The following is a 57,213-nucleotide window of genomic DNA, read 5'->3' on the forward strand; positions in this document are numbered from 1 at the left end:
CAGGTCTGTATGTTGAATTTCATACAGTTCATTGGTAACTTTTATGATATATTCCTCGTCGGCGGTATTCAGCCGGGGCATCGGCAGGTAGTCGTCCCGCTGGATATTAGGAGTGATAGCTCCGGGATATAATTCTCCCTGGAAAACGTATTCCCGGCCATCCTTCACGTAAATGAACGGACACGAGCTTTTTGTTAAAGCAACAATAGCTACTGCAACAGCCATGACAGCTACAGTGGTGCCCACCACATTAATAACCGACTTTCCGGTATTCGGATTATTGACCGAAACAGAATCCATCTCGGAAAAAGGAATGCTCACCTCGTCACCCAGGGTAAAGTTCAGGTCCTGGCTCGTATAAAAATGTACTTCATTCAATGGATCCTTTGATCCTCGTTTATATCTGTAGGTCTTATTATTTTGAGGTTGTGGCAAGTTGTGCCTTTCATTAATTGCGGTAAGTTTCCCCTTTAATTCTTTTTTATCATCATCCACGGTCACCTCATTGAGATGCATCATTTGATTTCCCGAATGAATGATAACGTATCTCTCTTCGGGTTCAAGCTTTTTTATCTGGATCTCAGGCGGTGTATTTAAAGGAGTCTTCTTCACCTTATAATAGGAACAGCCACTAAAACCCAGGAACACCAGCAAAAGAATAAACGACAGAAGCCGACTTCCGGTAAATTTATGAAGTCGCAGGACCAGACAGATAAACCTGATTGATTTCATAATATATAGAATAAAAAGTTACGTCCTGAACGCTCTTATCCTGCTGAAAACCAGATAATAAAAACGGTAATGTGGAGGGATTCTATCTAATTTAAGAAAAAAAATCAGTCATTAATATTTTTAAGTGACTGATTTTTAGATTATTCCTGTAGAAAAAGTATATCGAATGATCTTTCCCTGTCGAGGAAGTATTATCCAACCTGAGCTCGACAAGGGACTAAGCCGTCAGTTCGGGTGTTGTTGTGAAACGCGGTGAACAAAAATGTACCGAGAACAGAGGCGTCTCTGAAATTCCTTGTGTTCGGAACAATCCCGATAATAATTGGGCTCACTCGAACTGACGGGGAAGTTCAGAAGGGTGTCAAAAATGTCATTTTTGATTTGTACTTGGGTGGAATGACTTAGGTAAAAAATCTATTCGTAAGTGTAATAGAATTTCCCATTGGTAATCGTATAATTTGGGGTAGCAGAGTCATCATAAAGCTCGGCGACCGTGGTGAACTCAAAAGTTCCTTGGACCGTTTTTGCCGACGTATTTACATCTGTAATGACAATGGTTCCTTCTTTTGTGTCCGTTGGATCTTCACTTGAAGGATGGACGAAACCAATGTAATGTGAGGGTTTTTCCTCAAAGGTTTCCTTCCCGATCGCATAAGTACCAACGGCTATATCGCTTTTCTTCAGCCAAATGTTGATCTCGGTAAGCGTATCCCATTCGTAACCCTTTCTCGCTTGCAGCAAAATATATTCTTCGGTAGGATACCTGTTCCAAATGGTATAATCGGAAAATTCATTATCCCCAAAAGGCGTGTTGGCCTGGAAGAGCTCGCCGTTGATCTCAGCCGTCATGGCGAATTCCGGAGTGGGCTCTTTCTCATCATCAGATTCTGAAGTGGAGCAGGAAAAAAGACATAATAATACGGCCGTAAGGAGGAAAAATTTCTTCATTAGTTGGTTGTTTGGTTAGTTAAAAACAAGCCGATCCTACGTCGTAGGGAAGAAAAGTAAAAGCAGCCAATGATCTAATTTAGAAAATATCCTTAAAGTTTTTATCAAAAAAATGAAAATTATTTATCATTTTTAAAAAAATTCAACTCTTTAAGTATCACTACCATGAAATCAAAAAACATATTTTATAGATGATGCTTCACAGGAAACTGCGGGCATCGTTTTTTTTTGAGGGCGGAAAAATGTTCTTGTGAACTATTATTTCAACGGAATAGAAAGCCCGACGGCAGCTGCCCCGGAAAATTGCTGCACGCTGTCGTGGAAATAGTATGTAAATTCGAGATTGACCCGGTGATCGGGTCCTAATCCTACTCCCAGCGTGAAAGGAAAATGGAATAAGAGTCCGCTTTGTTCTTTCCCGGTCAAGGGTGTATAGGTTTCAAATGAGCCCAGGGAAGCTCCATAGCCCAATTCAATATAAGGCGCAAACCAGGGAATAGGTGCGGTGATCCGTGTTTTTCCTCCAAATAAAGCGGCACTTGATGTTGACCTGTAACCTTTCTCCTTTTCTTCATCCTCAATTTTCTCGGCTATGATCATTCCCAGGTAGGCCCTGACATCGATCCAGCTAGCCAGGTGAAGCACATATTCTCCCTGTGCATAAAATCCGGAACCTATAACATCATATTCATCATAGGGCGCACTTATTCCCATACCTATGGAAACATCAACAGATCTTTCTTTAACAACCTGGGCATGTGCCCCGGTAGAACCCAGAATAAACAGGACTACCAGAAATAATTTTCTCATATAGCAGCAATTAGTTGTACATCTCCGGGGTTACAGAGATCTCTGTGACGAATTCACCGTTCCTGTCAAAATAATTATAGTCAAGGGTAATATTATTATCACGGAAGACCTTGACATCCGGATTGATCTTCAAACTTTCGATAATTCCGGAGCGTATGTATTTGTTGACCGTGTCAAAATTAACTTCAGATCTTTCTGTTTCCAACAGGGTGTAATAGTATATTAAATTCGTTTTCCCTTTGGAGGAAGCACTGTCTAACCTCGTCAACTGGTCGACCTGTATGGGGCTTTGTTTGTTTATTTCCACAGCGACCTTTTTTAGTTCCTTTTCCATATCCGGCTTAAAAATTTGCTGTACCCCGTAATAGGTCAGGGCAAACGCAATTGCTCCAACTGCGAATCCTATGATGTTCCCTTTTTTAGAAGCTTGTTTATCCATTTTTATTTTGCTTTGATTCTGAAATATTCTGCTAAGGAGATATTTTTAATTTGGAATTTATCCTTTCAACGGATCGTATTCTATTACTTTTGGAGCTTCAGCGCCCAGGTCAATATAAAAAATATGAGACCCGTCTTTTTCATCGAAATCCTTGTCTCCATCGGTATCCTCCCGGGTTTTAAAATAAACCCGGTTCATTTCGTCGATTATGGTGAATTCCTCAAAATTCTGATCTTTAGCAGTAAGCTTTCTAAAGTTCCCTCCACTGATCGTACTTATGTACAGGGAACTGACATCTTTTGAATCTAGCTTATCATCCCCATTCGAGTCGCGGTCACACACCTCATAAAGGAGGAATTCCTTCCCCGTATTTTGGAAGATCCCTCTAAGAAACTGCACCGAAGTGATGATGACCTTTTCATTTGTAAGCGTCAGCATTTCTTCGGAATCCACCTGCTGAAATTTGATATTGGTAAATCTCCCGTTAATGGCATCTGAAGACCTGTAAACTCCTGCTGAAGTTCCCGAGCTGTAATAGCCTGAACTCCTCAAACTAAGATCTCCAATAGGGTGTAACAGGTAATCTGTACTGTCGATCTGTACCGGAAGGTGAGCCACCACCTTCAATTCTTCAGTTTCCGGCTCTGGTTGAGATCCTGAAGCCAGGGGCCTTTCGAGTTTGTCTACGCAGCTTGTAAGTAACAGCGATATAAAAAGAATAAGGAAGAGTTTCTGATATGTAAATTGATTAAGTATCATTAAATTAAAGTTTATTGACCAGGAGATATTGCACATCCACGAACTCGATCGAATTAATTCCGTAATCCAATGACTCCTCCAGGTCATAGGTGAGGATACAACTGGAGCCGGCGGCAATCTCATAGCAGGGTACCGCAGCATCTCTGGAATAACTTAGCGTAGAAACCATACCGTTAATATTGACCGTTAAAACCGGCACTCCCGTTATGGGATGATCATTGGGATTATCCAGCCTGATCTCAAACTGAAGCCTGCTAGTATTGTTACCTGTGTCTGGGGTAAAAACAAAACTCAGCACTTCGTAAGAGAAGTTTTCCAATTTTACCGGCTCGATCAATACAGCCTCCTCGGGTTCTGATGCGTCACATGGCACCTCTTGCGTAGTATCATAGCTATACGCCTGATTATTCACATAATAAAATTGAGGAATGGTAATGGTCTTCATACAATCATCATCTGTAGAGCATCCCACATTTAGGGCTGCCAGGCATACGAAGAGAAAAGGAAGGAAGTTTTTCATGTTTGGGGCTTAGGTAATAGTTTATTTGAGACTGAAATAACTGGCTTCGCGGAGCGTGCCTTCTTATAATGAACTAATGATAAGAGCGATCATCAAAGTCACGATAAAAAATACCAACTCCCCATAAATTGCAGTGGCTCCAGGATGTAGGGAAGAAAAGCCGGATCCGCTGCAATATCTAAATTATAAAATTTTCTTAAAATAATTGAGGGTCCGTTAATAAAAGTTTAATGCTTCCAATCAAATTTTTTAGACCCTGTAAAAACCTGAAAGATCCAGGCCTGAAGGCGGGCTACTTTTTTCTTAATTCCTCAATTTCATACAGCAACCTCTTTCTTTCTTTATCCTCGTATTCTTTCATCTTCTGTTCTGCTGTTTTCTCATCAACCTCATGACCGGGAAAAGGCGGCGGCGGAGGCGGATACAGATAAGGTCTTTTGAACATTCGGGTTGGACTGCATATGCTGGCATAAAAACTTTTACCAGACACCAGACCGTAAAATAAGCCGTCTCCTTCCTCTGCGAAATAATAATCGCAACTGGACCCTTCATAACCCGGTTTTAAAACCTGCCCGACGTTTAAACTTCCTTTAAAAACTTCCTTAACCTCGATCCTTAGTCCATTAGCGTCTTTAACGATCTTGCCGATGAATATTTCCTCGTAATAACTGAAACTGTCTTCAATTAATTTGTCGTGATCTTCCATGGAGGCACAATCACAAGCGAGCGCCGGGGCTGACTGAAGCATGAAAATAAGGATCAGTATTTGGGCAGGGCGCATCATAGCTTTCGAAATAAAATTTTTGATCATATAGTCAGAGCCACTTTAACGAAACCTGGTATGGCTGCCGCAGGCGCAAAGTCAGGATAAAATAAGACTATTTTGTCAGAACATTTCCGTACCTCCTAATTTAAAATATACTCTTCAATCCTACGTAACACCTCTTCATCCTTTACAATGTTCAAATGGTTCACATTTTCTATGACCTGTACCTCAGTATAGCCGGAAGCGGGACTGAAGACCTCTTTAAATTTATCGGGATAAAAACTTTCATCTTCACCCCCCACTAAGACCAGGGAACTTGTTTGAAGTTTCGCAATGTCCTCTTCATAATTCCTGGGTGCAAAGTTTACTGCCATCCGATAAGAATAAGATCCAGCTTGCAAAGAATCCTGGTAGGCCGGCGGCCTGTTAAAGAACAGCACCGGTTTTTCATTGAATCCCTGAATACCCAGAGTATTCAACATGGCTATTCCAACCCATCTTTTGATACCGACTGTTACCCAGCCACCACTATTCTGTTTTACAGTAGGGGATTCATGTCCCAGGTAAGGCGCGATCATTATAGCTTTATCAACTTTTGCTAAGTTAGAACCGGTAACATATCTTAAAACCAAACCACCTCCTGATGAATGTCCCGCTAAAATAATTTTCTGAGCCCCCAAACTATCTTTTGCGTATTTGACAATATCTTCAATATCCTCTTCCAATTGACCAATATATTTTATGTCAGGCTGATGTTTAAGATTGCGGCCATGCCCCCTCAGGTCCGGTGTAATTACGGTAGCGATGCTGTCTTGAGAGATCTTTCCGGCTAATAGTTCCAGGTACCGGCTTTCAGATCCGCTGCCATGGATTAAGATCAAAACGGTATTGGACCGGCCAGGATAAATTTTACTGTACAATTCACTGTTATCACGCATTTTGATCCACTGCTCATATTTATCATACGTTTTTACCGAAAGCGTATCAATAGAACTGTAATCGTAGTTTTCGACATTTTTCTTTCTTTCAATTGGCCAGTTTATGAGCGTAAATGCCGTAATAAAGAATAAACATACATTCACCGCTAAAAAGATAAGTACCCGCTTTAAAATTTTGTTCATGGTTAGATATTGATTTATAACTAAAAGTATTTTTAGCCATTGATCCTTCTTAAAACAATGGCTGAGTTACCACATATTGGTGCCGCAGGCGCAAAGTCAGGAGACTTTGCGGAGCCGGGACTTTGCGGAGCGGGGCAACTGGCTTTATTGAACGAACAAAAATTTATACAATACATTGGATAATATTCCAATAATTAAACTCAAGATAATCGTTCCGAAATATTTTGCCCACCTTCTCTTGTATGATTTCAGTTTCTTTATTTTATGTTTTTCAGTTTCTTTTGTTAATCGGACAAAACTGGGGGAGCTAAAAATTTCGAATCTTTCTAATATCACAATAGTGATTCTAGTTAAAACGTATATTCCGAAAAATAGAAAAATTAGATTTCCGTAATGTTTGACCAAAACTGATGTATCTGTTACATCTAAAATTTGGTTTGTTTTACTAATACTAAAGATTAATGTAATTCCAAATAAAAATACAGAAACTATATTTTCAACTGCGTCATCATTGTATTTGAAGAAGTCTAAAAATTTAGAGTCTTTGTTTGTAATAGTATTTATATGTTTTGACAATAACCCTTCAATATCTGCTCCCCAAGTGCGTGCTGTATGAGAGATTCTAAATCCCACAACATTGCGGTATGGGTGATAAAACTCGTCCATACTTCCCACAGGATTACCATCATTTGATGTTTGGAAAGAAATAGAGATCTCTTGTTTTTCGAACGAATCTTTATCTCGAAATTTTAATAGATATTGCCAAGTAAGATGCACTGAAACCGATACTAATGGTAATGTTTCGTTATAATTTACTAAATGGTCAAATCCGTTAAGTGTTACTGTGGAGTTGTCATCATAATAAATTGTGGCTCTGAATTGAATTAACCTGGAATCATTTTGTTGATTGATCCTCTGATGAAGTAATTGATATAAAGCTATCAAGTTATCTTTATCAATATCAAAAGTACCTGTGAAACGTTTAGTGATAGTTTGAGGTTTGCCTAATAAACTGACTATAAAATCCTTGAATTGTTCTTCATTAAACGGTAAAGCAACTTGTCCAGAAGTTGTTTGGTAAGGATTCGAACTTTGGTTGTTTTCAATCATATGTGTATTCTTTTTTTTCAGCTTGTTGCCAACGTACTACTAAATGCACTCTGTTACGTTAATATGTATTACACCGGTTAAAAACCGGTTATTTATATTTGTAGGGGGAATTGTTAAAAATAACATAATTTTCCTACATAACAGCTTTCCAAAAAGAAACTTTCAAACCCACATCTTCCTTTACCGCTTCTTAGAAAGAACCCTCAAAAATTCCCTATCTTGAGCGCTCTTAAAATTTTCATAACACATGGCTTATAAAAACCTGCCGGTAGTAGTGTTCTTACTACTCGCTACTACCCTCTTCGCACAGGAAAAAGAAGAAAAAGACAAATGGGATGTTACAGATCCCTACACCGCAGACTGGAACATTAACGAAGTGCCTTTACAAACAGATGAGGGTACCTGGATGAACCTGGACGTAAGCCCTGACGGTTCAAAGATCGTTTTTGACCTTTTAGGGGATATCTACATCATGCCTGCAAAAGGCGGGAAGGCCACCGCGCTTCGCTCTGGCATGGCCTACGAGGTGCAGCCGCGCTTCAGCCCGGACGGCAAGAAGATCGCCTTTACCAGCGACGCCGGCGGCGGGGACAACATCTGGATCATGAACACAGACGGCAGCGAAGCCAGCCAACTTACCGATGAGAGCTTCAGGCTGCTCAACAACGCCGAGTGGACCGCAGACGGGAATTCCATCATCGCGAGAAAACATTTTACTTCCGGACGCTCCCTTGGAGCCGGCGAGATGTGGCAGTACCACATCGCCGGAAAGGCCGGGCTTCAGCTTACCGAACGCAAGAACGACCAGCAGGACGTGAACGAACCGGCCGTGTCGCCGGACGGGCGCTACCTTTATTACAGCGAGGACATGTACCCGGGCGGGTACTTTCAGTACAACAAAGACCCGAACAAGCAGATCTACGTGATCAAACGCTACGACCTGCAAACAGGGGAAACCGTGCAGATCACCGGAGGTCCCGGCGGGGCCGCCAGGCCACAGATCTCCCCTGACGGAAACAAACTGGCTTTCGTAAAAAGGGTAAGAACCAAATCTGTGCTGTATGTACATGACCTGGAGACCGGCGAAGAGTGGCCTGTCTATGACAGCCTGAGCAAGGACCAGCAGGAGGCATGGGCCATCTTCGGCGTGTACCCCGGCTTCAGCTGGATGCCAAACAACAAGGACCTGGTCATCTGGAGCGAAGGAAAGATCAGGAAGGTCGATACCGAAGATTTCACTTCTGAAGTGATCCCGTTTTCCGTAGAAAACACCATCAAAATAGCCGATACGCACCGGGCAAAAACAGAGGTCTTTTCCGAAGAGTTCAACCCGAAAGTGATCCGTCACGCGGTAACTTCCCCGGACGGGAAAACGCTTGTCTTCAACGCGGTGGGATACCTGTGGAAAAAGAGATTACCCAACGGAGAGCCCGAAAGGATCACCAAAGACAAGAATTTCGAATTCGAGCCTGCTTTTTCCCCAGACGGAAAGAGCGTGGTGTACGTGACCTGGGACGACCAGGATTTCGGAAGCATTAAAAAAATAGGCCTGAACGGAAGAGATGCAAAGGTCCTTACTTCAGAAAAAGGTATCTACAGGAATCCTGCATTCTCAAATGACGGTGCCAGCATTGTCTTTGTAAAGGAAAAAGGAAATTCAGACCAGGGACAGAGCTTCTCAAAAGAGCCGGGCATCTATACCATGAGCGCTTCCGGAGAAAACATTAAAAAGCTGACCAGGGAAGGAGACTTCCCGATGTTCGGTAAGAATGACGACCGCATCTTTTACCAGACGGGCGGCATGTTCTTCGGAAACCTCAGCAAGAGCCTGAAGAGCGTGGACCTGAACGGGCAGGACGAACGCACCCACATCACTTCAAAGCACGCGAACCGACTGGTGCCGAGCCCTGATAACAAATGGATCGTGTTCACCAACCTGCACAAGGCCTACCTGGCTCCCTTTGTGATGACCGGGCAGACCATTGACCTGGATGATAAGACCAAAGCCTTCCCGGTCACCCAGATCACCAAAGACGCGGGCATGAACCTGCACTGGTCTAAGGACAGTAAAAATGTGCACTGGACGCTGGGCGAGGAATACTTTACCAACAAGGTCGTGGAAAAATTTACCTTTTTGAAGAATTCGCCAGATTCGATCGCGCCTATCACCCAAAAGGGGATCAAAGTGGGGCTTAAACTGAAATCGGACGTTCCCGAAGGCAGGATCGCCTTCACCAACGCGCGTATCATCACCATGAACGGAGAGGAAGTGATCGAGAACGGCAGCATAGTAGTTGACGGAAACAAGATCGTGGCCGTGGGGAAAGCCGCTGATGTGGAGATCCCTGGAAACGCGAAAGTATATGATGTTTCCGGAAAGACCATCATGCCCGGGATCGTGGATGTGCACGCCCACCTTGGCGCGTTCAGGTACGGGCTTACTCCGCAGAAGCACTGGCCGGCATTCGCCAACCTTGCCTTTGGAGTGACCACCGCCCATGACCCTTCCGCTTTGAGTGAAACCGTATTCGGAATGGCAGAGCTCGTAAAGAGCGGGGAAATGGTTGGACCTCGCATCTTCTCTACCGGGATCATCCTGTACGGCGCCGAAGGAGATTTCAAGGCAGAGATCAACAACCTGGAAGACGCGAGATCTGCTTTGAGAAGAACCAAGGCTTTCGGAGCGAATTCAGTTAAAAGTTACAATCAGCCGCGTCGTGAACAACGTCAGCAGGTAATGCAGGCCGCAAAGGAACTTGACATGAACGTGGTGCCTGAAGGCGGAAGCACCTTCTTCCACAACATGAGCATGATCGTGGACGGGCATACGGGAATTGAACACAATATCCCGGTAGTTCCCGTGTACAAGGATATTGAAACCCTTTGGAGCAGCAGCAAGACCGGGTACACTCCTACCCTTATCGTGAACTACGGCGGTATCAACGGGGAATATTACTTCTATGAGAGATCAAAGGTCTGGGAAAATGAGCGACTGCTCAACTTCACCCCTCGCGGACTTGTGGATGCGAGATCGAGACACCGTACCATTATTCCTGAAGAAGAATACGACAACGGGCCTGTCCTGGTTTCAAAAACCGCGAAAGCCCTGACCGATAAAGGCGTAAAAGTGAACCTGGGAGCGCACGGACAGTTACAGGGACTTGGCGCGCACTGGGAACTATGGTTGCTGCAAATGGGAGGCATGACCAATATGGAAGCCCTGCAGGCAGCCACCATCAACGGTGCGAACTACCTGGGAATGCAAACCGAGATCGGGTCCCTTGAAAAAGGCAAGCTGGCCGACCTTATCGTTTTGGACAAGGATCCGCTGGAGGACATCAGGAATTCTGAGACCGTGAAATACACTATGGTCAACGGAAGATTGTATGAAGCCGAAACCATGAACGAGATAGGAAACAGCTCACGCGAACGCGGGGAATTCTACTGGGAAAACGCGAAATATAACGAGGCATTCCCATGGCACGAGGAAACCCAGAGCTTTACCGCACCGGGATGTTCCTGTCACGCGAGCAAGAATTAGTCGACAGTCTTTAGACTATAGACCTTGGAAAGATAAAGCCGGGATCCTGATGGGGTTCCGGTTTTTTTGTTTGGAAAGCTGCGTGAGGTTTCTTTTTCCGGTTTTCCCCTGCCCTAAAGGGAGCCGGAAAAAGTAGCTGAACTATTTTTAAGCCGTCAGTTCGAGTGTTTTTCAAAACCGGTTCTCGATACGCCCCGATGACTATCGGGGCACTCGAACTGACGGTTTTGAAAAAGGTATCGAGAACAGAGGCTTTCATAACTCCCTTGTTCTCGATACGATCCCGACAGGTATAAGGACTAAAGGGGAAAAAGTAAATCACCAAACTCCAAATTCCAGTTTCGGTTTCACCCAGGGACTTCGACTAATCCTCCCTGCGGTCGGGCTCAGTCTGACAATGTCATCCAGAACTCTGATTTCGATTTTTGCCACCCAGAGTTCAATAGAGATCTCTTTTTCCGGTTTTCCCCTGCCCTAAAGGGAGCCGGAAAAAGTAGCTGAACTATTTTTAAGCCGTCAGTTCGAGTTTTTTTCAAAACCGGTTCTCGATACACCCCGATGGCCATCGGGGCACTCGAACTGACGGTTTTGAAAATTGTATCGAGAACAGAGGCTTTTCATAACTCCCTTGTTCTCGATACACCTTCCCAACTGCAAAAGCAGTTGGAAAGCCACTCGAACTGACGGAAACAGTTAGGTAAAAAGCTACAGTAAACCCTGTATCATAATACAGCAGCCTTCGACTTTTCCTCCCTGCGGTCGGGCTCAGTCTGACAACTGGAAAAAACCTAAATTTGGCCCGGGAATTGAGTACCGGGAACTGATAACCGAGAACCGAAAACTCATAACTCATAACTCTGAACTCATAACTAAATAAATGTTTCAAACCCTTGTCCATTATTCCCTTCACTTCCTGGCCATTGGCGCCATCGCTTACTGGTATGATAAAACCAACTGGAAGCGGAACTGGCTCATCCTGCTGGCGACCATGGCTGTGGACCTGGATCATTTGCTGGCCGACCCCATTTTTCATCCCGGGCGTTGCGGGATAGGCTTTCACGTTTTACATTCGGAATATGTGATCCCTGTCTATTTACTGGGAGCGATGTTCTTAAAAAGGTCTGTGCTTAAGCTCATTTTCATCGGGCTCAGCTTTCATATGTTCACAGATCTCACGGATTGTCTCTGGATGTATTCGGAATGCGGCAGCTGTGAGATCAGGGAAGTATTTTCGGGATTTTAAGCAGCTTCGAAAGAAAGGTTTTTCTTATTAAATGAATGGTAAACAATTCAGATAGAATGAGTTCATCTGAAATTTCTACGGGATGCTCTATAATAAATCACGTTTTAGGGTATAAATAAAACGGATTCCGTTTTCATTTGAATCCTGAATTCCTTTATATTTACCCTCGGTGAAAATTTCACCCATTCCAGAATTAGCAGCCTAAAAAAGAACAGAATATGCATGTAGCCATCGCAGGAAACATCGGTGCCGGAAAGACGACCTTAACTAAATTATTAGCCAAACATTTTGACTGGGAACCTCAATTCGAGGATGTTCTTGAAAATCCATACTTAGAGGATTTTTACAACAAGATGGAACGCTGGTCTTTCAACCTGCAGATCTACTTCCTCAACAGCAGATTCAGACAGGTTCTGGAATTAAGGGAAAGCGGAAAATCCATCATTCAGGATCGTACCATTTATGAGGACGCGCACATTTTCGCTCCCAACCTGCACGCCATGGGTCTTATGACCAATCGCGACTATGAAAACTACAGATCCCTGTTCGATTTGATGGAGCGAGTGGTAAAAGGGCCCGATCTTTTGATCTATCTTAGAAGCAGTATCCCAAATCTGGTTTCACAGATCCACAAGCGTGGCCGCGACTACGAGAATTCTATTTCCATTGACTACCTGAGCCGACTTAACGAACGTTACGAAGCCTGGGTTCACAACTACACCAAAGGTAACCTGCTGATCATTGACGTTGACAACATCAACTTCGTGGATAACCCCGAGGATCTTGGGAACATCATTACCCGCGTGGACGGAGAATTACACGGACTTTTTAAATAGTCTTTAGAATTTAGAAGTTAGGTTTTAGAGGCTGGATGTTCCTCTCTGACATTTCGGAAAAAAGTTGAGATTTTATTGTCATCCCGACGGAGCCTGAGAAGACAACGAGGGATCTCTTTCCTTGTCGCGCGTTGCCGGCATTGGAATTTGGAATTTCATTCTCTGCTCTTTATTCCTTTTTCTGATAATTGTTGATTGTCGAATGAGATCCACTGTTAACTCAATTTTATAGACATTTTTTGGAAAGTGTTTTATTTTAGCAGGGTTCAATCAGCAAAAAAACAAGTGATGGAATCGCAGAAGTTAAAAAGGCCAAGGCATAAAGGCTCTCCGCAACTTTTTAAAAGCCCTTTTCTCGAAAAGTTGACGCACACGCACATCTCTTTGCCGCTCATCATCTTTGGCGGGATCTCCGGGTTTCTTATCTACTACGGAATCATTGAAAAAGGTTTCGAAGTTCCGGAAATGGTTTTTTTATTTGCAGCCGGCTTGTTCTTTTTCACCCTTGTGGAATACCTGATGCACAGGTATCTCTATCATATTCCCGCTACCACCGAAAGGAAGAAAAAGATCGCCTACACCATGCACGGGGTGCACCATGATTATCCAAAAGATAAATCCCGGCTGGCCATGCCCCCGGTGCTGAGTCTATTAATAGCTTCCATTTTATTTGTCATTTACAGGGCAGTGCTGGGGGACCTGGTGTTCGGTTTTCTCGCAGGTTTCCTCCTTGGCTACGCCCTTTACCTCGCGGTGCATTATTCAGTGCATGCTTTCAGGGTACCCAACAATTTCCTGAAGCTTCTGTGGCACCACCACAGCATTCATCATTACCGGGAACCCGACAGGGCCTTTGGGGTATCTTCTCCCTTGTGGGATATCATCTTCAGGACCATGCCCAGAAAGGCACCGGTGGAACGCAATAAAGGGTAATTTGATTAAACACTTTAAAATAAAATCTGCGGTCTCTGCCGGAGGTGCCAGAAGCGAAAAGGAATATTTAATTAAACCGATGCTATCATAAAAAAACCGGCTTCTTCAGTATTAAAAAAGCCGGTTTCAAAATTATATTCTATCCCTTACTGCCCAACAGCAAAGTTAGCATTGATACTTCCATTTCCCAGAAACACACTCTGACCGTCTCCATCTGGCTGGTCAGCCGAGTTTATCAATTGTTTCAGAACTTCATGAGGAGCCATTTGCCCTCCATTCCCGGCTATAATAAGAGCAGCTACACCTGAGGCATGCGGCGCAGCCATACTGGTTCCCGCACTATAACCCCAACCGTTAGAAATGGTACTCCACACCATATCATATGGATAAACGGAACCATCTGAATATACCAGGTCAAAATCCCCTCCCGGAGCTGCAAGGTCCACCAAAGATCTACCATGATTGGTATAACTGGCAGGAACATCAAAACTTACATCTGGATATGAAAGATAGCCTTCGGGAGCGGTCGCAGATATTGTTATTACATTATTAAGCCCTCCTGGTAATTTAACATAAGCCTCATTACCGTCATAGTTCACACCGTCGTTACCTGCTGAGGCGATAATAGTCGCTCCTTTACTATAGGCATAATTTATTGCTCTTTGTTGTGCGAGGACAATCTCTGCAATGTATTTCGCCGGTATATGAAACTTATTTCCATCAGCATCAACCAACCAGCCGTTTTTGTTCAAAGTGGCCCCTAAACTCATATTTATTACATCAGCTCCATTGTCTGCGGCGTAGACAATACCTTCATTAATGGTGCTGAAACTTCCGCTTCCCGTCACTTCAGACAATACCTTAACAGCTACCAACTCAGCATGTGGAGCTACCCCTATCAGTCTTAAATTATTTGTAGCTGCGATGGTACCCGCAACGTGAGTTCCATGGTTGAAATAAAATCCAGGCTGAATGTTCCAGTCTTCATCCGGATAAAAGGATTCTGAAAGCTCTGTATTAAGATTACCTGCCAAATCGGGATGTTCCGCATCTATTCCTGAATCAAGAACAAAGACAGTTGCACCCATACCTGTATAACCTTTTGCCCAGGCCTGGGGTGCTTCTATAGCTTCCATTCCCCAAAGACGTTGCATGTAATATACCGGTTCTCCAAAAGCATATTCCCCAACAGCATTCTCAGCTGCTCCAACCTCTTCATACTCCGACTCGAAATACTCTGCAGAAGGAATCCACTTAATTTCATAATCGGGAACAACAGATACAATTTCTTTGTTTTTTAAAGTATTTTTTACGAAGTGCAGATCATTACTGCTTACAACTGCTACTCCAATTTGCGGAATGCTTTTCACCACGTCCCCACTTACTTCTAGAAAACTTTCTGTGCTTTTTGACATTTGATCACTTTCTGTGATCACCATGTAATTCTTAAAGGGAGGTTCCTCCAGTTCAGCTGCAACCGGTTTAACCTCTTCCTGAATGTCCTCTGACTGACAGGAAATTAAAATCAGCCCTATTACAAGAGCTGAAAATGACATTTTAAAAAACCCTACTTTTTTTGTCATGATTAAATTTTATGATTAATATTATTTACAATCGGTTAATATATAACCCTAACTACTTAAAAACCATTTTTTTAACACCAGGCCTATTTATTTTATATAAAATACGCCAAGAAGCCTTTTTGTTGAGAATATATCAATAATACAGAGTTGAAGCTGAGAATTCGTTAACCGAATTCAGTAGGAAATTATTTTTATAAGAATTTGAGACCGTTAGCTGTAAAATATTTTACTGATAAAATCAAATTAATGAACACAGCAACAGCCTAAGAATGATGTTTTTAAATATATATCCTCATTCTAAACTACCAGTATTAAGATTTCCGAAAGCTAATTTTCCGAAAATTTTTAGCTTTTCGATCCTGTTTTAGTGAATAAACCCATGTTTCTTAGCATGTTTTTCCGCTTCTTCCGAAGTTTTGACCAACAGCACGGGAACCGTTTTAAAATTTTCCACCACACTTCTCACTCTTTTCATTCTTCGTTTGTGCTTAACGCTCCTCAGATAGATGGCCAGGATACGATCAGAAAACTGTGCGGCAATATCTGTATAGATCGCTGGATCGTGCTCCCCGCTGTCACCAATGAGAATAAAGTTCAGGTGCGGATAGGTCTTCAGGATATTGATGATCTCCTTTTGCTTATGAGGTTTTTCAGGCCTTAGCGTTTTATCAAAAGGGGTTCTGAAATCCCTCAATAATATAGGCCCCTTCGGAAAGCCGTTTATTTCCAAAAACAATTTCAGGTATTCATACAGATTCCACGGACTGTTGCTCAGGTAAAAGACCGGATTTTGCTCATTCCCGGAAGCGCCTTCGTGCAGGGCACGGTAAAATTCCGGAGAACCTTCCAAAGAGATCCTGGAATGCGCCTTTTTAAAAAGGGAGTTATGGAGCACCCTCCATTTTAAAAACGAGGTCACGCCGGTATGCAAGATGGTATCGTCAATATCACTGATGACACCAAAAGCAGCAGTTCTCGGAGGGATCAGCATTTCGGCTTCAAAGGAATTATCCTGGGTGATAATGCTGTTTTGAACCTCATTCTTAAAGGAAACGTTCAACGGCACCCACCCTTCCTTGTCGGCGTATTTCTTCAGGTTCATAGAAGTGGCACGGTCGAACAGGAAGTAGCCCTCCTGGTTCGTCTTTTCTGACAGCCCGCTATTATTCGGCAGGTGCAACAGCACTTCCGCCCCTCTAACCTCGTCTGTATCGAACTGTTTATAGGTGTTCTTGAGCGTATACAGAAAAGACTGGTCCTCGAACATTTCGAGTTTGTCATCATCCAGCGCCCGACCCAACAAATACAAATGCCCGGCAGTGCCGTAACTCCGGTAAGGAGCCAGTTTTACTTCGGGTTTAGAGGTAAGATGATTTTTAAGTCTACCAAAAATTCGGTTCATACACCAGGTTCAAAAATGAGGTTTTTGACACTTCTTATTTTTCAGGTTGCTTCAAGGTACACCTTAAATGAAAAATCCCCCGCAAATGCAGGGGATTTTAAATATATTTTAGGAAACTCTTTCTTTACTCCACTTCGGAAGCTTCAGAATTAGTTTCTTCGGCAGTAGTTTCTTTAGCAGCTTCAGCGATCTTTTCAGCTGTTTCTAAAGCCTCACCTTCCGTAGCGGAAAATTCAGCAACAGCTTCCTCAGATTCTTCCGTTTGAAGAACGGTTACTTCCTCCACTTCGGGAGTCGTAGCCACTTCCATGTCCTGCCCTAAAATAGGAGCGATAACAAGCCCTATCAAACAGGTAAGTTTAATAAGGATGTTCATAGAAGGTCCTGAAGTATCTTTGAAAGGATCACCAACGGTATCACCGGTTACGGCAGCCTTGTGAGCCTCAGACCCTTTGTAGGTCATCTCCCCGTTGATCATTACACCTGCTTCAAAAGACTTCTTAGCGTTATCCCAGGCACCACCGGCGTTGTTCTGGAAGATCGCCCAAAGCACACCGCTAACGGTCACCCCGGCCATATATCCACCTAACATCTCAGCGATCAACCTGTTCTCATAACCAAGGATCATAGGAAGGATCACGATAATAATTGGGAATCCGATAGTCATTATCCCAGGAAGCAACATTTCACGAAGAGCCGCTTTAGTTGAGATCTCCACACATTTGTCATACTGCGGTTTTCCCGTACCTTCCATAATACCCGGAATTTCACGGAACTGGCGACGTACCTCGTTCACCATATCCATAGCCGCTTTCCCAACAGATTGCATGGCAAGTGCAGAGAACACAACCGGGATCATTCCTCCTACAAACAGCATTGCAAGTACCGGAGCTTTAAAGATGTTAATTCCGTCGATACCGGTAAAGGTTACATAAGCCGCGAAAAGGGCCAGAGAAGTAAGCGCCGCAGATGCGATCGCGAATCCTTTTCCGGTAGCAGCAGTAGTGTTTCCAACAGAGTCAAGAATATCTGTTCTTTCTCTTACTTCTGAAGGTAGTTCGCTCATTTCGGCGATCCCACCCGCGTTATCTGCGATAGGTCCGAAGGCGTCAATTGCAAGCTGCATGGCAGTAGTTGCCATCATTGCTGAAGCGGCCAATGCCACCCCGTAGAATCCGGCGAAAGCATAAGAAGCCCAGATTGCAACAGCGAATAAAAGTACAGATCCAAAAGTAGAGATCATCCCGGTAGCAAGACCGGCGATAATGTTTGTTCCTGCTCCCGTACTGGAGTTTTGAACGATAGAAAGAACCGGTTTTTTACCAAGTCCCGTATAATATTCAGTAATGGCAGAAATAGCACCACCAACTACCAAACCAACTAAAGTAGCATAGAATACTCTCAAAGAAGAGATTTGTTGCAGTCCTTCCCCGAAGAATTCCATTTGCATGGTTTCAGGCAACATCCAGGTCACCAGGAAGAAAGAAGAGATCGCTACCAGAATGATAGACACCCAGTTTCCTTTGTTCAGGGCAGCCTGTACTTCCGGCTCTTTAGCCGAATTACTTTTTATTTTCACCAATAAGGTTCCTATAATGGAAATGATGATCCCAAAACCTGCGATAGCCATTGGAAGGAGCACCGGACCGATTCCGCCGAAACCTTCAGCAACGATATCACCACCCATATCCTTGATCACATAGTTACCAAGAACCATGGCAGCAAGTACGGTAGCCACATAACTTCCGAAGAGGTCAGCTCCCATTCCGGCAACATCCCCTACGTTATCACCAACGTTATCGGCGATGGTAGCAGGGTTACGAGGATCATCTTCTGGAATACCCGCTTCAACTTTCCCAACAAGGTCAGCTCCAACATCGGCAGCTTTGGTATAGATACCACCACCTACACGAGCGAAAAGCGCGATAGATTCAGCTCCAAGAGAAAATCCGGCAAGGGTTTCAAGTACGATGGTCATCTGGTGAACATCTGTCCACTCACCGCCCATGAATACGTTAAAGAAAATAATAAAGAATGCTGTAAGTCCTAAAACCGCCAAACCGGCAACGCCAAGTCCCATTACGGTTCCACCTCCAAAGGAGATCTTCAAGGCCTGAGGCAGGCTGGTACGTGCAGCCTGGGTAGTACGAACATTGGTCTGTGTGGCGATCTTCATTCCCATGTTTCCTGCAAGAGCAGAAAAGATAGCTCCAAAGATAAATGCCACTACTATTAATATATGTGTTGTTGGAACTATAAAGGAAATTCCGGCAAGTACGATACTTGCTCCAATCACAAAGATCGTAAGCAACCTGTACTCAGCTTTAAGGAAAGCCAACGCTCCTTCATAGATATGAGAGGAAATATCTTTCATTTTTCCATCTCCCGCATCCTGCTTCATTACCCAGGCGCGTTTTGCCCACATAAATATGAGCCCTATGATCGCCAGAATGCCCGGCAACCAAATCATCAATGATTCCATAATATTTTGTTAAATTATTTAGCGGCGCTAAAGTTAACGAAACGTTATAAAACAAAAAAGCAATAACTTCAATGGTTATTGCTTATATGATAAGGATCAGAAAATGTGAAATTCGCTATTTAATTCCGAAATTTCCTTTTTCGCCGTCACTGTTTTTGTAACGCTTGATACATTCATCAATGATAGTATTCGCTTCTTCAAGGTTACCCCAGCCTTCCACATCTACTTTCTTTTGTTCAAGATCTTTATATACCTGGAAGAAATGCTCGATCTCTTTAATAAGGTGAGGATTCACGTCATTAAGATCATGGTGCTTGTTCCAGATAGGATCTGAAATCGGCACACAGATCACTTTTTCATCGGGACCTTTCTCATCAGCCATATGGAATACTCCAATAGGTTTCACTTCCATCACACAGCCGGGGAAAGTAGGCTCGGTAACCAAAACAAGTACATCTAAGGGATCTCCGTCCAAAGCAAGGGTTTCAGGAATAAATCCATAATCTGCCGGATACATCATAGATGAAAAGATCATCCTGTCATACCTGATCTTTTTCAGGTCAAAGTCATATTCATATTTATTCCGGCTTCCTTTTGGAATTTCGATAAGAACGTCAAAGGTCTTCGTCATTTTAGCTTTATTTAGTATTCTTTTTTTTTGCTTTTAAAGGGCGGCAAATATACTGATTTTCATCTTTTAAACCCGTGCTTTTCTTCAGCTTAAAAAAAACCACCCGCTTTTTTCTGAAACCCTTGATATTTATTAGGATTTCCTTCACATTTTAATGTAAAAAAGCCCCCTGTAAAAGGAGGCTTTTCCAATATGCAATTATACAAATTAGCCCTTGTACATCACTTTTTTGACAGCTTTGATCACGTCATTGTGATTTGGCAACCACTCTTCCAATAATACAGGAGAATATGGTGCCGGAGTATCGGCTGTATTAATCTTTACAATAGGAGCGTCCAGGTAGTCGAATGCCTTAGCCTGCACCTGATAAGTAATTTCTGTTGCAACGTTTCCAAACGGCCACGCCTCTTCAAGAATTACCAGCCTGTTCGTCTTTTTAACTGACTTAAGAATGGCATCATGATCCATAGGACGGATGGTTCTAAGGTCAATGATCTCACAAGAAATACCTTCTTTTTCCAATTCTTCAGCAGCCTTGTAAGCAAGCTTGATGATCTTACCGAAAGATACGATAGTAACATCAGTTCCTTCGCGTTTGATATCGGCTACACCAATTGGCAATACATATTCTTCTTCAGGCACTTCACCTTTATCACCATACATCTGCTCACTTTCCATGAAAATAACTGGATCGTCATCACGAATCGCGGCTTTCAATAATCCTTTAGCATCATACGGGTTAGAAGGAACGATCACTTTCAATCCCGGAGTATTCGCATACCAGCTCTCAAAAGCCTGGGAGTGAGTCGCACCTAATTGTCCTGCAGAAGCTGTTGGCCCTCTAAAGACGATTGGAATATTAAATTGCCCACCACTCATCTGACGCATTTTCGCTGCGTTGTTGATGATCTGGTCAATTCCCACTAAAGAGAAATTAAAGGTCATGAATTCAATAATAGGGCGGTTACCAATCATGGCACTCCCCACACCTATTCCTGAAAAACCTAGTTCTGATATCGGCGTGTCAATTACCCTGTCAGGTCCAAATTCGTCCAACATTCCTTTTGAAGCTTTGTAAGCTCCATTATATTCAGCAACTTCTTCTCCCATGAGGTAGACAGATTCGTCCCTGCGCATTTCCTCGCTCATGGCCTCGGCAATTGCTTCCCTGAATTGGATAGTCTTCATTATGAGTTATTATTTTTTAGAAAATTTCGAATGACAAAAATAGTAATTCAAATAAGGATAAACGACTACTTAAGAACAAAAATTTCCTATGCATGCATAGGAAATTTCACCTTAATTTATGTATCTTCGTGTCCAACTATATATGTTTTATTAAAAAATATCAAGATATATGAAAATATTAGTGTGTATAAGTCACGTTCCAGACACTACCTCAAAGATCAATTTTACAGAGAATGACACTAAATTTGATAACAACGGAGTGCAGTTTGTGATCAATCCAAATGACGAATTCGGTCTTACCCGCGCTATGTGGTTCAAGGAGAAACAAGGAGCTACTGTTGATGTAGTAAATGTTGGAGGACCAGAAACCGAACCGACTTTAAGAAAAGCGCTTGCCATTGGTGCAGATTCAGCCATAAGAGTGAATACTCCTGCTACAGACGGTGTTTATGTCGCCAAACAATTAGCCAAAGTAGTAAAGGACGGAAGTTATGACCTGGTGATCGCAGGACGTGAGTCTATTGATTATAACGGAGGGATGGTTCCCGGAATGCTAGCTGCTTTAACAGGAGCTAATTTCGTGAACACCTGTATAGGTTTAGAAATTGAAGGAAATGAAGCTACGGCCGTTCGCGAAATCGATGGAGGAAAAGAAACACTTAAAGCAAGCCTTCCTTTAGTTATTGGAGGACAAAAAGGAATTGTGGAAGAAAGTGACCTTCGCATCCCTAACATGAGAGGGATCATGCAGGCACGTAAAAAACCTTTGAACGTAGTAGAACCGGTAGAATCCAATGCCGATACTGAAGCTGTGAAGTTTGAGAAACCACAACCTAAGGGTGATATCAAATTAATTGACCCTGAAAACCTGGATGAATTGATAAACCTGCTTCACAATGAAGCTAAGGTGATCTAAGCATCAGGAGTTCATTCACTATTTGTACCATTAAAAAATAAGAAAATGTCAGTTTTAGTATATACAGAATCAGAAGAAGGAAAATTTAAAAAGACAGCTTTCGAGGTAGCATCTTACGCAAAAGGTGTGGCCGACATGCTGAACACCGATGTGACCGCAATAGCTTTTAATGCCGGTGACACTTCAGAATTAGGAAAGTACGGAGTAAGCAAAGTTTTGAAGGTAAGCAGTGACAAACTGGAAAAATTCAATGCTGAAGCCTATGCCGACGCCATTAAGCAGGCTGCTGAAAAGGAAGGTTCAAAAATTGTTGTTTTGAGCCAGAGCGCCAACGCAAAGTATTTAGCACCACTTCTTGCAGTTCATTTAAACGCAGGATATGCATCTAACGTGGTTGCGCTTCCTGAAAGTGCAGATCCTCTTCAGGTTAAGAGAACCGCTTTCACGAATAAAGCTTTCAACATCACCAAGATATCTACAGACGTTAAGATCCTGGGGCTTTCCAAAAATGCCTTCGGATTAAAAGAGAGCCAAACAGATGTTTCAGATGAAGACTTCGCTCCTTCCTTAAGTGAAGAAGATTTCTCTGTAAATGTTGTTTCCGTAGACAAAGCGACCGATAAGGTGACCATTGCCGATGCTGAGATCGTAGTATCCGGTGGACGCGGATTAAAAGGACCTGAAAACTGGGGGATCATCGAAGATCTTGCTCAAACTTTAGGTGCCGCTACAGCCTGTTCCAAACCTGTTAGTGATATGGGATGGAGACCACACAGTGAACACGTAGGTCAAACCGGTAAGCCAGTAGCAGCGAACCTGTACATTGCTGTAGGTATTTCGGGAGCCATCCAGCACCTTGCCGGAGTGAGCGCATCTAAGACAAAAGTAGTGATCAACAATGATCCTGAAGCTCCGTTTTTCAAAGCGGCAGATTACGGAGTTGTTGGTGATGCCTTTGAAATAGTACCGAAGCTTACCGAAAAATTAAAAGAATTTAAAGCGAGTAACGCATAATTTTTATAACTTGCGAGCCGATTAAAGGGCTGTCTAAATTAGGTTTACCGCCCTATTTAGGCAGCTTTTTTTGTATTTTTGCAGTATGAGTTTAGTGCGCCTTAACATTAAAGGAATATCTTATAGCCAGACACAAAATGGAGCCTACGCTCTAATTTTGAGCGAGGTTGATGGAGAACGCAAACTACCCATTGTCATAGGTGCGTTTGAAGCACAGTCTATTGCAATTGCGTTGGAAAAAGAGATCAAACCTCCACGCCCCCTTACCCACGACCTTTTTAAGAATTTCGCTGACAGATTTGAGATCGTTGTAAAACAGGTCATCATCCATAAACTGGTAGATGGTGTATTTTATTCCAGTCTAATCTGTGAACGGGATAAGATAGAAGAGATCATAGACGCAAGGACCAGCGATGCCATTGCCCTGGCTTTACGTTTCCACGCGCCTATTTTCACCTATAAGAACATCCTGGATAAAGCAGGTATTTACCTGAAAGGCGATCAAAAGGAAGAGGAACAGGAACAGGAGAAAGAAGACATTATCGTAGATGAACTTTTCTCTAACGAAGTAGAAATTAAATCCAACGACCCCGATTATAAAAAACTTTCTTTAAGCGAATTAAACAGCATGTTGGATCAGGCCGTAAAAAACGAAGATTACGAAAAAGCGGCCCGGTTACGAGATGAGATCTCAAAAAGAAAATAATCCCCCCACTTTTATGAACAAATTCTGGTGTTGTCTATTCCTTTTTTTCTTTGGAATATCCTCTGTATTTGCCCAAAACATTTCTAAAACCTGGAATTTTGAAGCCGTAGAGGACAGCTCTCAAAATTCACTTTTTGAAGTAGATCCCGGAACGGATTACCTGAAATTAGACAACGGAAGCTTCGAATTTTCCCTGAAAGGAGAAAACATCAATGAAGCCTCAGGAAACTATGTATATCAAAATGATGTACTGGTGTTGTTTTACGATCAGCCGTTCGATAGCATTCAAAATTTAAAGGTCTCCCAGCTTACAGATTCCACCCTCACATTAACAGGAAAGAACAAATTTTATTCTCTTGCAGAAAGGCCGGAAACCATAAAGGAAGTTCTTCCGATAGGCACCAAAGACCAAATGATCCCGAATGCCGGATTCTCTTTTGAAAGTCTTTGGCGTGGTGCCCTGGGAATGGTTTCCCTGATCTTTATCGCGTTCCTCTTCAGCTCAAACCGAAGAGCCATCAACTGGAAAACGATCGGGGCAGGTTTAAGCGCCCAGCTATTGCTTGCAATTGGGGTATTAAAAATTACGGTAGTTCAGAACGTTTTTGAGTTCGTAGGAAGTATTTTCGTCTTGATACTTGATTTTACGGCCGCGGGAAGTGAATTCCTTTTAGGCGGCATGATGGATGTGGAAAGCTTCGGATTTATTTTCCTTTTCCAGGTACTGCCAACTATCATTTTCTTTTCAGCGCTCACCTCTGTCCTATTCTACTTAGGAGTGATCCAGGTGATCGTAAAAGGAATGGCCTGGGTACTTACCAAATTAATGGGGATATCGGGCCCTGAAAGTTTAAGTGTTGCAGGAAACATCTTTTTAGGACAAACCGAAGCGCCGTTAATGATCAAGGCTTACCTTGAAAGAATGACCCGCTCTGAGATCCTGTTGGTTATGATCGGTGGGATGGCTACTGTCGCAGGAGGCGTACTCGCTGCCTACATCGGGTTCCTTGGAGGTGATGATCCGGCACTAAGATTACAGTTCGCAAAACACCTTTTAGCAGCCTCAGTAATGGCCGCTCCGGGAGCGATCGTAGTCTCTAAAATATTATTCCCTCAACAGGAAAAGATCGATAAGAACGTAGAGGTTTCTTCAGAAAAAATAGGTTCAAACATCCTTGATGCCATCGCAAATGGTACTACCGAAGGATTGAAATTAGCTGCTAACGTAGCCGCCATGCTGTTGGTGTTCATCGCGTTCATCGCCATGATCAATTATTTCCTTGGCTGGGTTGGCGACTGGACCACTTTGAACTCGATGCTGGCAGAAAATACACCTTATGCACGCCTTTCGCTGGAATCTATCCTGGGAATGGTCTTCGCGCCACTTATGTGGCTGATCGGGGTCGCTACGGAAGATATGATGCTCATGGGACAATTACTTGGGATCAAACTTGCGGCAAGTGAATTCGTAGGATATATTCAACTGGCAGAACTTAAGAATCCACTGAATGCCCTGAGCCTTACCTATGAAAAATCGGTTATTATGGCCACTTATATGCTATGCGGGTTCGCAAATTTCGCGTCGATCGGTATTCAGATCGGTGGGATCGGATCCCTTGCGCCGGGTCAACGAATCAACCTTTCAAAGTTCGGAATGAAGGCTTTGATCGGTGGAACCTTAGCCTCCCTGCTTTCGGCGACGATCGCCGGAATGATTATAGGTTAATTCCAGTTTTTATACTTTAAAATTCCGGGTAGTTTTCTATTTTAGCTGAAAATCACCCGGAATTTTCCGTTTTTAAGAAGGAAATTTCTTACATATTTTAAACTTTTTTCTTCGGAAATATACCCATGAAACAATACCACGACCTCATAAAGCATGTACTCGAACACGGCCACGAAAAAGGTGACCGCACAGGTACCGGAACCAAGAGTGTATTTGGATACCAGATGAGATTTGACCTCAGCGAAGGCTTTCCCATGGTGACCACCAAAAAACTGCACCTGAAGTCTATAATCTATGAATTACTGTGGTTCCTGAATGGTGATACCAACGTAAAATATTTACAGGATCACGGCGTGCGTATCTGGAATGAATGGGCAGATGAAAATGGTGATCTGGGGCCTGTTTACGGGCACCAGTGGAGAAACTGGAACAGCGAGGACATTGACCAGATCAAGGAGATCGTCGAAACCCTTAAGAACAATCCAAACAGTCGCCGAATGCTGGTGACAGCCTGGAACCCATCGGTATTACCTGACACTTCAAATTCCTTTTCTGAAAACGTAGCTAACGGAAAGGCAGCATTGCCACCCTGCCACGCGTTCTTTCAGTTCTATGTAGCCGACGGGAAATTGTCCTGCCAGCTATATCAGCGAAGCGCCGATATCTTTTTGGGAGTACCATTTAATATTGCTTCCTATGCTCTGCTTACTATGATGATGGCCCAGGTTTGCGGCTATGAGCCGGGAGACTTTATTCACACTTTTGGAGATGCTCATATTTACAACAATCACATGGAGCAGGTAGAACTTCAGTTATCAAGGGATTTCAGAGAGCTGCCAACTATGAGGATCAATCCGGAAGTAAGGGATATTTTTGGCTTTAAATTTGAGGATTTCACCCTGGAAAATTACAATCCCCACCCCCACATAAAAGGCAGTGTTGCCGTTTAAATTTTTAACCTACTAAATTATATATCATGAAAAAATTAGTCTTGTTATGCTTTTTACTTTTTGCCGGAATGACCTACGCTCAGGAAGGTGTAAGCGTAAAAGGGAATACAGTTTCCATGAAGGATATGCCACCCGTATGGCCGGGTTGCGAAAACAGCGAGCAGTCGTCAAAAGCCTGTTTTCAGCAAAAATTGATCGAACATTTAAAAGCTAATTACAAGTATCCACGCGATGAAAACGGAAAGATCATCAGAGGTAAAACTGTGGTTTCTTTCAATATCAATAAAGAAGGAAAACCGGAAATTCTCTCTGTGGAAGGTCCTAAAAAGGAACTGAATGCAGAGGCTAAAAAGATCATTATGGCCATTCCACAAATGGAGCCGGGTCACCGTGGAGGGAAGCCGGTTGCTATTAAGTACAAAGTACCATTTACCTTTTAACAGATTAGTATTCTCTTAACTAAATCTGATTTATAAAATCCTAAATTTGAAGGAAACCACTGTGTTTCCTTTTTTTTATGATTGATCCTGAAGCCCTTATCACCCTATTCAAAAACACCCGTTCTCTGACAGAAGAGATCTGTTCTCATCTAAAAACCGAGGACTACGTGGTGCAACCCATTGTTGACGTTTCCCCTCCAAAATGGCATTTAGGACACACTACCTGGTTCTTTGAAACCTTTGTGCTACAGGAAAACCTCACCGGTTATGAGGCTTACGATCCTCGCTACGCTTATGTTTTCAACAGTTATTACGAAACCGCCGGGGATAAGGTGATAAGGTCTGACCGTGGAAACCTTTCCAGGCCCACCGTTTCTGAAGTGTATGACTTCAGAAAGCATGTCACAGAAAAGATGCTCGATCTTCTTGAGAACAATGAACTTTCAGAAGAAGTCAAAAAAGTAATAGAACTTGGTTGTCACCATGAAAAGCAGCACCAGGAACTGCTGCTGACGGATATTAAATATATCCTCGGAAATAATCCGTTGCACCCTGTATATCGCGAAGGATTCAGGGAATATAAAACGGAAGATCTTCCGCAGGAATGGATCGAGATCCCGGAAGGCATTTATGAGATTGGCCACTCTAACAAAGAAGATTTCTCATATGACAATGAGCTTGGCCGGCATAAGGTGTTCTTGAACCCGTATAAGATATCCAACAAACTGGTCACCAATAAAGAATACCTGGAATTCATGGAAGCCGGCGGATATGAACAGGTATTATTATGGCATGCCGAAGCCTGGGACTGGATTCACGAAAATGAAATTACCGCGCCTCAATACTGGTATAAGGTAAACGACTCCTGGCAACAATACACCCTGGCAGGATTAAAAGATCTGGATCCCGAGGCACCTGTCACCCATCTTTCTTATTACGAAGCTTTCGCGTTCGCACAGTGGAAGGGACTGCGCCTTCCAACAGAATTTGAATGGGAAACGGCCCAGGAAAGATTCGACTGGGGACAACGCTGGGAATGGACAGAGAGCGCCTATTCCCCTTACCCAAATTACACTAAACCACCCGGTACCCTGGGGGAGTACAATGGGAAATTCATGGTTAACCAAAAAGTCCTGCGAGGCTGCTCTGTTGCCACCTCCCCGAACCATACCCGGCCTACTTACCGCAACTTTTTTCATCCCCACCTGCGCTGGCAGTTTACGGGATTAAGACTAGCTAAATAAACATTTATGAAGATGACCAAACCCGCTGAGTTTAAAACTCAATTTGCCGAGGATGTTTTTCACGGACTTACAGCTTACCCAAAAACTTTGAATTCAAAATATTTTTATGATAAGAAGGGAGACGAACTCTTTCAGGAGATCATGAACCTTCCCGAATATTACCTGACAGGCATGGAAATGAACATCCTGGAGGAACAAAAAGAGGAAATTGCCATTGAGTTCAATTCTTCTGCAGGTTTTGATTTAATAGAATTAGGAGCGGGAGACGGTAAAAAGACAAAAGTTCTCTTAAGGCATTTTCACAACAAAGGCTTTAATATAAGGTATCTACCGGTAGACATTAGCCAGAACGTACTCGATCAACTTACTGAAAGTTTGAACAAAGAGATACCGGGTCTGCAGGTAGAGCCCAGGCAAGGGATGTATAAGAATGTACTTCAACAACTATCAGATTATACAGAAAGGAAAAAAGTGATCATGTTACTGGGTTCCAATATTGGAAATCTCAGCCAGGAAGAAGCCGTTCTTTTCCTCAAAAAGATAAGTAGCGCCATGACAGGAGATGACCTGCTCTTTATGGGTGCCGATCAGAAAAAGGATCCAAAAATGGTTCTCGATGCGTATAACGATTCCCAGGGAGTGACCGCAGCTTTCAATAAAAATCTTTTAACCCGTATCAACAGAGAGCTGGATGCCAATTTTGAAGAAGACTCTTTCCTGCACTGGCCATTATATGATCCCGAAACCGGACTAGCTTCAAGCTTTTTAGTGAGCAAAAAAGAACAAACTGTCCAGATAAATTCCTTAAATTTAGAAGTGACTTTCCAGAAATGGGAAAGTATACATACCGAGATCTCTCAAAAATATGATGACACCTCCGTGAGATGGCTCGCAACGGAAGCTGGTCTGGAATTAAAAGGCAGCTTTAGCGATAAGGACAATTATTACAAAAATTATATTTTTCAAAAATCCTAAGCACATGAAAGCAATTTGGCATGACACCATCCTCGCAGAGAGCACGAACACTAAAATGGTAGAGGACAAACATTATTTTCCACCCGACTCCATTAATTCTGAATTCTTCCAGTTAAGCGATACCCATTCTACTTCAAATTTAGGAAGAGCTTCCTATTTTCACATTCAGGTGGGAGAAGACAACAATCCCGATGCTGCCTGGTTTTACCCTTATCCACAGGGAGAAGGTGGTCAAATAAGAAATTATGTAACCTTCGGAAAAGGAGTTGAATTTAAAGAATAATTTTTCTATTTAGAAAAAAGTCGTAGGTTTACAAAAATCAAAAAACCAAAAAGGTGATTCTAATAAACAATAATAATTCTTTCAATAACAACCTGAATAATTTTAGGTTGAGGAAGGCTATTATTGTATAAAAAGAACCCTGTTACAATATTTCAAGCCTTTCCTTTCCGGAAAGGCTTTTTTTTTACCCATATGAAAAGAACGAACATAAATAATCAGAATAATAATAACGATCCGCCACCCGGGGGAGAAGGTTCCTGTGCTTTACAGCCTGCCTTTTCTTTAGGGCAGGCTTTTTTATTTCCAATTTTTTAAATAATTAAAAACAAATATCATGATCACAACAACAGCAACACCGAAAGTTCTATCTGGAAAATTACAAACAGAAGAAGCCGTACATTTCACAAAAATGTGCTTTGAAAAACAATTAAAAGAACAGCTTCCGCTTACAAAAGTTTCAGCGCCCGCGATCGTTCTACAGGGCACCGGCATCAACGACGACCTCAACGGAATTGAGAGACCGGTATCCTTTCCGATAAAATCCATGCAGGAAAGACCTGCAGAAGTGGTACAGTCCCTGGCCAAATGGAAAAGACTCCGACTTAAAGAATACGAACTCAAACCGGGCCAGGGAATAGTAACCGATATGAAAGCGCTGCGCCCTGATGAAGACCTTGGTAAGTTACATTCCATATTCGTAGACCAATGGGATTGGGAAATGGCTATGGAACCTGAAGACCGAACTCTCGATTTCCTCAAGGCACAGGTAATAGAGATCTACCGCGCAATAAAGGAAACCGAAAAACAAGTCAGTTTAGAATACCCATGGTTGCAGGCAGTCCTGCCAGCCGAGATCACCTTTATCCATTCTGAAGATCTTCTGGAAAAATATCCGGAGTTAACTCCAAAAGAACGAGAAAACATGGCGACAAAAGAATTTGGAGCTGTGTTTTTAATAGGAATTGGTGGCGAACTCGCCCACGGTGAGATTCACGATGGCAGAGCTCCAGATTATGACGACTGGAGCACCCAAACCTCCAGCCGCACAAAAGGACTTAACGGAGATATCCTGGTTTGGAACCCTGTTTTGGAGCAATCTTTCGAGATCTCTTCTATGGGAATAAGAGTCGACCCGGAAACTCTTGCGCAGCAACTAAAGATTCGGAAAGCAGAATCCAGGGCCGAACTATATTATCACAGTCAGTTACTTGCCGGTAAATTGCCGCAAACTATTGGCGGAGGTATTGGTCAATCGCGATTATGCATGTTCCTGTTACAAAAACAGCATATTGGCGAAGTGCAGGCCGGCATCTGGTCAGATGACATTCGGGAAGAATGTGATGAAAAAGGGATCTCCCTTTTGTAATGATGTTTTAAAAGGGTGTTCAAAATGACATTTTCGGGCACCCTTTATTTTATCACTTTTAGTAGTTTTTTGATATCCTCGGAAGTATTAAAATAATGAAAGCTTACCCTGATCCCCTCCCCTCGTTGAGAACAAACAATTTGGTTGTTTTTTAATTTCTGAAAAACGGCATCACCTCCTTTAATATTAAAGATAGAGGAATGAATTTTCCTTTTTAAAACAGCTTCTTCCAGCAGATCGTGTTCCTCAAAGAGCGATTTCGCTTCAGAAGCTAATGACTGAACCTGCTCAGCGATCTTATCGATCCCGATCTTTTCGACCTCCTCTATGGCAACTTTCAGGCTTCCAAAATTGAGCGTATCCTGGTGTCCCGGTTCAAATTTCCCAATAAGGCTGCCTTCATGGGGCTTGTATTTGCCCTGCAGTGAATTAAATCCGAGGGATCTAGGTAAGATCTTATCTTCCATATGATCTTTGAAAAGAAAAAATGCATTACCATAACCGGCATTCATCCATTTATAGGTGCTAGCCCCCAGCACATCCAGACCCGAGGCTTCAAAATCGAATTCTTCGGTGCCACAGTATTGAGTTCCGTCTCCAAAAAGCAACATTTCGGGGTATTTACTTTTCAGTTCCTTTAAAAATTCCAGGTCTATTATTATTCCGTTGATCCATTGTACCAGGCTGAAGGCGAAAATATCGGGTCGCTCCTTTTCTACAACTTCAGCGACGTTATTCTCTAAATTCTCATCAATATCGGCATAACACACCTCGAACTCCCGCGATTCCACAGCCCAGTTCACAGAAGGATAATCATTTTTGAACAACAGAACTTTCTTTGATTTTTCCACCCCTTCCATCAAAGTATTGAAACCGTATGAAAAATTGGGAGTCAAAGCCACCCTATTTGGCGCGCAATTGAAAAATCTTCCCACAGCTTCCCTGACGCCCGTAAGGATCTTTCCCTGCTGATCTTTGAACACGCTTCCGGAGATCAAAAAATCAAGATCCTGCTCCTGCCTGTACTCAAAAACCGCTTCAGATAATAATCCGGAGGCGGCCGTATTGAGGTATGTGTACTGATTGAGTGTTGGATATTGTTTTTTAAAATTCTTCATGAGCATTAAATTTTCCGAAGTAAAATCTATAAATTTGAGAATATCTCTAAAATACTTCATAAATATGTCAAGTAAAAAGAATAGTTCTTCAAAAATTGACCCTGAACAACGGGAGCTTATTGAAAGAGCCCAGGAACGGGCGCGTCAAAAAAGAGGTTTATATCAGCACTTTATCGTCTTTTTAATTGGCGCTGTTGTGTTGATACTTCTCAACGTGATCTTTGAAATTGGGCAGAATATCAAACCTTTCGGGATCGACTGGTTCGTTTGGGCGATCATTTTTTGGGGCATTATTCTCCTGGCACATATTTTCAACGTGTTTGTCACCAAAAAATTCCTGGGCAAAGACTGGGAAAACAAACAAGTAGATAGACTGGTAGCCCAACAACAACGCCGAATTGAGGAACTGCAGCGAAAAGTGGAAAAAGAACACCCGCTTCCAAAAAAGCAGGAACCTTTTATTCCCCCTGTTAAAGAAGACCGCAGAATAGACCCCGATTCATCAATTAACTCTTAGAAAATGCCTCAAATTACAATGATCGCGGCCGCCGCGGAAAACAATGCACTGGGAAAGGACAATGATCTTGTCTGGCATTTGCCTGACGATTTCAAAAGGTTCAAGGAGCTTACCACCGGCCACCACATCATCATGGGCAGAAAGACCTTTGAAACCTTTCCAAAGCCCCTGCCTAACCGCACTCATATTGTGATCACCCGCAAAAAGGATTATCAAAAAGAGGGAGCCGTCGTGGTGAATTCTTTGGAAAAGGCCCTGGAACTGGCGAAAGATGATCCGCAGCCGTTTATTATTGGAGGCGGTGAGATCTATGAACTCGCCTTACCTGAAGCAGACAAGATCGAACTCACGCGGGTGCACGGAACTTTTGAAGCCGATGCTTTCTTTCCGGAAATCGATGAAAAGAACTGGACCCTGGTGGCGTCCCATTTTCACCCGAAGGATGAGAGGCATAACTATTCTTTCACCTATTTAACCTATCAGCGTGCTGAATGAACAAAGTAGCATACACGCCATTGCAGAAGAGGAAGGGTTCTTCATTAAGAACATTTCCCCGCTCGCCGGTGGTGATATAAACGCGGTATTTTTGCTGGATACCTCAGAGGGGAAAAAGGTAGCAAAAGTGAATGAAGCCAACCGGTTTCCGGGAATGTTCAAGGCCGAAAAGGAAGGTCTGGAGGCTTTGAAAGGATCAAATACAGTAGATGTTCCTGAAGTACTGGGATTAGGTACTACCGGTAACATCACTTATATCTTACTGGAATATAAAGCCAGGGCACCTCAAAAACCCGATTTTTGGGATCGATTCGCTCAGGACCTGGCCTCTTTGCATCAAAATACTAACGGGCAATTCGGGTTTCACACCTCTAATTACATAGGAAGTCTTCCGCAGCACAATGGAAAACATGAGTCGGCGGCGGAATTTTATATCGAGGAGCGCCTGGAACCCCAGTTAAAAATGGCACTGGAGAACGGATTTACTTTTGAAAAACTGGAGCGCAGCCTGAAAAATATTTCCGAAGCTATCCCAAAGCAGGCTCCCGCCCTGCTCCACGGGGATCTCTGGAATGGCAATTACATTACAAATGAACAGGGCTTACCTTGCTTTATTGACCCTGCCGTATGTTTCGGTCCCCGGGAAATGGACCTGGCTATGATGAAACTATTTGGAGGTTTTCCAGAGGAGGTCTACCTTAAATACGATGAAATATTTCCGCTTGAAAAGGGCTTTTATGAACGCGTACCGTTTTGGCAGCTGTATTATTTGCTGGTGCATTTAAATATCTTCGGAAGCAGTTACCTTCCGCAGGTACGGTCTATCCTGAAAAGCTTTAGTTAAAACTTAACAGCACTCCCCTATCTTTTAGGAGTTCTTTAGATGAGAAGGCCTCGTAATTCCTTTATATTTAATTAGATAATAAAAATGAATTATGAGCACAGAAAAATTAGATAAGGAAGAATCGAGAAAGAAAATCAAAAGCCTGGTGGGCGATATTAAAGTAGCCATGATGATCACGGGTTTTGATCAAAAACCGATTCCCGCTATTCCAATGACCACCAAAAAGATCGATAACGACGGTAATATCTGGTTCCTAAGCCTTAGAAACAGTCATCACAATCAAAACCTTCTTAAGGACAAGCAGGTACAATTGCTATACAGCGACCCATCAGACATGGAATACCTGAGTGTTTACGGGGAAGCCGAAGTCACCACTGACAGGGCTGTCCTAGAAGATCTCTATGAAAAGACCGACGATAACTGGTTTGAAGAGATCGACGATCCCAATCTGACTGCTATCAAAGTAAGACCGGAAGAAGCTTATTATTGGGATACCAAGACCAATAAATATATTACGCTTTTAAAACTTGGAGTGGGAGCAATAACCGGAAATAAACAAGACATTGGAGAAAAAGGAGAACTTGACATCTAAGGCCTCCAAAAAAGAAAGCTTAACCTCATAGTCTCAAGGAGTATGGGGTTTTTTTTATTTTGCTAATTTTGTCTACTAAATTTTTTAATTATGAAGGCATACGTTTTTCCCGGACAGGGAGCCCAATTCTCAGGAATGGGTAAGGATTTATACGAAAAGTCGGCTTTAGCAAAGGAACTCTTTGACAAAGCCAATGATATACTAGGGTTTTCCATAACCGACATCATGTTCACAGGTTCTGCAGAGGATCTTAAACAGACCCGCGTCACCCAGCCGGCTGTTTTTCTGCATTCGGTGATCCTGAGTAAGGTTTTGGGAGATTCTTTCAAGCCAGACATGGTTGCAGGTCACTCTTTAGGAGAATTCTCGGCATTGGTCGCAAATAAGGTTCTTGATTTTGAGGACGGTTTAAGACTGGTCTCAAAAAGAGCCCTTGCCATGCAACATGCCTGTGAGATCGAGGAGTCTACTATGGCAGCAGTACTTGGACTGGAAGATGAAATGGTAGAAGCTATTTGTGCAGACACTAAAGGAATCGTGGTGGCCGCGAATTACAACTGCCCCGGACAATTGGTGATCTCAGGAGAGCAGCTTGCCGTAGAAAAAGCTTGCGAGGAATTGAAAGAAAGAGGCGCGCGCCGTGCCATGATACTTCCGGTGGGCGGGGCATTCCATTCCCCATTAATGGAACCGGCAAGAGAAGAACTAGCGGCAGCAATTGAGAACACAAAGTTCAGCAACCCGATATGCCCTATCTATCAAAACGTCACCACATTTGCGGTAACCGATCCTAGTGAGATCAAGGAAAATCTTATTTTCCAGCTTACCGCACCGGTAAAATGGACCCAAAGCGTACAAAACATGATCAAGGACGGGGCAACCGAATTTATTGAAGTCGGTCCGGGAAAAGTTCTACAGGGGCTGGTTAAAAAGATCGACCGCAGCGCAGAGGTATCCTCAGCGGAATTCTAAAACAAATGAAGAGCATAAAAAAAGCGAGCCGATTGGCTCGCTTTTTTTATTATCTAGATCTAATTAGCTATTTACAAAGTCAATAACTGTTTTAGTGATAAAATCGATCTGTTCATCATCCAGCTCGGTATGCATTGGTAAAGAGATCACCTCTTTCACCAGTTGATTCGTCACCGGGAAATCGGCCTCATTATAGCGTTCATCCATGTACGCTTTTTGGCTGTGTAACGGGATAGGATAGTAAACTCCGCAAGGAATTCCATTTTCGTTCAGGTGTTTTACAAGAGCATCCCTTTTTCCATTTATGATCTTCAGCGTATACTGGTGATACACATGGGTGTCATCTGAACTTTCAGTATAAGGAATTTCAATATGTTCCTGATCTTTAAAAGCTTCCGTATACTTCTTCGCTGCAGTTTGTCTCGCAGTGTTATAAGCATCCAGATTTGGAAGTTTTGCTCTAAGCACTACAGCCTGTAAACTGTCAAGCCTTGAGTTAACCCCCACAACATCGTGGTGGTATCGCTCATACATCCCGTGATTTACAATCCCGCGAATGGTGTGGGCCAGTTCATCATCATTTGTAAAGATCGCGCCTCCATCTCCATAACATCCAAGGTTTTTGGAAGGAAAAAAAGAAGTTGAGGCCACATGTCCAATTGCGCCCGCCTTTTTGGATTCTCCGTTCTTAAAATTATAATTCGCACCAATAGCCTGAGCATTGTCCTCTATTACGAAAAGATCATGCTCTTCAGCAATCTCCATGATCGCATCCATATTGGCTGTCTGGCCGAAAAGGTGAACAGGAACGATTGCTTTGGTCTTTGGGGTGATCGCTCTTTTGATCGCTTCAGGATCAATATTGAACGTATCAGGCTCAACGTCCACCAATACAGGTGTTAATTGCAGCAAGGCGATCACTTCAACAGTCGCGGCAAAGGTAAAATCGGCAGTAATTACCTCGTCACCGGGTTTTAACCCCAATCCCATCATGGCGATTTGCAATGCATCTGTGCCATTAGCGCACGGAATCACATTTTTCACTCCCAGGTATTCTTCAAGTTCCTTTTGAAAAGCGTGTACCTCAGGGCCATTTATGAAAGCAGTGGTATCCAGAACTTCCATCATGGAAGATGCCACCTTATCTTTGATTTTATCGTATTGACCCTTAAGGTCAACCATTTGTATTTTTTTCATTGTAATATATTCAAGTGGCACGAAAATACGAAGAAAGCCTCTTTCGCCAATGCTATTTTCTTAATTTAGCAACCAAACAACAGGCTTTGCAATTTCTTTACAATTTCTTGATAAATACTGCGGAAAAAGTCCTTCCGGTAAGCGGCTGTTTTAGTGAGAAGATGAAACTTTTTACTGACGGTCGAAAAAACCTTTTTGAAGAACTGCGGCAGAAAATAAAACCTACAGACAAAACCCTGTGGTTCCATGCTGCTTCGCTGGGCGAATATGAACAGGCAGTTCCGGTCATTGAAAAAGCAAAAGAACAATTTCCTAATCACAAGATCGTGGTGACCTTCTTTTCACCTTCAGGGTATGAGGTGAAAAAGAACTCCCGGCTTGCAGATGTTATCACGTACATGCCTTTGGACACTCCAAAGAATGTTCAAAAGTTCCTGGACCTGGTGAACCCCGAAGTAGCTATGTTCATAAAGTATGAGTTCTGGCCGAATTTCCTTCTTGAATTAAAGAAACGAAATATTCCAACTATATTAGTTTCGGGAGTTTTCAGAAAAGACCAGATATTCTTTAAAAACTATGGTAAATGGATGCGCTCTTATCTGAAAACATTTGATCACTTTTTCGTGCAGAACAATGAATCCAGAGATCTCCTAAACTCAGTAGGTTTTAAAAATGTAACCGTAAGTGGCGACACACGATTTGACAGGGTTTCAAATCAATTAAAGCAGGACAACTACCTGGATTTCATAGAATCTTTTAAAGATGATAAAATATGCATGGTAGCAGGAAGCAGCTGGCCCGAGGATGAGGAATTGATGATAGGCTTTATTAATCAGGCTTCAGAAAGGGTGAAATTCATCATCGCCCCACACACTATGAAACCCGAAAGGATCAAAAAACTGAAAAATTCCTTATCGGTAGAAACAGTTCTATTTTCAGAAAAAGAAGGAAAGGACCTCAGCAAATTCCAGGTTCTAATAGTTGACACGATTGGTCTTTTAAGCCGAATTTACAGTACTGCCGATATAGCGTACGTGGGAGGTGCCGCCGGGGACACCGGTTTGCATAATATTCTGGAACCGGCAACTTTTGGGATTCCGGTGATCATTGGAGAGAATTTTGAGAAATTTCCTGAGGCATTTGAGCTTCAGAAAAAAGGAGGACTGTTTTCAGTTCGTGATAAAGAAGAATTTTCAGAAGTTATGCATCACCTGATCCAGAATGAGAACTTCCGAAGTAAAACCGGCAGGAATTCAGCAAGTTACATATCATCCAACACCGGAGCTACAGAAATAATTATCAGTTATCTACTGGAAAAACATAATTAAAAATAGCGGTAAACTGCATTGTCAATAGAGTTTATGCAAAGACTTCTTTGGATATTTAAAAATTAGTTTAAATTTGTCTTAACTAATTAAACATACTACCATGAAAAAATTATTTTTAGGATTACTAGCGACTGTATTTACATTATCTATTTACTCTTGTAGAGAAACTACTGAAGAAAAAACCGAAGATGCTGTTGAGGCAATTGGTGAAGACGTAGAAGCTGCAGGTGAAGAAGCTGAAGCTGAAATGGAAGAGGCTGGAGAAGAAATGGAGCAAGCAGGCGAAGAGGCTGAAGCTGAAATGGAGCAGGAAATAGATGAAGAAATTCACGAAACTGATGATGCGCAATAGTTAACGCATTTTTTATTAAATTTAAAGCCATAAGAATTCTTATGGCTTTTTTTAGCTCAAAAATCAACCCTATGAAAAAACTATTTTTAAGTCTCGTTTTAGGAGGACTAACCTTATCGACCTATTCCTGCAGAGAAACCACTGAAGAAAAAACTGAAGAGGCGATCGAAGCTATTGGCGAAGACATCGAAGCCGGAACCGAACGAGCAGCCGAAGAAATTAAAGAAGAAGCTGAAGAGCTGGAGCGCGAAATTAAAGAAGAAGTTGATGAAGAGATCCATGAAACTGATGATCAGGTAGATCAATAATCAGTTGCCCCCTACTAACTTAACCATGTACCTTCCTAACCAGAAGGAACAATAAGATACCCCCCAATCTTATGAAAACTTTACTAACCACCCTACTTATCCTAACCGGGATAACAATCACAAGTGCCCAACGATTTGGGTACGGCATCACCGCCGGAACAAATTTCACCAGCGGAGGACAGATCAAAGGAAACCCCATTAATGAAGGCGGAGAATTGGTGTACTGGAATGGCACATCACAAGGCCAGTCAAAAGCCGGCTTTCACGGCGGAGCTTTTATGGAAGTTAATTTTGGTGACTTCTTTGTAAGACCTGAACTGGTCTACACCTCAATAAAATCGGAATTCATATTCCCAAATCGAACCTCCACCTATTCAATTGAGAAATTCGACGTTCCTTTGCTTTTTGGTTATAATGTAGCCGATGTGGTAGGTCTTTATGCCGGCCCGGTTTACACACCCATGTTTAAAAACAGCTTTGATTACAAGGAATCCACCATAGTCAAGGAAGGCGGAGAAACTTATTTTTATAAAGGAAACAGCCTGCAGGAGCCCGATATTCCAGTGAATTTACAACTGGGTATTAAAAGCGAATTTTCGGGCATTGGCATCGATCTTAGATATGAATATAATCTATCCTCTCCCACCCCAGAAAAGATAGATATTTGGAACCAGGATATAGGGAGAGATCCTAACGGGGTGAACGTTGCCACCGTGGAAGACGCGAGATTAAGTCAGTTGATCTTAAGTTTGTCCTACGATTTTAGCGACCTTTATTCTTCTTCTTCAGATAGTAGAAGGAGAGGAAAGTACAGTTACAGTCGACGCAGACGTGCACGTTAAGGAAAATATCTACATTTTAAGGAACTTAGTCCTTAAATTACCGTTAAACATCGATTTTTAGGGGACAAGAATCTTAATTTTAAAATTAATTTCCTTTTCTTCCGTTATAGTATTTGAAAATCTTTTTTATTTGTACATAAGGACATTGATCGACCAACTATGAAGAAAATCTTTTTAAGCCTACTTTTTATACTCGGGGTCTCCTTCGCGGGTATTTCACAAAAATACAGTTATGGTCTCAAAGGAGGTATCAACCAGTCAATGGGAGGTACTATTAGAGGTGAAAGATCGGGAACCACCAATGGTCAGCCAGATGGACCTCCAAACAACTGGAATGGTACCGCCGAGGGCACTGGGATGTTAGGATTCCAGTTCGGGGCCTTTGGCCAGGTAAACTTCGGAAAGTTCTTCGTAAGACCTGAGGTAGTATACAATTCAATAGAACGGGAATTCAATTTTCCCGACTATCCAACCCAATATCACACACCACTGAAAGCAGCAGTGCATTCGGTACAAAAACTGGACATCCCACTGTTGGCAGGATATAATATTTGGGGACCACTTGACCTGTATGCGGGACCGGTGTATTCCAGTATAATGGATTCCACCTTAGAAGGGGAAGAAGATCTTGACCAGGTTGTGGTTCAAAACAGTCCTATAAATGCTCAAGTTGGGATCAAAGCAGAGTTCGGCAGATTTGGAATCGACCTTCGCTATGAACACTCACTATCGACCCCTGAACTACAAAACCTGAATTTGGTGAACAGCGAGTATGGTGTTAACAGGGCTTATTATGTAGATTCATCTATTGACCTGATAAAAGTGAACGTAACCTTTAAAATTGGAGGATCAGACCTTCAAAACAGAAGACGTCGAGGCGGAAACTGCTATTAATCAAATATATAATTTCTAAAAGCCGTTCAATCGAACGGCTTTTTTTATGTCTTTATCCCAGCAAATTGTGTAATTTAAAAGGACTAATAATGTTGCTGTATGAAATACCTTCGGCTCTTCGCAATAGGCATTTTTCTGGGGAATATCTCCTGCAGCATTTTTCGGTCCGGATATAGATATCCACCCCTTAAAAAATCAGATCGAATCGAGGTTTACGGTCATCGCGGAGAGGCAGGGCATTATCCTGAAAATACCATCCCCGGATTTTTAAGTGCCGTGCAAAAAGGAGTAGACGCCGTTGAATTGGATGTGGTGATCTCAAAAGATAAAAAAGTAGTAGTTTCTCATGAACCTTTTATGGCCTCCCACTACATGCTGGATGAAAAAGGAAAACCTATTTCTAAGAAAAAACAGCATTCGTATAACCTTTACGAGATGAATTATGACAGTATCCGGAAATTTGATTCAGGATCAAAAATGAATCGAAGTTTTCCGAAGCAACGAAAATTTCCCACGTTTAAACCTTTATTGGAGACTGTTTTTGACCAGGTGGAGAACTATATCGAAACCAATGACAGACCTAGCATCAAATATATGATAGAGGTAAAATCCTCTCCCCAATCCTACAATATTCATCAACCCGAGCCCCAGGAATTCGTAGATCTCATCATGGAAGTGATCACTTCAAGAAACCTGGAAAAAAGGGTGATCATTAAATCATTTGATCCGCGAATATTAAATACGGTTCATGCCAGTCACCCTTCTATTGAAACTTCCTACCTGGTTTCTAAAGTCGGGATAGATCGTAACCTTTCCTATCTTGAATTCACCCCCACTATCTATAGTCCCCGTCATAAATTGATCAAAAACCGACAATTTGTAGATTCAATTCGGTCAAAAAATATGAAGTTGGTGCCATGGACTGTCAACAGACCTAAAAAAATTAAAAGGATGATTAAATTAGGGGTGGATGGAATTATTTCTGATTATCCAGAGCGCGTATTTAAAGAACTTAACAACAGAAATAATTAATTAGCGCCCTGTCTTTTTTCAAGCACCTCATTGATCTTCGCAATAAGTTCGTCCATTTCAAAAGGTTTCGCTATAAAATCATCAGCACCTGCATTTTTGCATTTTTTACCTGCATCATGTAAGGCGGACATCATGAGGATAGGAGTATTTTCTGTTTCAGGATTCTTCCGAAGCCTTGCACACACATCAGTACCATTCACGCCAGATATTAACATATCAAGCATTACCAGGTCAATATCATGAGCAGAGATCAGGGTTTCAGTTTCATCAGGTTTCTCAGTAACCGTTACCTCGAAACCGTAAAATTCCAGTAACGTCTTTAACATTTCCCCGATTCCGGAGTCGTCATCGACAACTAAAATCTTTGAATTTTCTTTCATTAGATTAATACATATTATTTATTGTTAACCAGGCTTAGGGTAAAACTAAATTCTGAGCCCTCCCCTTTTACACTTTTCACGTCTGTAGTACCATTATGCCTTTCAACGATCTCCTGCACCAGGTACAATCCTATCCCAAATCCTGAGTAGGTATCTTCTTCTTCTTCGACAATACGGTAAAACCGCTCAAAGATACGGGGTAATTTTTCCGCTTCGATCCCAACTCCATTATCAATCACACTTACCGTAACCTTATCTTCTGATGGTTTGTAAATCCTGACCTTTACATCGTGGCTTTCAGGCGAATATTTAATAGCGTTTGTCACCAGATTGATCACTACCTGGCCAATTCTATCCTTATCTCCATACACCATACATTGGTCTTCATGGCTGATCTCAATATCGTGCTGGGTATTGGTATAGTTAATATCCTGTACCGTTTGGGTCACAAGGTCATTAAGGTTGAATTCCTCCATCTGGAGCTCCAACTTTTTCTCTTCTATCCTGGTAAGGTCCAGCATTTCGGAAATCAAGCGGGTAAGTCTGTTTATCTGATGGTCAATTCTTTCCAGGGATGACCTTAACGGAAGCTTGCCAACCAATTGTTCTTTTTCTGATCTTACCATAGCCAACAACAACTGCACATAACCTTTGATCGAAGTCACCGGAGTTTTTAATTCATGGCTTACCACCTTAAGAAAATCTTCCTTTCGCTTCTCTTCTTCCTTTAAACGCTGAATATCGGTATTGGTGCCGATCCACATTTTAATGTTACCGGTCTCATCTTTCACAGCTTCGGCACGGCTAAGGTGCCACTTGTAATCTCCATCTTTGTTTCTGATCCTGATTTCCACCTCAAAATCATCTCCTGAATCAATAGACCGTTTCCATTGCTGATCGAACAAGACTTTATCGTCCTTGTGAATTCTATCCGTCCACCCTTCTTTTTCGAGTTCATCACTGGTTAATCCGGTAAAATCAAGCCAGTGCTGATTAAAATAGATAACATTCCCTTCAGAATCTGTTTTAATGACCTTTTCGGGCATCAAATCGGCCATCTGCCTGTAATGAGATTCACTCTCTTTAAGTCTTTTATTGACTATTGCCTGGGGAGTTACTTCAGTAGCACTTCCCACAATACCAAAAATATTACCATCAATATCCCTTTGGGGGTATAAAACGAAAGAATAATACCGAGTTTCCTTTTTTCCGAAGCGCACAAGATCCACTGGCATTTCATAAGCTCTGAAAGGTTTCCCGGTTTGGTACACTTGATCAATATATTTTCCAAAACCCTGTTCCCGCAATTCAGGAAGCAATTCCAGGAAAGGTTTTTCTAAAACATCTCTTCCTTTTCCCCATACATCTATAATGGCCTCATTAGCGATCTTTATAATATTGTCTTTTCCTTCAAAGGTTACGATAAGCGAAGGCGAGGCATGAATGATTTCGTGGTAACGATGCTCGCTTTCCTCGACTTTCATTCTAACAAGACGCTGTTCTGTAACGTCAATAGCCATATTCAAGATTCCGTAGATCTCGCCCTTTTCGTTCCGCAAAGGTTTATATGTGAAATTGTAATATCCTGTATGCAGGACTCCGTCAACCATCAGGTCTGCCCGATCTTCTTTCCCCCAGTAAATTTCTCCGGTCGAATATACTTTCCGTAGCAAATCCATAAAAGGCTGACCTGCAATTTCAGGAAGAGCATCCATTAATGGTTTTCCCACAACAGATCTATCTTTCCCCCAAATGGCCAGCATAGCATCGTTTGCCAGTTCAATCTTCATATTGTGACCGGTATAGATCGCTGTGGCTACCGTAGCCTCTTCAACTATGGTACGCGCTCTGTGACCCATTTCCCTGATGACCTGGCTCTTCATCATATCCTCATTCACATCTACTACTGTTCCGGTCATACCTATGAATTCTCCTGAAGAAGAAAATCTGGGCCTCCCGGTATCCAGCACCCACCTGTATTCACCATCACTGGTTTTAAGGCGGTATTTCCTTGTATATTCTTTGTGATCCTGTGATGCGGAAATAAAACTTTCCTCAGCTCCAGTCCTATCATCGGGATGTATGGCATCAAGCCATCCGAAGCCTTCCGCTTCGCCGGCAGATTGACCTGTATAGGAATACCAGTTTTTATTAAGATAGGTGCAGTATCCTTCAGCATCGGTGATCCAAACAACAGCAGGCAAGGTTTCGATAAGCTCCTTTAATTGATCAATATCACTTGCTTCGATGCCCTCTTTCTGCTTATTATTTTCATTATCCTGCTGTGAATTCATATATACCAACTGCGACTAATTTGTAGACAAAACCTCTAAATTAATGAAAACGAACAGAACAGAAAGTTTTTTCCCACAGCCTATTTTAACTTTAAGAAAAAATTGGCATTTATCCTTTCCATTGGAAAAGATCAAGTTTCTTAACATTCTGATATCCGGAGTTTTTAAAAATGGAGCCCTGAAAAATGTTAAGAGAACACAACCCTATTTGTAAGAATTCACAAGTCCGGGGGAGGTGGAAATACCGGTTAAATTAAACCTGGGAATTTTTGTGATCCTGTTCCTTCTCGATTTTCCGGATAATCCTTTTTATAGCCCTGTGGATAGACATATCTGAAACCTTCATGTCCCTTGCAATTGAGGCAATTGACTCCCCTTGAAATTTATTGCGCTGAAAAGCCTCATAGGTTTGATCTTTGGTAAGAGCACTCAACTTAAGATCTCTTTTAAAATGCTCTTCTTTATTCATCAATTTAGTGCCCCAATAAAGATTTTTTGGGTGTAGATTTTCTTTATTCCCATCCTTATAAAGAGCAAAATATTGCCGATTTTCTTCAGGTTTGGGTGGCCCCCAGGTTTCAAGAATTAATTTAGGAACCGAATAATAGGTACGGTTGATCATAACCACTTTAAGGATCTTTCCATTCTTGATCTTATGATCACGTATCCTTAAAAGTTTATCGTTGAGCATAAATTCTGATCCATCGCTGCTAATGCGCAGATCTCTGAATTTAGGATGCCTTCTCCATTTCGTCCTTTCTATCATTATCTTTAAAATGAAAGGCAAAAATACGGAAAAAACCACGGAAGACTATCAGAAGATAGAAACCCCAAGGCCCTAAAAACGTTAAAGCTTCATTAAAATTTGGACAGAGGAAGAAAAATAGAACGCAGTAAATTCAGCACTCTTCTTGAATCGCACAGAACTTATGAAGTATAAGTAAGTACTATATATACAGCTAACACCACACTACCCAGCAAAAAAAGTGACTTCCATATCCAACTATAATCTTTGATCATGGCACCTGTTATTTAAAAATTAAACAAAGGGAGGAACTGAGGGGAAATCAACCTTTAAAGTATAATTAGTTATACTCTATTTCAATTAGGGTTTTCCCCCATTTTGAACATGGGAGGCGGACTCAAGATTGAAGATTGATCAAAAAGCCGGAAAGAACTAGAGCTTTAGGAAATTTAGCAAATCCTCATGCCCTCCATAAACAGCCTGAATGAAATGGCCATTTAAAAATTTAAAAGGATCTATCTGACTTTGCAGGACCACTCCTTTCAGATTGGATTCGAGTAACAATTGAGCTGCCTGTAGCAAGGGAGCCGCCGTAGTTGTTTGTATGGCTCGAAGCGAATGTTTACCAACAGTTTGAGGCGTGATTTTTTTGAAGATCTCCCTTCGGTGCAAAGTTCCCAAGGCATCCCTGCCTTCAACAGCCGCATATAAAATTATCCTGTCATCTTCCAGGTGCGGGATCTGCTTTTCCATTACTGACTGCAGAGCAGAAATAACATTCTTATTTCCTGGTAGCTTTCCAAGTTGCTCTTCCACCCATGTATAATGGCCGGGATATCTTAGCGTTTTATAATCTAAATGGCGTACCCTCCCAACCAAAGCCTCCGGCAGGTCTGCTGCCCCGCCAGATGTGAGATCCTCTTCATAAGTGGTCCCGTCAATAATAATTCTCTCCCGCTCAGATAAAGCCGGTAATTTTGTGATCTTAAAATCCCGCAAAGCCAGCGCTCCTTCCAAATATTCTGTAGCCACACCCACCGGGCTCCAGGTGAAACCGTAATAATGGGGTGCGACCGCATTCGCGGTAAGGGCTCCCACCTTTAATTCCAACTTATCTACCTCATCTACCTCAAAAGCACGACAAAATTCCTGGAACATTCCGTTTGCCAGTACGTCTATATAGCCCGGAGCAAGACCTGTTTGCAATATAAAACCCGTACCGGCATCTTTTGCCAGATCTATGATCTCATTGGTTTCCGTGACATATTCTGTGAGGTTCGCATAGTGAAGTTTAAAATCCCTGGCCAACTTCGCCATCCTGGGGGCTTGGCCGCCTGGAAGACAATCCAGAAGAATATCACATTCTTCAAGCACTTCTTTCATTTCTTCGGAAAACCCTTCTTCCGGAAGGTGAAAAGTCTGGATAGAACAAGGTCTGTTGGCGCCATCTTCGATCCATGCCGCCATTTTTTTTGCTTTGGAAAGCGTACGGTTCCCAATATATAATTTGGGAGTCACCACACTCCATTCCATTAAAAGCAGTCCGGCCGCTTCTGCGATCCCTCCTGCCCCGGCAATTATGATATTCGCCCGCCTGTTCATACTTAAAGTTACTACTTTTTTCCCGGAAGCTTCGGAAGTAGAGATGAGTAAAATTTCAGTATGCAAAACATTTTTCTTTTAGATACAGAGATCAATTTCCCTATTTTCGCCACTAATATTTTTTCTTAAAATCCCCGAATGAAGACCTCCCCTAAATTTCCCCTATTCTTATATATCAGCATCCTTATCCTTATCTCTAGCAGCGCGATTGCCCAGGTGAAAATTTGTTCATGGAACATTCAGCACTTCGGAAAATCCAAGTCGGCACAAGAGATGGAATTCATCGCCAATACCCTGAAGGATTTTGATGTCATCGCCATTCAGGAAGTGGTAGCTGGCAATGGAGGTCCCCAGGCTGTTGCAAGGTTAGCAGACCAGTTAAACAGAAAAGGGCAAAAGTGGGATTATGCCATTAGCGAACCCACACAGGGCACTCCTTACTCCAGCGAGCGTTATGCATTTATCTGGAAGACCGCCAAAGTTCAGCGACTGGGCAAACCATGGCTTGACAAGAACTATGAGCTGGAGATAGACCGGGAGCCTTTTTGCATGGACTTTAAATATAAGGATGCGGAATTCACAGTGGTTAGCCTGCACGCCATCCCTAAGAATAAACAACCCGAAACAGAGCTGAAATACCTTAAATTCTTACCGGACCTTTACACCAGCAAAAACCTGGTTTTCCTGGGAGACTTTAATACCGCTGAAGACAACAGTGTTTTTATACCTTTAAAGAACATGTGCTATCTTCCGGCACTCATCGATCAAAAAACCTCTCTTCGTACGAAATGCACCCCTCACTGTTTGGCATCGGAATATGATAATATCTTTGTGGAATCTGAAAAGGTTCAACTCCTTAAGTCAGGTGTGGTTCATTTTTACGAGTCCTTTCCAGATCTTAAAGCAGCCAGAAAAATTTCAGATCATATTCCGGTTTGGGCAGAGATCGATTTTCCTAAGAAAGAAGAAATTCTTGCTTCAGACAAGCAGATGGAAGGCGCCTATCTAAACTAACCAACAAAGAGATACCGGGAATATTTTGAAATGAAGAGACACGGGGTCCTTCTTAAAAGGATCCCTAGTGATAAAAACTATCTTCAAAGCAGCATCTTAAAACCAATTTCCTGAAATCAGGAATTTTAATGCTACCGCTAACAGAAAAAACAGGAAAACTACGATCCTTGGCCCCAGCTCGTTACTTTTATGTGATTCCATAACTGTAGAATTATGCCTAAAAATACTCACTACTGAAGCATGAAATTATGATAGGGGTCAGTCAATTCTTCAATAGTTTATAAAGAAATCGATTTTGACAAAATATAGGGTGTGAACAATTACATCAGGTTCCTGAAGGAAAGAAATCGATAAGCTTTGTCATTCGATCACGAGACATAAAGCCTGGGAACCTGGACCCGTTTATTATTCAATATCTACATCAGTAAAACAATAAATCAACTTCTAATCCCTCCTCCAGCCACAGGCTACTAATTAGTAAAATAAAAAGAGTTTCCTACAATCTAAAATAGGATCTCTTTTCCTGTAAGATCTTTTACCGTGGATCTTATTTTGATTACCTTCATGGAAATCAATAAAAATAATTATGAAAACAGCATCTCTTATTAAAGAACTTCAATATAATGACAACAAGCCTGCCGTACAGGTTTTAATGGACACAGACAGCAGCAGAGAAATAAGGATTGCCATGAAAAAAGGCCAGGTGATGAAGGAACATAAGACTCCGTACCCCATAGTAGTGGAGCTTTTTGAAGGGAAATTAAGTTTTGGGGTACAGGGGCAAGAGTATAGCGTACAAAAAGGAGATCTGCTGGCTCTGGAAGGAAATATTCCTCATGACCTAAGAGCTGAAGAAGACAGCATCGTGCGACTCACCCTATCAAAATCTGACACCGTGGAAAGAGTGAAGGGCGTAGCAGATCAACAATAAACACGAAGTTATATAAAACAAGGGCATTTCGGTTTGTGCTGCATTGCTTTCCCGTAATTCCAATATTACCAAGCCTTATAGAGGGTAGTGACTAATACCCCTTTAAAACCGGGAGAGGGAACAGACAATAATCGTTTTTCTTCCTTGACCTTAAAGTTAAACGGTGAAGCCGTAAGGTTTACGCCGCTTTGTTTTTTTAGTCTGATCCCCTGTCCGGAGATAATATCCTTATTGGGTTCAAAATCTTCTTCCGGTAAGTGCTCGGTTAGAATAACGTATTTGAAATCGTATAGTTTTTCTACCACGCTTTTGATTTCCGCATTCGATAAATGTTGCAACACCTGCCTTAGGATCGCGCAATCTCCCGAAGGCAATTCATCCTTTGCAATATCCAGGGCCCGGAATTCTAAATTATCTGCTTTTAATTCTTTTTTATTATGCGCTATAAGCTCCGGAACTATGTCTAGTGCGATGTACTTCCTGGAGTACTTTACCAGTTCCTTGCCGACATTAAAATCCCCGCACCCCAGGTCACAAACGACCGGCGGAGTTTTAAAAGCTTTTAAAAATTCGGATACTACAGCTATGTATGGTTTGACCGTTTCAGGCTGATGTGAGCCTAAACCGGAATAAAATTCAGATCTGTCACCACCCCACAAATTGTTTGTATAGATCTGCGCCATGGCATCTTTAGTTGGCCACGGCTTCTTTATTTTTTTATTTTTTGTCATTAAGAAGATCAATACAGGATCATCACTCAAATGTAAACAATGAACAATAAATAATTAATCCCCTTCCGCTGAAATATTTGATAAGATCCTAATCTCGCTTTTTTTCATAAGCTCTCTTGCATTAAAATCAAAACAAATATCCGGATGAAGTTTTTACCCTAAATTTGGCGTTACTAAATACAGTATGAAAAGAACTTTAGTAAGATATAGAAATACTGCTTTTGGAAGGTTTGTTTTTCGCAATCAAAAGTACGCTCCCATTCTTTTTTTTATGGGTGGTTTCATTTTTGATACCTTGACCTTAGGGCGAATAGATCGTGTTTATGATACGGTGGTACTTTGCTCGCATATGACCTTATTATCCATAACGCTTTATTTGTATAATACAGTGGATGATGACAACTGGGAAGGTACTTTTATCGAACGTTATTCCGAATATTTTCCGCTAGCCATACAGTTCTTCTTTGGCGCACTTTCAAGTGCTTTTGTCATCTATTTTTCCAGAAGTGTATCCATGTCAAAAACTATGTTTTTTTTCATATTGCTGGTTCTGCTCTTATTTGCAAACGAGTTTCTTAAGAAGAAAATCTCCAACAAATACCTTCAGTTCAGTGTTTACTTTTTTATAAGTTTTACCTTTTTCGCCTTTATGATTCCCACGCTGATCAAGGAAATGAATACCTTTATTTTTATCATTTCGGGGCTTGTAAGTTTGGGTTGTACGCTAGCTCTCATCACGTTTATTTACAGTTCAAGCCCGGGCACAAGAGCTGAGATAAGTCTGAAAAAACTGATCGGTCTTATCCTTTCCATCTATATAACGATCAATGTTTTTTACTATTTCAATCTTATTCCACCAGTGCCGCTAGCTATGGATACCGGGTTGGTGGCTCATGATGTGCGAAAAGAAAATAACGAATACATAGTTACTTACGAGAAGAATCAATGGTATGTATTTTGGAGAAAACATCACATCAATTTTCATCATCAGGCAGATCAAAGAGTTTATGTGTTCACTTCTGTTTTTGCACCTACAGATTTAAAAAAGTCCATTTCTCACAGGTGGAAATGGTACAATCCTGAAACCGGGAAATGGGAAGTAACTGATGACATTGGTTTTGAAGTTTCCGGTGGGCGTGGTCGTGGTTTCCGTGGATATACCTATAAAAATAACCTTAGGGCAGGCCAATGGAAAGTTGAAGTAATTACAGAAGAGGAACTAATACTTGGGGTTGTGGATTTTGTGATTAAAAACTCTTCTGAACCTCATAAAGGAGGAATGGTAAAAAAATCATTTTAACAACTGTTTCCTCAATACTATTTTATTACCCACCGTAAGTTCCGGGACTATGTCTAGTGCGATGTACTTTTTGGTATACTTCATCAGTTCTTTAAATCCCGTCCACCCTTCCAATGGTGAAATAATTTTCAATCACGTCTATTCCTCTTTCAATTGTGGCAACATTCGAAAGCAAGCCCCTCTCCCTTAATGGGAGAAGGGCTACCAATTTGCGATCATCCTAACAAAGTAAAAATCAGACTGTGGTGGCTCACTCGAATCGGATTGTAGTATGTACATTCTCCGTCCCGACGACGACTCCAATGTGCTCAAAAGAACGCCCGTCTTGTAGTTCGCCACGAGAGACAATGCTATGCATTCCTGGACGTTCGTTTTGCTGAAACTGGATCACATCCCTTTGAAAACTGGCATAACCGATCAATAGCGACGATAAGCTATTCAACTCGACGATCGTCAATTCCCCATCCATAACTGCCGACTCAAACTCCGACAGCTGTACGAAATAAACAGGCACAGCTCCGAGCCCGAGATGCTTGGCTTTAACAGCATTCAAGGGATTAGAGGGATCGCGTAACCACACCGTACCCTCTATGGTGAGTGGACATCCAAAAACAGCGGGTATGTTGGGCGCTGATAGGAGATTGTAGTCGGCCGGGGCACAATTTGGATCACGCACGAATGTAATAGCTACCCATTCGCCGTCCGTTCGAGTCGCTCCGAAGCCTGTCAGACCAAGGCTCAATCCCGATGCATAGAGTGGCGGGCCGGGATTCTCTTCGGAAGGGAATTCCTGGATGACAAGGCCATTACTACTAGCGTTCATAGCTGATGCTTCAGTATAAGCTTTTGCGTCAAGGGAAAGATCTGATTCAACGGGTAATTCATCGCCCGAGCATCCTACAAACAAGACTAAACTGATTAAAGCGGACACTGCAATGAATACCTGCAAAGTACTGGGATCGAAAAGACCGAACATTTTCTTGTTTTTGCCGGTCATCTTAACTTTCTGGTTTTCAGTAATTGTTTCCATACACTAACTTTTTTTACGCAAACCCTTTATCAAATGTAGGTATTTACGTATGTTAATAACTGATTTTCAGTAAGTTACAAAACTTAACCAAATTTACCGATTTAATTTTGCAAGAATGATCATGATTATTTTAGTAACTTCTTAAGCCTTAACACATAAGAAAAACAAACCTCTTAAGTCTTAAATAAAATTTATTTAATAGCGACATATTTTGTCGTCATCTATTCGTTTCTTTACTTCACTAATCAAAAGAAGCGATCATGAACATTCTTTACCTACACGGATTAAAAAGTAAATTAAACGATGAAAAAAGAAGAATTCTTGAGAAATACGGAAAAGTATTTGCCCCCGACATTGACTACTCAGGGAAGCATATCCAGCCTCAACAAATTCTTCGAAACTATCCTGACACCCAATTTAATGTTGTTATAGGCAGCAGCATGGGTGCTTTGAATGGGTACATTATTTCGAACCAGATCGGCCGTCCTGCTCTCTTGTTCAATCCTCCCTTGGGAAAATATGCAATAGCGGAATTCTCTCTTGAACCCAGATTCACAACGGGCCTTTCACCTAAACAACTTCTACTGGGAGGAAAAGATGATGTTGTAGATCCAAAAGAAACTCTGACTTTTTTAAGTGATCATCTTCAGGAACATGAGCTGGAGATCAAAATAGATCCGAACCTCGGTCACCGCATTCCTCTTGACCTTTTTAAAGAACAGGTTTCCTATTTCTTTTCTAAACTTTGTTATTAATCAACTATGTCCGTACACCACACCATTAAGCGTTACAACAAGATCATTTCCATTCTTAGGAGAAGACCGATGAGCTACGAGGAAGTTCAATATGAAATAGACTCAGATCCCGATGCCAGGGAAGAAAACCTCTTAACCTCTCAACGCACTTTTCAAAGAGACATCAGGAACATAGCCAGTATCTATGAGATCAAAATAGAGTCCAATAAAAACACCAATCAATATTATATTAAAGACGATGTGGAAGACATCCACTCCCGTCGCCTTCGGGAGAATTTCGAAATTGTAAATGCCATCAGGCTTTCAAAAGGTTTCGGCCAAAGCCTGATTTTTGAAGAACGCAGGTCCCTCGGCACAGAACATATGGCGGGTCTTATTCACGCCATACAAAATCGTTTAACCGTCAAATTTGAATACCATAAGTTTTGGGACGAATCTGTTAGTACAAGAACTGTAAACCCTGTTGCTTTGAAAGAGTCGCGAAACAGGTGGTATTTAATTGCACAGGACGAAGACATGGTAAAAAACTTCGCCCTTGATCGTATCAAGGATCTGCTTATTTCAGAATATAAATTCAGCCCTGTCGATTACAATATTCACGAGGAATTTGACAACTGTTTCGGCATCATCAACGGAACGAATGAAAAAGCTCAAAAAGTGGTTCTTTCATTTACTCCCCAGGAAGGGCGTTATGTCGAATCCCTTCCGCTTCATCACAGTCAGCAGCTCATCCTGAAAAACGAGGAGGAAATCAGGTTCAGTTATTACATCCGGCCGACTTACGACTTTAGAATGGAGTTGCTCTCTTATGGAGATCAGGTGAAGGTCATTAAACCGGAAAGTTTAAAAAAAGCAATTAAGACAAAGTTGCAGGAAGCGTTGAAAAGCTATAAATAAGTTTTTCTCGCGACACGAATTGGCGTAACCGCTTGTCATCTTTGAAACATCCGTCCCGGCAGAAAATCTTCCGGAATGTAGGGTACCTGGAGAATGGAAGCCTGGGCGGATTTTTTACTAAACTAAATTTGACAAAATGAACTACGGAAATAATAGAGAGCCCCAATTTTTACCAGATTTCAATCTGCAGCATGTCAATCACATGTTGAATTTTTTTCATGTAACGAAAATGTACCTTGGCTACTTCGGCAAGGTTCCCAGTTACTATACTTTTCCGGAGCGTGACATTGAGAAATTTCATAAAGAATTTCCACAGAAATACGGCACAAATATCCTGGGAAAGCATTTCAGGCAAACCTACGGAAGGAAAGATCATAAAGCCGAGATCATCTATATTCTAAAAGATAAAATAATAGTTGAGCAGGATCCGGATGAAGTTACAATGTATTTCCAGGAAGAGAATTCACCTCTTCTGCTGGAAATACTTGATTTTATGAAAGGGTATAAGAAAGAGAAACCTGAAAAAGCCCATATTAACCTCATCATAATGCAGCCTAATGGCCTCGATAATAGAAAAATAGATTTCGCCAAACCTGATCTTGACCTCTCAGGGAGTTACAATGATGATTTTAAAAGCTTTCATGAGAAAATGCTGAAGATCTTGCAGGAGGACAATAAAAGCGGGCTCCACCTCCTCTACGGAAAACCGGGAACCGGAAAAAGCACCTACATCAGGCACCTCTGCGGCCTGGTCACAAAGGAGATCGTCTTCCTGCCCGGGCAGATGGCTCAAAATCTTGATAATATCGCTATGACCAAATACCTTATGGATAACCCTAACTCCATACTGGTTATAGAAGATGCAGAAGAACTGATCGTTTCCCGGGACAGTCAGCGGAACTCTAACCTCGCAATGATCCTAAATATCACCGATGGTATCCTGGGAGAATCACTGGGCATTCAGATCATTGCCACCTTCAATACGGATGTTCAAAACATCGATCCCGCTCTCAAACGCAAAGGACGGCTGAAATCAGCTTATGAATTTAAACCTCTTTCTACGGAAAAAGCAAACTTGTTACTTTCGGAAATGAATACGAACTATTCCACAGATAAGGAAATGACCCTGGCGGAGATCTATAACATAAGCGAAGAAGAGCAGTATAAGAACCCGGTGAGAAAGGCGGTTGGGTTTAGATAAAAAATAATACAAGAAGTAAATATGGTTTTCCACAACTGAACTACCCGACTCTTTTGTAAATTAGAAACGATTAAAAATCAAACCTTTGAAACCACCTCGCTATTTAACCAAATCCCGCTTCAAGCTTGCCCTGGATTGTCCGACCAAACTCTATTATACCCGCAAAACAGAGTATGAAAACAAGAGTGACAGCGATTCATTTCTGGAAGCACTCGCTCAGGGAGGTTTCCAGGTGGAAGAATTAGCCAGAATGGATCACCCCGATGGTCATACAATTCTAGGGGATGATTACAACTATCAGTTGCTTGCCGACAAAACTGAAGAACTGCTGAAGCAGGAAAACGTCACCATATTTGAACCTGCGTTCCTTGTAAACGGTCTTTTTATTCGGGTAGACATTCTTGTGAAAAAAGGAGATAAGGTCAAACTAATTGAAGTCAAGGCAAAATCAATCAGAAGCGCCGATCATCAATCTTTCATTAATTCAAAAGGAAGACTAAGTGGTGGCTGGGACCTCTACCTGTATGATATCGCCTTCCAGAAATACGTCATGCAATTGGCCTACCCTGGCTGGAAGATCTCGTCTTACCTGAAACTGGCTGACAAAGACGCCACTACCACGGTAGACGGACTCCACCAGTGCTTCAAGGTGGTTTCTGACTCAGATCTACGCACCGGGATTGAAAAGAAACCGGGTCTTACCAGGGCAGATCTGGGTGAACCCATTTTATGCAATATTAATGTTGATCAAGAGATCGATTTAATTTTGACAGCCAATCCATTAGATGAAACCCGAACCTTCGAGGAGACCGTTGAGCATTTTAAGAAGCATTACAGGGAGGACAAAAAACTCTTTTCGGAAATCGGGGCACAATGTAAAGGCTGTGAATTTATTGCAGCAGATCATTCCAATGGGTCTAAAAGTGGCTTCCATGAGTGCTGGCAGGAGCAATTACGATTATCGAAAGAAGAAATTGACCGTCCCAAGGTTTATGATGTATGGTATAATCCCACAGGCAAGATATTGGAGGAAGGCCGGTTTTTCATGGAAGAGATCACAGAAAATGATATTAATATCAGGCCCGAAGCTGGTAAGCTCAGCCGTTCTGAAAGACAATGGTTACAGGTTCAGAAACATCAGGAAAAGGATGACAGCCCTTATTTTGATATTGAAAATCTCAGGGAAGAACTTTCGTCCTGGACGTTCCCTTTAAACTTTATCGATTTTGAAACAACGGCGGTGGCACTCCCCTTCACTGCCGGCATGCATCCCTACGAACAGGTCGCCTTCCAGTTCAGCCACCATATAGTCTATGAAGACGGACGGGTGGAGCATTTTAATGAGTATCTGAACACTGAGATCGGGGTGCTGCCAAATTTTGATTTCATACGAGCTCTGAAAGAATCTTTGACGGTAAACCAGGGAAGCATCTTCCGATATCACAACCACGAGAATACCATAGTAAATGTGATATATAATCAGTTACTGAAGTCCGACGAACCCGATAAGGAGGAATTGCTGGATTTTATCGAAACCATAAGTCACAGTACAAGCAAAAATGCAAAGAATTGGTATGGGGATAGAGACATGATAGATCTGCAGAAAACAGTGGTTAATTACTATTACGATCCGGTGACCGGAGGCTCAAATTCCATTAAAGCAATTCTTCCGGCTGTATTACATTCAAGTTCATACCTGCAGAATAAATACCAACAGCCGCTGAAAGACCTGAAGGTCACAAGTAAAAATTTCCCTTATGATCATGTCTTTCTGAAAGTGGAAAAAGGGAAGGTCATTAATCCATATAAAGCCCTGCCACCGATATTTGACGGCTGGGACAATGAAAAGCTGGACCAGGTATCAGAAAGCCTTACCGAGATCAGTGACGGGGGAGCTGCCTTATTCGCATACCAGAAATTGCAATTTGAAGACGTTCCCGAAATTGAGCGCAAAGCTATCCGGGAAGGATTACTGAGATATTGCGAACTGGACACCCTGGCCATGGTGATGATCTACGAGTATTTTAGAGAAGTCTGTCTTTTTGAGAAGCAAGAAGCAAGAAGCAAGAGCTAAGAGACAAAACCTGAAATAGTTTTTTGAGTCGGTTTATACAAATTCAGGATTCTCTTAATTTTTTACTAAGTACCATTTGCAGAAATTAAAATACCCAGATTCTAAAACAGAAAACTGGGTATTTTTGCAGGTAAGGATTTAATTAATATGAATAGGTCCACTTCTTGTATTTTTCAACCTCGTCTTTTATGAGTTTTAGACATAACGCTACCATTGAAGCGTCGTCTAAATAGCCTGCTCCCAGTATGAAATCAGGTATTAAATCGATTGGGGATAACACATAGAGAAGAGTTGAGCCTATTGCAGCGATTACGTACCACGGCACTTCTCTGTACTCCCCGGAGATGTAATCTTTTATCATCTTGAACAATAATTTAAATTCCTCGTAAAAGGTTTTTAATCTTGGATCTTTAGTGAATTTCTCTTTTAGGTTCTCGTAATTTTCTAAAACCTTTTTCAGATCTTTTATTTTGAAATTTTTAATTGCTTTAAGAAGCAAATTTTTTAATTTATTTTTCATTTTGTTGTTGTTTCAATTATTAATCAATGTATCTGTTTACCACCTTCCATATATATACTTCCGGCTGATAAGTATCAAGAATTAAATATGCATTCTCGAATTCCTTTTTTTTCATGTAGTGGTTATAAGCCTGCCTGATTATAGTATTTATTGCAAGCCCCCCTACCGTGATTTTCATATCTGTTTTTTCATTTAAAAAGATTGTAAGTTCTACTTTATCTGTTTCTTTATTATTTCTCGCATGAAGCAATACAGCTTCATAAATTTGCTCCATATAATTTCTTTCCTGGTTTAAATAATACTTTTAATTTTAATTCATTACCTATTTTTCTTAGGTAACAACACTTAATTAGCTCTGGATAATCCATTTCTAATTTTCTATACATCACTTCACTATTGGAAGGAAGTATTTCTGTCTTTAAATGATCTCGTAGTGAGATAAGATTCTTCTGAAGAAAAACCTTAGGGTGCTCGGATACATAATTTTTCCATGTTGATTGTATTTCCTTTAGGGTTATTGATAAAAGCTTACCTGATAATTCGGCGTAAGAATTATTTAGCATAAAAAGCAGATCAGATTTTCT

General features: G+C 41.9%; 57 protein-coding genes (2 of these 57 cut by a window edge). 32 read left to right on the forward strand and 25 right to left on the reverse strand.

What is annotated here, in order from left to right; genetic code table 11:
• From ACFQ1G_RS06835 to ACFQ1G_RS06875, 9 genes are all read right to left on the reverse strand, one after another.
• A protein-coding gene (locus tag ACFQ1G_RS06835) for a hypothetical protein (protein WP_380737876.1) crosses the window boundary here: on the reverse strand, nt 1-732 show its start. The gene continues 948 nt to the left of window position 1, outside the view; only the first 732 of its 1,680 coding nucleotides appear in the window; its start codon is at nt 730-732; its stop codon lies beyond the left edge, outside the window.
• A gap of 414 nt (nt 733-1,146) precedes the next feature.
• On the reverse strand, nt 1,147-1,680 hold the full coding sequence (locus tag ACFQ1G_RS06840; protein WP_380737878.1) for a DUF6252 family protein: 534 nt from the start codon (nt 1,678-1,680) through the stop codon (nt 1,147-1,149).
• 258 nt (nt 1,681-1,938) lie between these two features.
• Entirely contained in the window at nt 1,939-2,490 is a 552-nt protein-coding gene (locus ACFQ1G_RS06845) for a hypothetical protein (protein ID WP_380737881.1), read from the reverse strand.
• 10 nt (nt 2,491-2,500) lie between these two features.
• Complete coding sequence (locus tag ACFQ1G_RS06850; RefSeq protein WP_380737883.1) at nt 2,501-2,929, reverse strand: hypothetical protein; 429 nt, start codon at nt 2,927-2,929, stop codon at nt 2,501-2,503.
• Between the two features lie 57 nt (nt 2,930-2,986).
• Nucleotides 2,987-3,688 carry a hypothetical protein gene (locus ACFQ1G_RS06855; RefSeq protein ID WP_380737885.1) on the reverse strand — a complete coding sequence of 234 codons (702 nt, stop codon included), beginning with the start codon at nt 3,686-3,688 and terminating at the stop codon, nt 2,987-2,989.
• A 4-nt stretch (nt 3,689-3,692) separates the two neighbouring features.
• The gene (locus tag ACFQ1G_RS06860) at nt 3,693-4,208 is read right to left on the reverse strand and encodes a hypothetical protein (protein WP_380737887.1); all 516 of its coding nucleotides are present in this window, start codon (nt 4,206-4,208) and stop codon (nt 3,693-3,695) included.
• A gap of 292 nt (nt 4,209-4,500) precedes the next feature.
• Nucleotides 4,501-5,019, reverse strand: coding sequence for a hypothetical protein (locus ACFQ1G_RS06865; RefSeq protein ID WP_380737889.1), 519 nt, complete (start codon nt 5,017-5,019; stop codon nt 4,501-4,503).
• A 95-nt stretch (nt 5,020-5,114) separates the two neighbouring features.
• Nucleotides 5,115-6,095, reverse strand: coding sequence for an alpha/beta hydrolase (locus ACFQ1G_RS06870; protein WP_380737891.1), 981 nt, complete (start codon nt 6,093-6,095; stop codon nt 5,115-5,117).
• A gap of 144 nt (nt 6,096-6,239) precedes the next feature.
• Nucleotides 6,240-7,205, reverse strand: a complete 966-nt coding sequence (locus tag ACFQ1G_RS06875) for a hypothetical protein (RefSeq protein ID WP_380737894.1) — start codon at nt 7,203-7,205, stop codon at nt 6,240-6,242.
• A gap of 247 nt (nt 7,206-7,452) precedes the next feature.
• Here ACFQ1G_RS06875 and ACFQ1G_RS06880 point away from each other — a divergent pair, with 247 nt between their 5' ends.
• The 4 genes from ACFQ1G_RS06880 to ACFQ1G_RS06895 all read left to right on the forward strand — a co-directional run bounded on the left by ACFQ1G_RS06880 (nt 7,453) and on the right by ACFQ1G_RS06895 (nt 13,758).
• The gene (locus ACFQ1G_RS06880) at nt 7,453-10,746 is read left to right on the forward strand and encodes an amidohydrolase family protein (protein WP_380737896.1); all 3,294 of its coding nucleotides are present in this window, start codon (nt 7,453-7,455) and stop codon (nt 10,744-10,746) included.
• An 877-nt stretch (nt 10,747-11,623) separates the two neighbouring features.
• Nucleotides 11,624-11,989 carry a DUF6122 family protein gene (locus ACFQ1G_RS06885; RefSeq protein WP_380737899.1) on the forward strand — a complete coding sequence of 122 codons (366 nt, stop codon included), beginning with the start codon at nt 11,624-11,626 and terminating at the stop codon, nt 11,987-11,989.
• A 218-nt stretch (nt 11,990-12,207) separates the two neighbouring features.
• Entirely contained in the window at nt 12,208-12,825 is a 618-nt protein-coding gene (locus ACFQ1G_RS06890) for a deoxynucleoside kinase (protein WP_380737902.1), read from the forward strand.
• Nucleotides 12,826-13,113: 288 nt separating this feature from the next.
• Complete coding sequence (locus ACFQ1G_RS06895) at nt 13,114-13,758, forward strand: sterol desaturase family protein (protein ID WP_380737904.1); 645 nt, start codon at nt 13,114-13,116, stop codon at nt 13,756-13,758.
• A gap of 146 nt (nt 13,759-13,904) precedes the next feature.
• Here the strand turns inward: ACFQ1G_RS06895 and ACFQ1G_RS06900 are convergent, their stop codons facing one another.
• From ACFQ1G_RS06900 to ACFQ1G_RS06920, 5 genes are all read right to left on the reverse strand, one after another.
• Nucleotides 13,905-15,341: a S8 family peptidase gene (locus ACFQ1G_RS06900; protein ID WP_380737906.1), complete on the reverse strand. Its 1,437-nt coding sequence runs from the start codon at nt 15,339-15,341 to the stop codon at nt 13,905-13,907.
• A 364-nt stretch (nt 15,342-15,705) separates the two neighbouring features.
• Nucleotides 15,706-16,743, reverse strand: a complete 1,038-nt coding sequence (locus ACFQ1G_RS06905) for an App1 family protein (RefSeq protein ID WP_380737908.1) — start codon at nt 16,741-16,743, stop codon at nt 15,706-15,708.
• A 124-nt stretch (nt 16,744-16,867) separates the two neighbouring features.
• The gene (locus ACFQ1G_RS06910; RefSeq protein WP_380737910.1) at nt 16,868-19,225 is read right to left on the reverse strand and encodes a sodium-translocating pyrophosphatase; all 2,358 of its coding nucleotides are present in this window, start codon (nt 19,223-19,225) and stop codon (nt 16,868-16,870) included.
• Between the two features lie 115 nt (nt 19,226-19,340).
• Nucleotides 19,341-19,856: an inorganic diphosphatase gene (locus tag ACFQ1G_RS06915; RefSeq protein WP_380737912.1), complete on the reverse strand. Its 516-nt coding sequence runs from the start codon at nt 19,854-19,856 to the stop codon at nt 19,341-19,343.
• Between the two features lie 207 nt (nt 19,857-20,063).
• On the reverse strand, nt 20,064-21,044 hold the full coding sequence (locus ACFQ1G_RS06920) for a pyruvate dehydrogenase complex E1 component subunit beta (protein ID WP_380737914.1): 981 nt from the start codon (nt 21,042-21,044) through the stop codon (nt 20,064-20,066).
• A gap of 169 nt (nt 21,045-21,213) precedes the next feature.
• Here ACFQ1G_RS06920 and ACFQ1G_RS06925 point away from each other — a divergent pair, with 169 nt between their 5' ends.
• The 10 genes from ACFQ1G_RS06925 to asnA all read left to right on the forward strand — a co-directional run bounded on the left by ACFQ1G_RS06925 (nt 21,214) and on the right by asnA (nt 30,664).
• Nucleotides 21,214-21,960, forward strand: a complete 747-nt coding sequence (locus tag ACFQ1G_RS06925) for an electron transfer flavoprotein subunit beta/FixA family protein (RefSeq protein ID WP_380737916.1) — start codon at nt 21,214-21,216, stop codon at nt 21,958-21,960.
• 45 nt (nt 21,961-22,005) lie between these two features.
• Nucleotides 22,006-22,974: an electron transfer flavoprotein subunit alpha/FixB family protein gene (locus ACFQ1G_RS06930; RefSeq protein ID WP_380737918.1), complete on the forward strand. Its 969-nt coding sequence runs from the start codon at nt 22,006-22,008 to the stop codon at nt 22,972-22,974.
• A gap of 85 nt (nt 22,975-23,059) precedes the next feature.
• Nucleotides 23,060-23,680 (forward strand): bifunctional nuclease family protein, encoded by a 621-nt coding sequence (locus tag ACFQ1G_RS06935; RefSeq protein ID WP_380737920.1) that lies wholly within the window; start codon nt 23,060-23,062, stop codon nt 23,678-23,680.
• Nucleotides 23,681-23,693: 13 nt separating this feature from the next.
• Entirely contained in the window at nt 23,694-25,406 is a 1,713-nt protein-coding gene (locus tag ACFQ1G_RS06940) for a NupC/NupG family nucleoside CNT transporter (protein ID WP_380737922.1), read from the forward strand.
• Nucleotides 25,407-25,531: 125 nt separating this feature from the next.
• Nucleotides 25,532-26,356 (forward strand): thymidylate synthase, encoded by an 825-nt coding sequence (locus ACFQ1G_RS06945; RefSeq protein WP_380737924.1) that lies wholly within the window; start codon nt 25,532-25,534, stop codon nt 26,354-26,356.
• A gap of 26 nt (nt 26,357-26,382) precedes the next feature.
• Nucleotides 26,383-26,796 (forward strand): energy transducer TonB, encoded by a 414-nt coding sequence (locus ACFQ1G_RS06950; RefSeq protein ID WP_380737926.1) that lies wholly within the window; start codon nt 26,383-26,385, stop codon nt 26,794-26,796.
• Nucleotides 26,797-26,873: 77 nt separating this feature from the next.
• The gene (gene egtB, locus ACFQ1G_RS06955; RefSeq protein WP_380737928.1) at nt 26,874-28,040 is read left to right on the forward strand and encodes an ergothioneine biosynthesis protein EgtB; all 1,167 of its coding nucleotides are present in this window, start codon (nt 26,874-26,876) and stop codon (nt 28,038-28,040) included.
• Nucleotides 28,041-28,046: 6 nt separating this feature from the next.
• A complete protein-coding gene (gene egtD / locus ACFQ1G_RS06960; RefSeq protein ID WP_380737931.1) occupies nt 28,047-29,015 on the forward strand; it encodes an L-histidine N(alpha)-methyltransferase in 969 nt (322 codons plus the stop codon).
• 4 nt (nt 29,016-29,019) lie between these two features.
• The gene (locus tag ACFQ1G_RS06965; protein ID WP_380737933.1) at nt 29,020-29,298 is read left to right on the forward strand and encodes a DUF427 domain-containing protein; all 279 of its coding nucleotides are present in this window, start codon (nt 29,020-29,022) and stop codon (nt 29,296-29,298) included.
• Nucleotides 29,299-29,632: 334 nt separating this feature from the next.
• A complete protein-coding gene (gene asnA, locus ACFQ1G_RS06970) occupies nt 29,633-30,664 on the forward strand; it encodes an aspartate--ammonia ligase (RefSeq protein ID WP_380737935.1) in 1,032 nt (343 codons plus the stop codon).
• 44 nt (nt 30,665-30,708) lie between these two features.
• Here the strand turns inward: asnA and ACFQ1G_RS06975 are convergent, their stop codons facing one another.
• Nucleotides 30,709-31,782 (reverse strand): aminotransferase class V-fold PLP-dependent enzyme, encoded by a 1,074-nt coding sequence (locus ACFQ1G_RS06975; protein ID WP_380737937.1) that lies wholly within the window; start codon nt 31,780-31,782, stop codon nt 30,709-30,711.
• Between the two features lie 64 nt (nt 31,783-31,846).
• Between ACFQ1G_RS06975 and ACFQ1G_RS06980 the strand changes: the two genes are divergently transcribed.
• The 5 genes from ACFQ1G_RS06980 to fabD all read left to right on the forward strand — a co-directional run bounded on the left by ACFQ1G_RS06980 (nt 31,847) and on the right by fabD (nt 35,202).
• Nucleotides 31,847-32,299: a 2TM domain-containing protein gene (locus ACFQ1G_RS06980; RefSeq protein ID WP_380737939.1), complete on the forward strand. Its 453-nt coding sequence runs from the start codon at nt 31,847-31,849 to the stop codon at nt 32,297-32,299.
• A 3-nt stretch (nt 32,300-32,302) separates the two neighbouring features.
• The gene (locus tag ACFQ1G_RS06985) at nt 32,303-32,794 is read left to right on the forward strand and encodes a dihydrofolate reductase (RefSeq protein WP_380737941.1); all 492 of its coding nucleotides are present in this window, start codon (nt 32,303-32,305) and stop codon (nt 32,792-32,794) included.
• A complete protein-coding gene (locus tag ACFQ1G_RS06990) occupies nt 32,784-33,638 on the forward strand; it encodes a fructosamine kinase family protein (RefSeq protein WP_380737943.1) in 855 nt (284 codons plus the stop codon). Before ACFQ1G_RS06985 ends, ACFQ1G_RS06990 begins: the two co-directional genes overlap by 11 nt.
• Nucleotides 33,639-33,729: 91 nt before the next feature.
• Nucleotides 33,730-34,230, forward strand: a complete 501-nt coding sequence (locus ACFQ1G_RS06995; RefSeq protein ID WP_380737945.1) for a pyridoxamine 5'-phosphate oxidase family protein — start codon at nt 33,730-33,732, stop codon at nt 34,228-34,230.
• Nucleotides 34,231-34,320: 90 nt separating this feature from the next.
• A complete protein-coding gene (gene fabD, locus ACFQ1G_RS07000) occupies nt 34,321-35,202 on the forward strand; it encodes an ACP S-malonyltransferase (RefSeq protein WP_380737947.1) in 882 nt (293 codons plus the stop codon).
• A gap of 63 nt (nt 35,203-35,265) precedes the next feature.
• Here fabD and ACFQ1G_RS07005 read toward each other — a convergent pair whose 3' ends face one another.
• Entirely contained in the window at nt 35,266-36,399 is a 1,134-nt protein-coding gene (locus ACFQ1G_RS07005) for a DegT/DnrJ/EryC1/StrS family aminotransferase (RefSeq protein ID WP_380737949.1), read from the reverse strand.
• Nucleotides 36,400-36,485: 86 nt separating this feature from the next.
• On the opposite strand from ACFQ1G_RS07005, the gene ACFQ1G_RS07010 reads away from it, so the two are divergent.
• The 6 genes from ACFQ1G_RS07010 (at nt 36,486) to ACFQ1G_RS07035 (ending at nt 41,155) form a co-directional block, all read left to right on the forward strand.
• Nucleotides 36,486-37,727 carry a 3-deoxy-D-manno-octulosonic acid transferase gene (locus tag ACFQ1G_RS07010; RefSeq protein WP_380737951.1) on the forward strand — a complete coding sequence of 414 codons (1,242 nt, stop codon included), beginning with the start codon at nt 36,486-36,488 and terminating at the stop codon, nt 37,725-37,727.
• Between the two features lie 100 nt (nt 37,728-37,827).
• The gene (locus tag ACFQ1G_RS07015; protein ID WP_380737953.1) at nt 37,828-38,079 is read left to right on the forward strand and encodes a hypothetical protein; all 252 of its coding nucleotides are present in this window, start codon (nt 37,828-37,830) and stop codon (nt 38,077-38,079) included.
• A 71-nt stretch (nt 38,080-38,150) separates the two neighbouring features.
• Complete coding sequence (locus tag ACFQ1G_RS07020; RefSeq protein WP_380737955.1) at nt 38,151-38,387, forward strand: hypothetical protein; 237 nt, start codon at nt 38,151-38,153, stop codon at nt 38,385-38,387.
• 71 nt (nt 38,388-38,458) lie between these two features.
• Nucleotides 38,459-39,229 carry an outer membrane beta-barrel protein gene (locus tag ACFQ1G_RS07025; protein WP_380737957.1) on the forward strand — a complete coding sequence of 257 codons (771 nt, stop codon included), beginning with the start codon at nt 38,459-38,461 and terminating at the stop codon, nt 39,227-39,229.
• 159 nt (nt 39,230-39,388) lie between these two features.
• Entirely contained in the window at nt 39,389-40,123 is a 735-nt protein-coding gene (locus tag ACFQ1G_RS07030) for a hypothetical protein (protein ID WP_380737959.1), read from the forward strand.
• Nucleotides 40,124-40,222: 99 nt separating this feature from the next.
• On the forward strand, nt 40,223-41,155 hold the full coding sequence (locus tag ACFQ1G_RS07035; RefSeq protein ID WP_380737960.1) for a glycerophosphodiester phosphodiesterase family protein: 933 nt from the start codon (nt 40,223-40,225) through the stop codon (nt 41,153-41,155).
• On the opposite strand, the gene ACFQ1G_RS07040 is transcribed toward ACFQ1G_RS07035, so the two are convergent.
• From ACFQ1G_RS07040 to ACFQ1G_RS07055, 4 genes are all read right to left on the reverse strand, one after another.
• The gene (locus tag ACFQ1G_RS07040) at nt 41,152-41,535 is read right to left on the reverse strand and encodes a response regulator transcription factor (protein ID WP_380737961.1); all 384 of its coding nucleotides are present in this window, start codon (nt 41,533-41,535) and stop codon (nt 41,152-41,154) included. The genes ACFQ1G_RS07035 and ACFQ1G_RS07040 overlap by 4 nt on opposite strands.
• 14 nt (nt 41,536-41,549) lie before the next feature.
• Complete coding sequence (locus tag ACFQ1G_RS07045) at nt 41,550-43,829, reverse strand: PAS domain-containing sensor histidine kinase (RefSeq protein ID WP_380737963.1); 2,280 nt, start codon at nt 43,827-43,829, stop codon at nt 41,550-41,552.
• Nucleotides 43,830-44,082: 253 nt separating this feature from the next.
• The gene (locus tag ACFQ1G_RS07050; protein ID WP_380737965.1) at nt 44,083-44,595 is read right to left on the reverse strand and encodes a hypothetical protein; all 513 of its coding nucleotides are present in this window, start codon (nt 44,593-44,595) and stop codon (nt 44,083-44,085) included.
• A gap of 411 nt (nt 44,596-45,006) precedes the next feature.
• Complete coding sequence (locus tag ACFQ1G_RS07055; RefSeq protein ID WP_380737967.1) at nt 45,007-46,242, reverse strand: saccharopine dehydrogenase family protein; 1,236 nt, start codon at nt 46,240-46,242, stop codon at nt 45,007-45,009.
• A gap of 72 nt (nt 46,243-46,314) precedes the next feature.
• Between ACFQ1G_RS07055 and ACFQ1G_RS07060 the strand changes: the two genes are divergently transcribed.
• On the forward strand, nt 46,315-47,190 hold the full coding sequence (locus tag ACFQ1G_RS07060; protein WP_380737969.1) for an endonuclease/exonuclease/phosphatase family protein: 876 nt from the start codon (nt 46,315-46,317) through the stop codon (nt 47,188-47,190).
• A 586-nt stretch (nt 47,191-47,776) separates the two neighbouring features.
• Nucleotides 47,777-48,121 (forward strand): cupin domain-containing protein, encoded by a 345-nt coding sequence (locus tag ACFQ1G_RS07065; protein ID WP_380737971.1) that lies wholly within the window; start codon nt 47,777-47,779, stop codon nt 48,119-48,121.
• Between the two features lie 65 nt (nt 48,122-48,186).
• Here the strand turns inward: ACFQ1G_RS07065 and ACFQ1G_RS07070 are convergent, their stop codons facing one another.
• Nucleotides 48,187-48,852 carry a class I SAM-dependent methyltransferase gene (locus tag ACFQ1G_RS07070; protein WP_380737972.1) on the reverse strand — a complete coding sequence of 222 codons (666 nt, stop codon included), beginning with the start codon at nt 48,850-48,852 and terminating at the stop codon, nt 48,187-48,189.
• 184 nt (nt 48,853-49,036) lie between these two features.
• Between ACFQ1G_RS07070 and ACFQ1G_RS07075 the strand changes: the two genes are divergently transcribed.
• Nucleotides 49,037-50,152, forward strand: coding sequence for a DUF2914 domain-containing protein (locus ACFQ1G_RS07075; RefSeq protein WP_380737974.1), 1,116 nt, complete (start codon nt 49,037-49,039; stop codon nt 50,150-50,152).
• Between the two features lie 250 nt (nt 50,153-50,402).
• Here ACFQ1G_RS07075 and ACFQ1G_RS07080 read toward each other — a convergent pair whose 3' ends face one another.
• The gene (locus tag ACFQ1G_RS07080) at nt 50,403-51,182 is read right to left on the reverse strand and encodes a hypothetical protein (protein ID WP_380737975.1); all 780 of its coding nucleotides are present in this window, start codon (nt 51,180-51,182) and stop codon (nt 50,403-50,405) included.
• A 260-nt stretch (nt 51,183-51,442) separates the two neighbouring features.
• On the opposite strand from ACFQ1G_RS07080, the gene ACFQ1G_RS07085 reads away from it, so the two are divergent.
• The 4 genes from ACFQ1G_RS07085 to ACFQ1G_RS07100 all read left to right on the forward strand — a co-directional run bounded on the left by ACFQ1G_RS07085 (nt 51,443) and on the right by ACFQ1G_RS07100 (nt 56,109).
• Nucleotides 51,443-51,937, forward strand: coding sequence for a YqiA/YcfP family alpha/beta fold hydrolase (locus tag ACFQ1G_RS07085; RefSeq protein ID WP_380737977.1), 495 nt, complete (start codon nt 51,443-51,445; stop codon nt 51,935-51,937).
• Between the two features lie 6 nt (nt 51,938-51,943).
• A complete protein-coding gene (locus ACFQ1G_RS07090; protein ID WP_380737979.1) occupies nt 51,944-52,834 on the forward strand; it encodes a helix-turn-helix transcriptional regulator in 891 nt (296 codons plus the stop codon).
• A gap of 136 nt (nt 52,835-52,970) precedes the next feature.
• Nucleotides 52,971-54,035, forward strand: coding sequence for an AAA family ATPase (locus ACFQ1G_RS07095; protein ID WP_380737980.1), 1,065 nt, complete (start codon nt 52,971-52,973; stop codon nt 54,033-54,035).
• Nucleotides 54,036-54,120: 85 nt separating this feature from the next.
• Nucleotides 54,121-56,109 (forward strand): DUF2779 domain-containing protein, encoded by a 1,989-nt coding sequence (locus ACFQ1G_RS07100; RefSeq protein ID WP_380737982.1) that lies wholly within the window; start codon nt 54,121-54,123, stop codon nt 56,107-56,109.
• 142 nt (nt 56,110-56,251) lie between these two features.
• On the opposite strand, the gene ACFQ1G_RS07105 is transcribed toward ACFQ1G_RS07100, so the two are convergent.
• The 3 genes in view from ACFQ1G_RS07105 to ACFQ1G_RS07115 are tightly spaced (at most 19 nt apart) and all read right to left on the reverse strand, a layout consistent with a single transcriptional unit that may run on beyond the window.
• Complete coding sequence (locus ACFQ1G_RS07105; protein WP_380737985.1) at nt 56,252-56,629, reverse strand: YkvA family protein; 378 nt, start codon at nt 56,627-56,629, stop codon at nt 56,252-56,254.
• Nucleotides 56,630-56,648: 19 nt separating this feature from the next.
• Nucleotides 56,649-56,903: a hypothetical protein gene (locus ACFQ1G_RS07110; protein ID WP_380737987.1), complete on the reverse strand. Its 255-nt coding sequence runs from the start codon at nt 56,901-56,903 to the stop codon at nt 56,649-56,651.
• Nucleotides 56,887-57,213 carry the 3' portion of a hypothetical protein gene (locus ACFQ1G_RS07115; RefSeq protein ID WP_380737989.1) on the reverse strand. It continues 279 nt past the right edge of the window, so 327 of the gene's 606 nt are visible here — the last part of the coding sequence; its start codon lies off the right edge, out of view; the stop codon is at nt 56,887-56,889. The genes ACFQ1G_RS07110 and ACFQ1G_RS07115 overlap by 17 nt, the downstream gene beginning before the upstream one ends.

The organism is Salinimicrobium gaetbulicola, from assembly GCF_042676025.1.
GTDB classification, from domain to species: Bacteria; Bacteroidota; Bacteroidia; order Flavobacteriales; family Flavobacteriaceae; genus Salinimicrobium; species Salinimicrobium gaetbulicola.

What these genes read in the sequence shown, in the direction of transcription:
- ACFQ1G_RS07015 (WP_380737953.1), top strand. Translation starts at nt 37,828, where the DNA reads ATGAAAAAATTATTTTTAGGATTACTAGCGACTGTATTTACATTATCT.
- ACFQ1G_RS06950 (WP_380737926.1), top strand. Translation starts at nt 26,383, where the DNA reads ATGAAAAAATTAGTCTTGTTATGCTTTTTACTTTTTGCCGGAATGACC.
- ACFQ1G_RS06985 (WP_380737941.1), top strand. Translation starts at nt 32,303, where the DNA reads ATGCCTCAAATTACAATGATCGCGGCCGCCGCGGAAAACAATGCACTG.
- ACFQ1G_RS06880 (WP_380737896.1), top strand. Translation starts at nt 7,453, where the DNA reads ATGGCTTATAAAAACCTGCCGGTAGTAGTGTTCTTACTACTCGCTACT.
- ACFQ1G_RS07080 (WP_380737975.1), bottom strand. Translation starts at nt 51,182, where the DNA reads ATGGAAACAATTACTGAAAACCAGAAAGTTAAGATGACCGGCAAAAAC.
- ACFQ1G_RS06905 (WP_380737908.1), bottom strand. Translation starts at nt 16,743, where the DNA reads ATGAACCGAATTTTTGGTAGACTTAAAAATCATCTTACCTCTAAACCC.
- ACFQ1G_RS06925 (WP_380737916.1), top strand. Translation starts at nt 21,214, where the DNA reads ATGAAAATATTAGTGTGTATAAGTCACGTTCCAGACACTACCTCAAAG.
- ACFQ1G_RS06850 (WP_380737883.1), bottom strand. Translation starts at nt 2,929, where the DNA reads ATGGATAAACAAGCTTCTAAAAAAGGGAACATCATAGGATTCGCAGTT.
- ACFQ1G_RS07090 (WP_380737979.1), top strand. Translation starts at nt 51,944, where the DNA reads ATGTCCGTACACCACACCATTAAGCGTTACAACAAGATCATTTCCATT.
- ACFQ1G_RS06915 (WP_380737912.1), bottom strand. Translation starts at nt 19,856, where the DNA reads ATGACGAAGACCTTTGACGTTCTTATCGAAATTCCAAAAGGAAGCCGG.
- ACFQ1G_RS06980 (WP_380737939.1), top strand. Translation starts at nt 31,847, where the DNA reads ATGTCAAGTAAAAAGAATAGTTCTTCAAAAATTGACCCTGAACAACGG.
- ACFQ1G_RS06845 (WP_380737881.1), bottom strand. Translation starts at nt 2,490, where the DNA reads ATGAGAAAATTATTTCTGGTAGTCCTGTTTATTCTGGGTTCTACCGGG.
- egtD (WP_380737931.1), top strand. Translation starts at nt 28,047, where the DNA reads ATGAAGATGACCAAACCCGCTGAGTTTAAAACTCAATTTGCCGAGGAT.
- ACFQ1G_RS07025 (WP_380737957.1), top strand. Translation starts at nt 38,459, where the DNA reads ATGAAAACTTTACTAACCACCCTACTTATCCTAACCGGGATAACAATC.
- ACFQ1G_RS06935 (WP_380737920.1), top strand. Translation starts at nt 23,060, where the DNA reads ATGAGTTTAGTGCGCCTTAACATTAAAGGAATATCTTATAGCCAGACA.
- ACFQ1G_RS06840 (WP_380737878.1), bottom strand. Translation starts at nt 1,680, where the DNA reads ATGAAGAAATTTTTCCTCCTTACGGCCGTATTATTATGTCTTTTTTCC.
- ACFQ1G_RS07005 (WP_380737949.1), bottom strand. Translation starts at nt 36,399, where the DNA reads ATGAAAAAAATACAAATGGTTGACCTTAAGGGTCAATACGATAAAATC.
- ACFQ1G_RS06890 (WP_380737902.1), top strand. Translation starts at nt 12,208, where the DNA reads ATGCATGTAGCCATCGCAGGAAACATCGGTGCCGGAAAGACGACCTTA.
- ACFQ1G_RS07065 (WP_380737971.1), top strand. Translation starts at nt 47,777, where the DNA reads ATGAAAACAGCATCTCTTATTAAAGAACTTCAATATAATGACAACAAG.
- ACFQ1G_RS07070 (WP_380737972.1), bottom strand. Translation starts at nt 48,852, where the DNA reads ATGACAAAAAATAAAAAAATAAAGAAGCCGTGGCCAACTAAAGATGCC.
- egtB (WP_380737928.1), top strand. Translation starts at nt 26,874, where the DNA reads ATGATTGATCCTGAAGCCCTTATCACCCTATTCAAAAACACCCGTTCT.
- ACFQ1G_RS07060 (WP_380737969.1), top strand. Translation starts at nt 46,315, where the DNA reads ATGAAGACCTCCCCTAAATTTCCCCTATTCTTATATATCAGCATCCTT.
- ACFQ1G_RS06900 (WP_380737906.1), bottom strand. Translation starts at nt 15,341, where the DNA reads ATGACAAAAAAAGTAGGGTTTTTTAAAATGTCATTTTCAGCTCTTGTA.
- ACFQ1G_RS06860 (WP_380737887.1), bottom strand. Translation starts at nt 4,208, where the DNA reads ATGAAAAACTTCCTTCCTTTTCTCTTCGTATGCCTGGCAGCCCTAAAT.
- ACFQ1G_RS06875 (WP_380737894.1), bottom strand. Translation starts at nt 7,205, where the DNA reads ATGATTGAAAACAACCAAAGTTCGAATCCTTACCAAACAACTTCTGGA.
- ACFQ1G_RS06855 (WP_380737885.1), bottom strand. Translation starts at nt 3,688, where the DNA reads ATGATACTTAATCAATTTACATATCAGAAACTCTTCCTTATTCTTTTT.
- ACFQ1G_RS06940 (WP_380737922.1), top strand. Translation starts at nt 23,694, where the DNA reads ATGAACAAATTCTGGTGTTGTCTATTCCTTTTTTTCTTTGGAATATCC.
- ACFQ1G_RS07075 (WP_380737974.1), top strand. Translation starts at nt 49,037, where the DNA reads ATGAAAAGAACTTTAGTAAGATATAGAAATACTGCTTTTGGAAGGTTT.
- ACFQ1G_RS07045 (WP_380737963.1), bottom strand. Translation starts at nt 43,829, where the DNA reads ATGAATTCACAGCAGGATAATGAAAATAATAAGCAGAAAGAGGGCATC.
- ACFQ1G_RS07085 (WP_380737977.1), top strand. Translation starts at nt 51,443, where the DNA reads ATGAACATTCTTTACCTACACGGATTAAAAAGTAAATTAAACGATGAA.
- ACFQ1G_RS06865 (WP_380737889.1), bottom strand. Translation starts at nt 5,019, where the DNA reads ATGATCAAAAATTTTATTTCGAAAGCTATGATGCGCCCTGCCCAAATA.
- ACFQ1G_RS06975 (WP_380737937.1), bottom strand. Translation starts at nt 31,782, where the DNA reads ATGAAGAATTTTAAAAAACAATATCCAACACTCAATCAGTACACATAC.
- asnA (WP_380737935.1), top strand. Translation starts at nt 29,633, where the DNA reads ATGATCACAACAACAGCAACACCGAAAGTTCTATCTGGAAAATTACAA.
- ACFQ1G_RS06885 (WP_380737899.1), top strand. Translation starts at nt 11,624, where the DNA reads ATGTTTCAAACCCTTGTCCATTATTCCCTTCACTTCCTGGCCATTGGC.
- ACFQ1G_RS06895 (WP_380737904.1), top strand. Translation starts at nt 13,114, where the DNA reads ATGGAATCGCAGAAGTTAAAAAGGCCAAGGCATAAAGGCTCTCCGCAA.
- ACFQ1G_RS07040 (WP_380737961.1), bottom strand. Translation starts at nt 41,535, where the DNA reads ATGAAAGAAAATTCAAAGATTTTAGTTGTCGATGACGACTCCGGAATC.
- ACFQ1G_RS06965 (WP_380737933.1), top strand. Translation starts at nt 29,020, where the DNA reads ATGAAAGCAATTTGGCATGACACCATCCTCGCAGAGAGCACGAACACT.
- ACFQ1G_RS07020 (WP_380737955.1), top strand. Translation starts at nt 38,151, where the DNA reads ATGAAAAAACTATTTTTAAGTCTCGTTTTAGGAGGACTAACCTTATCG.
- ACFQ1G_RS07095 (WP_380737980.1), top strand. Translation starts at nt 52,971, where the DNA reads ATGAACTACGGAAATAATAGAGAGCCCCAATTTTTACCAGATTTCAAT.
- ACFQ1G_RS07105 (WP_380737985.1), bottom strand. Translation starts at nt 56,629, where the DNA reads ATGAAAAATAAATTAAAAAATTTGCTTCTTAAAGCAATTAAAAATTTC.
- ACFQ1G_RS07110 (WP_380737987.1), bottom strand. Translation starts at nt 56,903, where the DNA reads ATGGAGCAAATTTATGAAGCTGTATTGCTTCATGCGAGAAATAATAAA.
- ACFQ1G_RS06945 (WP_380737924.1), top strand. Translation starts at nt 25,532, where the DNA reads ATGAAACAATACCACGACCTCATAAAGCATGTACTCGAACACGGCCAC.
- ACFQ1G_RS06920 (WP_380737914.1), bottom strand. Translation starts at nt 21,044, where the DNA reads ATGAAGACTATCCAATTCAGGGAAGCAATTGCCGAGGCCATGAGCGAG.
- ACFQ1G_RS06870 (WP_380737891.1), bottom strand. Translation starts at nt 6,095, where the DNA reads ATGAACAAAATTTTAAAGCGGGTACTTATCTTTTTAGCGGTGAATGTA.
- ACFQ1G_RS06930 (WP_380737918.1), top strand. Translation starts at nt 22,006, where the DNA reads ATGTCAGTTTTAGTATATACAGAATCAGAAGAAGGAAAATTTAAAAAG.
- ACFQ1G_RS06910 (WP_380737910.1), bottom strand. Translation starts at nt 19,225, where the DNA reads ATGGAATCATTGATGATTTGGTTGCCGGGCATTCTGGCGATCATAGGG.
- ACFQ1G_RS06995 (WP_380737945.1), top strand. Translation starts at nt 33,730, where the DNA reads ATGAGCACAGAAAAATTAGATAAGGAAGAATCGAGAAAGAAAATCAAA.
- ACFQ1G_RS07050 (WP_380737965.1), bottom strand. Translation starts at nt 44,595, where the DNA reads ATGATAGAAAGGACGAAATGGAGAAGGCATCCTAAATTCAGAGATCTG.
- ACFQ1G_RS07030 (WP_380737959.1), top strand. Translation starts at nt 39,389, where the DNA reads ATGAAGAAAATCTTTTTAAGCCTACTTTTTATACTCGGGGTCTCCTTC.
- fabD (WP_380737947.1), top strand. Translation starts at nt 34,321, where the DNA reads ATGAAGGCATACGTTTTTCCCGGACAGGGAGCCCAATTCTCAGGAATG.
- ACFQ1G_RS07035 (WP_380737960.1), top strand. Translation starts at nt 40,223, where the DNA reads ATGAAATACCTTCGGCTCTTCGCAATAGGCATTTTTCTGGGGAATATC.